Origin of the sequence: Enterobacter sp. Lyrl_3 (assembly GCF_051948675.1) — a bacterium.
Taxonomy (GTDB): domain Bacteria; phylum Pseudomonadota; class Gammaproteobacteria; order Enterobacterales; family Enterobacteriaceae; genus Enterobacter; species Enterobacter cloacae.
On the sequence record NZ_JAYJLI010000015.1, the window covers coordinates 57,672 to 99,177 of the forward strand.

A 41,506-nucleotide genomic window follows, 5' to 3' on the forward strand; every position below is an offset into this window, starting at 1 on the left:
ATTGCCATTTCGCAAGCCTATATTGGCTCCTGCACGGGCGGTAAAACGGATGATTTTATCGCTGCTGCGGAAATACTGTGGCAGCGCAAGGTGGCCATCCCAACCTACGCCGTTCCCGCGACCAAAGAGGTTTTTCATAATCTGATCACCACCCAGGTGAAGGGCCGATCCGTGTATGAAATCCTGACCCGGGCTGGCGTTAAATTATCTTCTGAACCCGGCTGCGCGGCTTGCTGTGGCGGGCCAGCGGACACCTTTGGGAGAGTCAGGGATCCGATAAGCGTGATCTCCACCACCAACCGTAACTTTGTGGGGCGGATGGGAAACAAAGGCGCGATGATTTATCTGGCCTCACCTTATGCAGTGGCTGCTGCGGCAGTGGCCGGTTTTATTACTAATCCAGAACGGTACTTAACTAATGACTATTAATAACGTAATGCGCGGTACAGTTTATGTGTTAGGCGACAATATCGATACCGACCAGATATTAACGGCTGAATATTTGAAAATTAACCCGGCCTCTGCCGAGGGGCGTGAAGAGCTGGCAACGCTCGCCATGTGCGGACTGCCGGAAGGGGCGCTGCCGTTTATTAACCCGCAGACGCAGCGAGCCGGTTATGACTTTATTGTGGCCGGGAAAAATTTCGGCTGTGGCTCATCGCGCGAGCATGCGGTGGTGGCCCTGGGAGCATCCGGCGTGAAGGCCGTCGTCGCCCAGTCGTTCGCCCGCATATTTTTCCGTAACTGTGTATCCACGGGGCAAATCATGCCCGTCACGCTGAATGAAGGCTGTGATATCCGTGCGCTGAAAACGGGGGATACCATTGAAATCGATTTAGACGCTCATCAGATTGGTACTGCTGATGGGATTCTGAAAACCGCTCCGGTAGGGGAACTTGCGAACATTGTCGCCGCCGGTGGCTTGTTCGCTTACGCAAGGCAAACAGGAAAGATTTAATCCAATACAACCATAAGACTCAAAACAAGACGCCTTACTTTCTCAGGGTGCAGCGTCTGTTTTGAGCGTACATAAGGCAATCAAACTATGATCACCCAGCTAGAGTTTAACGATCTTCAAAAAGATGAGCTATCAAAACTTATCAGCCGTGTCACCATCAGCCCTTATACAGACTACAAACTCTTCAAGCAGTCCATCACCGAACTCATTGAAAATGGTCTGGTGCCCACTTTTTTTGTTCAGGCCTGCGAGCGCGTCAGGCAAGAGCGCAAGGATCAAGGCATTAACGCGCATTTATTAAAAAACGTACCACTCGACACCATCATTCCTGAATTTGATCAGTCCAATCCCGTTAACGATAAGTACGCCAAAAAGCTCACCTTTGTAGGAGAGGCGCTGCTGGAGCTGTTCGCACAGCTCACCGACTCCCCGTTACTGGCCTACCGTACGCGCAACAACGGTGATTTTTTCCATGATGTTTATGCCGACAAAAAATACAGCAACACACAAACGCAAAAAACGGACGGCGAACTTTATTACCACAACGATCGCACCGCTCACCCGGTACGCGCTGATTTTCTCAGTTTATTAGGCATGCGTTGCAGCGAAGAAAACCTGATTTTTACCGGCTACCTGGACGGTAAAGCGATTCTGGATAATTTGAAGGCTGAATCCCAGGAGTGGTTACGCAAGCCACTTTTTATTACCCCTTTTGATGAATACTCTCGCGACTCGAACGCCAGCCAGATTGATTCTGAGCTGCATCCGATCCTGGAGAATATTCATACTTTCCGTTACTACGACACACGCACAACGTATTCTCCGGATGCGCCAGCAGAGGCGATCAAAGCATTAATTGACCTTAAGGTGGCCATCACCAAAGCGGCAAAAGGCCGCGTTGCTATTAACAAAGGCGACCTGTTCTCCTTCGCCAATCAGGACTCTTTACACAACCGGGAAATCATCCAGGTGAGAGATCCATACTCTGCGGAAAAACGCTGGCTGCTGAAAACCTACAGCTTCCGTAATCCCGAAGTGATGAATATGTATCACAACTACTTCGATGCCGATCTGCCGGGGTTTGTGGTCGCCGAGTAAGGGTGACCTTACTGGTATAAAAAAGCCCGCATGCCTGAGGTGTGCGGGTTTTTTGTGTGTGCGAGAAGACCTGTGCTATTAACGTTCTTTGGTTATCATCTCGCTTTATAACTTATTACATGCCTTTATCAAGCTCAGCGGATAGCCTGTTAAGTTCCTTGCTGATGTGTTTGCGCCGTTGTTTTAACAGTACCCGGGCCGGAATGATGCGTTCGATAATTGTCGGCTTTCTGTTCAAATACGCTGTCACAAGCCGTTTGATGTCTTCTTCTGACCAACCGTCCATCACCGGCGTTGGGTTGTAAAGCAGGTTATCCTGTAGAGCAGGGGCGACTTCCTCATCCACAATTCTGAAGATCTCTTCCCGGTTTAATCCGGATTTTTTCAGCACCTCTGCCATCCATTGATAGTCATACTCCTGGAGTTCGCGCCCGGTAAAAAGTTCTGATAAGGCGTGCCAGACGGGGACGCGGGCGATCAGCTGGGTTTCAGTCAAATGCATTTTAATTTCTCCCTTGCGGTGAAACATACAGGGTTCCGAACAGGAGGTCTGTTCCAATCGACGCAAGAATTCCGCCCACTAATGCCGCAACACCAATACAAACGGGTGCAGTTGCTGCGCACACACCCGTGGCTACCACTGCTTGCACAAACTCAGCAGACATTTTCAGAATATCGCGCAAATACTGCTGTCTGACACGCGAGTCCTGTATACAATGTGCTGCAAAATTTGACGCCTTTCCTTGCAGCGAAGCAAGAGCAGTAGAAAAGGCTCTCTGATCATTCTGCATTGCTCCAGCAACGGCGGGGTATGTGAATCCTATTCAGCACCTCATCATGACGAACAACGCGGTAGAGATAATATCTCTGGCTAATTTTCTCCTTATATAAACACTATACAATTTTTTGAATGCAACATTCATTAGTCATCCCTGTAATTACAGAAATGTTTTTATGTTTTTTATATTGAACGCATGAAAATAGTTTTAATGTAACGCCTCATCGTATTTGATGACAGGGCCGACATAGGCTATTAAAGGTGAAAAAATTAGCCCATAAACTTTATAAAATGGGAAAACCTATAATACCGATGAACAAGAGTTTGCTCGCCAGGCAGAAAGGAGAGTTAATCTTCGTTGCGTAAAAATTTCACCGCCTTCCATGAAACAGACGGCGGGGCCATTCCCAATATAAAAAGAGATAAAACGATAATTATTGCGAAATAAATCCAACCATTACCATAATCATTAGTGATAGTTGCATAGGTAGCAAAAAACAGTAAACCAATGACAATGATCCAGGACGTGTAGAAGCGTCGTTTTAGCTCAACTAAAAGTGAATGCAGAGTCCGATCTTTACGTTTCGGATCTTCAAGTACGGCACGCAAAGCCGTAATGTTTTTATCAGTAAACCCGTATGAACGAAGTTTCGTTTCCTGTTGCGCGTCTATCACCCTTCACTCCTGAACGTTGAATGCTCCTGCTTAATATATAAAACAATAACAGGTATGGCTGATTAAAAACAGATTCAACAATCGCTGAAGTGATGAATTACGACATCGTGCCTGGCAGTCAGAACATAACTATGCCCTTCATATCTAAGAGATTGCTTTATGGCTAAGCGAGTACACTCCTCAGGGACAAGACGGTTCCTGCAAAAAATATCTGGCCCTTATATAAAGAGCTCGATATTCTGTAATGCTTTGTCTTTTTTGTGAACAGGAAAAAGTATGCTAAGTACATTACCCGATTTACACAGAAGTTTTGCAGAGCAACTCAAGCTTAAATTTCAGGCTGATTCGCGAATTCACTCTCTTCTCGCTGGCGGCTCGCTTATTCATGGCGGGTTCGATATTTACTCCGATCTCGATTTTGTCGTTGTGGTAGACCCTCTCTGCTATGACGAGATCATGGCGCAGCGTATTGAGTTCGCCGGAACACTGGGGCATTTGCTGCATGCCTTCACCGGGGAACATGTCGGAGAGCCTCGTCTGCTTATATGCCTGTATGGTCCTGAACTCCTCCATGTCGATCTGAAATTTGTCACACTGGACATGCTCACTCAACGCGTAGAGGAGCCTGCAGTGTTATTTACCCGCGATCACCTGGCTCTGGAACAACAACTGGCAAAATATAGTGCTCAATGGCCTGACATGACGCCAGAGTGGTTTGAGTCCCGAGCCTGGATCTGGCTTCATTATGCGGTGGTGAAACTGGGAAGGGGCGAACTCTTTGAAGCGATTGGTATGCTGTCATTCTTTCGCGAGCAAGTGCTGGGACCTATGCTGTGCCGTCGGGCAAATCTACCGCAACGTGGGGTTCGCCGCATTGAATTCCATGGCCTTGATCCTGATGGCCTGCTTGCATCCACGCTGGCAACGCACGATCGTGACTCCGTCAGCATTGCGATCAGAAAGGCTATTGACGCTTATATCACTCTGCGGGCTGATGCGCTGCCGAAAAATATCGCAGACGATGCGGCACGATGGGCGGTTCTTGCCATGCTGAAAGCCTGAACCCGACCTTGAAAGGTTTCGGTCTGGTTCACTCCGGGTTCAGACGACGTTTGCTAAAAAAATGGTCGTCTGAATTTCGGTTGTGACGTTCTTGCTGACTGCTTAGATTCATTTTCAATCTATCGAGAGGATATGGATATGAACTTTGCAGAACTCCACAACCAGCATGAGCCACTTCTTATCGCTAATGTCTGGGATGCCGCCAGTGCTGTAGCAGCGCAAGAAGCAGGTTATCAGGCATTGGGAACGTCCAGCGCAGCAATCGCGTCCACACTGGGATATGAAGACGGACAGGGAATGCCATTTGATGCGGTATTTTATATGGTCACCCGTATCCAGGCTGTCAGCAAGCTGCCATTGAGCGTTGACATGGAAGCAGGGTATGGTGATTCAGCCGAAGAGATAACAGCCAATCTCAGGCGCCTTGCTCAGACAGGCGTCGCAGGCGTTAACCTTGAAGACAGCAGAGTCATAAACGGGGTGCGTCAGCTTGACGATGCCTCTGATTTTACCTGTACCCTGAGAACAGTATGCGATGCGCTGAGAAGCGAAAATCATAGCCTGTTTCTGAACATCCGGACAGACACTTACCTGCTCGGGCATGTAGATGCGTTGCAGGAGACGATATTACGGGGTCAAAGTTATAAAGCTGCAGGTGCTGACGGCCTTTTTGTTCCCTGTCTGACGTCAGAGAAAGACATCAGCCTAATTGCAGAGGCGACGGCTCTGCCTCTTAATGTCATGTGTATGCCCGACCTTCCGTCGTTCGACAGGCTGAAGCTGGCCGGAGTAAGCCGCATTTCCATAGGCAATTTTGTGCATTCAGCCATGCAGTCAACGCTGACTGATGTCATGCATGCGATCCGATCTCGTCAGACGTTTGAAGGACTTTTTGGTGATGAAAATAACCGATAAGAATTTATGTGATATCTGGTATCAGGCATTACTTGAACGTGCTTCAGAATATACTGGCGTGTTTTTTGTCGGCGTTAAAACCACTGGCGTGTTCTGCATTTCGGTATGTCGGGCGCGAAAGCCCAAACGTGAAAATGTCGAATTTTATAAAGATGCCAAATCTGCCCTTGCAGCCGGCTTTCGGCCCTGTAAGGTCTGCAGACCCGCTGAGAATGCGCACAGCGCGCCATTATTTGTTGAACAGGCGCTTGCGCTTGTCAGGCGCGATATTAAATCCCGTGTTGCAGACGCGGAGCTTCGCCAGCATGGAATCAGTCCGGAGCGGGTAAGGCGCTGGTTTCTGCAACATCACGGCATCACTTTTCAGGCTTTCCAGCGAATGCAGCGGGTGAACGTTGCCCTGCAGGAGCTCAAAAGCGGACGAACGGCGACTGACGTTGCGCTGGACAACGGCTATGAATCCCTGAGCGGGTTTGGTTATACCTACAAGCGACTTACTGGTGCAGCACCGACTCAGGCAACTCAGGTGATTGTCATTCACCGTTTTACCACGACGCTTGGGCCGATGTTTGTCTGTGCGACAGAGCGGGGAGTTTGTCTACTGGAGTTTACCGATCGCCGGATGTTAGAAACAGAATTTCGCGATATTCAGCGTTTATTTAACGCCAGAATCGTCACCGGAGAAAACAGCCATACCCGGCAGACAGTAAAAGAGATCAGCGAGTATTTTGCCGGAACGCGCCGACAGTTTGATCTCTCTGTAGATGCCCCGGGGAGTGATTTTCAACAATCCGTCTGGAACGAGCTACGGGCAGTTCCCTATGGACAGACCTCACACTATCAGGCCATCTCACTACGGATGAATAAGCCAAATGCTGTGCGCGCCGTCGCTGCTGCTAATGGTGCAAACAGGATTGCGATTGTGATCCCTTGCCACAGGATAATTGGTAAAGATGGAGCGATGACGGGTTATGGAGGGGGGATTTCTCGAAAAGAATGGCTCATTGAGCATGAGAGAAATAACGTTTAATGGCGTGATGCTCACTTGTAGCCGGAAAATTTTACGGGCTCTGCGGGATAAATTACAAGCTCAGAAAAGCCTGCAGGGCTTTAAGGACTTCATCAGTCGACTCTGGTGATCGGAAATGGGTTGAAGTCTTTGTAATTGATGGGGGAGATGATTGATTTTGTTTGAGATTTTTGCTTTTTTCGAAGGGAAGGGAAGGCGCAAAGAGCGCGGAGATTGTCTGGAGTCACCGATATCCGTCAATGCAAATGAACCAAGGTCAGAACCCGATTTCCCAGAAAAGTATACCAGCCGTTAAAGCGAAACCCCGCCTCATATTCATGATTAAGCGTAAGTGTCAGGCTAAAAGTAAACTGCTGCAAGTGGGGATCAATCTCGCGCAATTCAATACTGTGAAAGTCCAGATGCTGTTGAAGATCACGTGGGAAAGCCTTATAGGCACTCTCTTTAGCAGAAAAAAGCAATGGCAGGACGTGGTCCGAAAGCAAATCGCGGGAGTTGGCCAATGTGTCAATTTCCCTGGCAGAGGCTATGCGCTGGCTTATCGTATCGAGAGCTATTTTCGGTGAGAGCGATTCAATATCTATTCCGACCCGGCCATGGTGCATTTTGATAACGGCGGCAGAAGCAAAATCGCGATCGTGAGAAATTGCCCCACAAAAGGAAGAAGGCCATGAGGGTGCGCGATCATCTGCCATCAGCGGCGCACATAGCGAGGAATCGAAATGTTGTAGTAACTTTTGAGCGCCAATCCGTCCAGCAAGATATTCAGCCCGGCGTTGATCTGATGCGTTCGCCAACCGGCGCGGGAGCGGTATATCATAAACTCGGAAAGCATCCTCCAGCACACCATCCAGGGAGAAACGCAATACGGTGAAATGGATGTAATCGGGTAAGACTTTCATTAGTCGTTGTGTTTGATACCAGCAAATTTTCATGGTTATCCTTAGGTTTTCGCATCAAACAGCGACGGAATGGTAAACCATAGAAGCAGCGAAACTCGCCATCGCCAGCGACAGACCGCGATAAAAAAACATTGGCCATAATCGTGATTGCAGCTTGCCTTGCCTGGCTATCCCCTTCCCACAGGCAACCCATATAAAAGAAAGAGGCAATAGCGCGACAAAAACACTCAGCATGGCGGCAGTGAAAGACTGAAGCTCTCTGAAAGCAATTGAAGGAATTATATATGTCGCAAATACGAATGATTTAGGGTTAAACAAAGTGGTAATAAATATGGTTTTCATTCCAATTTTTGTCGGTCGAGACTGTAATGAAAACCCCCAGACTTTAACAGCCAGCCAGGCGACATAGAATGCTGATAATAATTTAATAATACCGAGTAAAAACGTGCCATGTTGAGCTAAGACACTCACAATAACTCCCCAAAAGGTGATTGCACAAAAGTATCCCCCCCATTCGGCAATAATCATTTTTATACTTGGCCTGATACCACTGGCGTACCCTGAGAAAAGGAGAAGAGTATTGGTTGGGCCAGGCATTACAAGCAACAACATGCCAGAACCCATAATTTTAATGCAGTCATTCAGTAACATTTCAACCTCTGATACATTAACAAATGAGAAAAATCAGACTGATAGCCCGCGTTTGAATTCATGTGTCACTTTTGAAGATATTTTCTTCCTAAAATGTTAATATGCTACAAATTTTATCCTGACAGTGAAGATTAAAAGATGAGTAATGCACAACAGAGCGATCGCTTAAAAAGAACGTACACCAACATTGGTAATAACGTAAAAAAGTTACGAATAGCTCGAAATCTTTCACTTAATGAACTGGCAAAACTTTCCGGCGTCTCCAAAGCTACGCTGTCCACGCTCGAATCGGGCGGTTCTAATCCTCGCGTTGATACACTGGATTCCATCGCCAGCGCACTAAGACTTACATTAGGCGATTTGCTCGGTAATAATAATGAACGCTATCCTTATATCGAAAAAAATTCTGACTACAAAGGTGATTATTCCCAGGTAATGAAGTTCCGCATCGGCCAGGGCAATATCACAGAAATATGGCATTTACAAATGAAACCAGGTGTGGTAATAAACAGTCCAGCTCATGTTTCAGGGACGCATGAACATATCATCGTTCACCTTGGCACATTACTTCTGAAAATATCTGACAGTGAAAGTATTATTCTTCAACCTGGAGATTTTTATGCCTTCTCAGGTGATGTTAAACATGCCTATATTTGTGCAGATGATGCGGTAAGTGCGACGGTTATAATGTCTTACAGTACACAAGGTTAATTCAGCAGGTTTGCGGCATTACTGTGTTACCCCTCACCTGCCCGCGCTATTTATATATTAAAGACCTTGTTGTTCCGTATAAAATCCATTGTTAGTTCACTAATCTCACGAGCTTGTGTATCTGAAATAAAATGCCCCCCTGAGATCCCCTCCAGCCTGAATGGCTGGAGGGTACATTCTTGCCATCGTTCCGGGGGAAAAAGAAATAAGGGGTCCTCTTTTCCGTAAAATGCTAATACTGGAATATCGTCAAGCGCAGCGCTATCTTCTTCACTGATAGAATTAGCAACCTGCAAATCAGCAGATAGCACCTGCAAAAATTGCTTCAGCAAAACGGGTTCTTTCTGCAGCCAGTCAGGTAATTGCCTGAAATGATTCGCAAAATTAAGTAATGAATGTTTTGCAATTTCACTGGATTCAGTTAAATCAAAAAACTGACGGCAATGGATTGGTTCATTACCAATCACCACGAGCATACTTTTTTGTCGAGCATCATTGAAACGGTATTTTTTTGCCATTACATATGCGACATAGGCGCCGAGACTATGCCCCATAAAAATTATCGGACAATGGCGTGGCAATTGTGGAAAAAAATCCTTAATCACCTTATTGATATCTGTTAGTAACGCTTCCTGACGGCGGCGTCCGCGGCCAGGCATTTCAAACTTACTCACATTGAAGTTTGAAAAGTGCTTTACCAGTACATCAAGAGCGGCAGCGTTCCCTCCGGCATGATGAAACATAGCAATATGTGGCTGCTCATTCATAACGCTTCCCTTCAGCAATACGCCCCAACAGGGCTGCACATATAATGATCCCGCCCCCTATTGCTTGCAGCACACCAAGGGTTTCGCCCATAATGGTGATGGCAAACATAGCTGCAAAGGCCGGTTCGAGAGACAAGATCAACCCGACGCGCGTCGGACTGGTTATTTTAGCGGCATATAATTGCATCAGGAATGCAAATGCCGTTGCCAGCAGACTCAGAAAGAGAATCAAGCCCCATGTCGAAATAGATATTTCAGGTATATATTGCAACGCAGTGGGTTCGGTCAGCACAATAGTAACCAAGCCGAGGGCCGCGACAACCAGTAATTCAATCAATGTGATATTGATTAGCGAGTAATCCTTACCAGCAGTCTGCCGACCAAACATAAATATCTGAAAACCGCGAATCAATGCAGCCGATAAGATAAGAATATCGCCTTGATTGAACTCAATATTTCCATTGGCCGTAAAGCTCAACATGCCGCCACCTGCAAGGGACATAAAACAGGTGAAATAAATGAATTTGCTTTGTTTTCTCTTGCCGATAAAACGTTCAAAAAAGGGAACTAATACCACCGATAATGCAATCAAGAAACCTGCATTTGCAGCTGAGGTGTGTTTAACACCAAACGTTTCGAATGTTAGGATCGCATAAAGAAGCACACCAAATACGATCCCATTAATCACTTCACCACGAGTGAAGCTGTTTAATCTGACACGAGTGCCAACAAACATGAAGGGAACAGCCAGTGCGAATCTCAGCATTAAAAACAGGGGAACAGTGACCCCTGCCTGGATAATAAGCTGCATCAAGGAATAACTTGCCCCCCATGAGAGGGCAACGGTCAATAATCCCAGATCAATTATCCAAAGTCGGCTGCGTGGAGCCAGAATAGAATAATTAGACATGACATTCCTTTAGCGGGACATGCCCGGCATCATAGCTGATCCGTAGAGTGCCCTTTTTAAACTTTATCGCCTTAATGTTAAATGAGCTAATTTTTGCCAAATCATCAGTGTGTGTCCCGGCACAAGGCATAGCCTCTGATTGGTTAATCTGGCATAGCCGGGTGGTGCCCTCGAACCAACTGCGGATTTCCGCTCCCTTCTGCAGACGCTGGCAAATAATTCGTTCAATTTCAGCCGCCTCCAGGCGATCAGCTGGAATAGCTGAAGCATCAATGGCGCTAAATTCCACACGCGACTCACCGGGGAAATGATGCCCCCGGACAGCCATCCACCCGAACTGGCGCATTTCCCAGTTCAGTAAATGCCCGGCAGTATGCAGTGCTGCATGGTAAGCGCGGGCATCTGCTGATACAACTGATGATACTTTTGTTTCAACTGGCGGCGAAAAAGGAGACTGCGGATAAAGAACCACTAATCCTGATTCCTGTTTTTTTACCACCACCGGTATGTCATTTACCCACCCGAGATCTGCAGGTTGCCCGCCTCCCTGCGGATGAAAAATATTATCCTGCAGGGCAATCCATTGCCCTCCTTCATCAGCACCGGTAGCAATGACATCGCTTAATATATTAAAGCGATAAGTATCCTCCAGATAACACTGATTTTGTTGCATAGCGATAATCCTTATTTTATATAGAAAGGGGAGTAAATGGATTTCCGAGCAAATTATGGGTTGCTATACGATTATTAGTATTACGACTTTGGCCAGCAACAATCACGCAGCCAAATTTATCCAATGGGATATTGCCACCATACTCATGCACATGATCGGTATTGGGATAAATATCAACAAAGCTGGGGGCGTAGCGGGTAGCAAAGCCCATGCGATATATCTTATCAGATATATTAGGATAGGAAGCATGCATTAACGTTGACCAAAAGATGACACATTGACCGGCTTTCATCTCCAACGGGACGGCCTGTTTTTCATCCGGATGCCAGTCAGGATCTATTTGCAGGTCGCGGTAATCATATCCAAAGAATCCACGACTCTTACCCTCCTTTTCAATGTTATTAATAATGTCGCTTTGATATTGCATTGATTTCTTTTCATCATAATTCATTTTATGATGGGTGCCAGGCATAATTTCCAGACAACCATTCTCAATGGTTGAATCAGTAAAAGCTGTCCAGACCGTTAAAGTCCCTTTTCCAAACTGATCTTCAGTTTCTCCAGGCCAAAGAATTTGCGGTTTTCCACTGGCGTTAGCAAATGTATCAGCCTGATGCCAGTCAGTACCTTCATCACCGGGGTATTTAGGAAAGAACTCCGTACGCCAGCATAAAACATCATCGCCAAGGATATCAGATACCGGTGCCACAATTTTGGGATTAGTGACATGTTGGCTAAGTTTATTGATATCAAGATGGCGATCGTAATTCGATATATTCGTTGCCGCACCGTACGAGTCTGAAGGGTAAGCAGCATTCGAACGATCTGGTAATTGCCGACGAACGGTACTCCAAATTTCCGCCATTTCTTCCGGAGAATAAATGGTAATTGGGCCGATATAACCATTTTTATGGAAGTTGGCAAGTTCTTCTTCAGACAAATGAATATTATTTGACATGGTAATCTCCAGTGAATGATTGGTTTTATTTAATACTGTAAAATGTTTCGCTAAGCGTGCTGTTATATAGACGTTCCATAGATAGCGTTAGATTGAATTCATTTCGTACTCGTTCATTCAGTGCAATGGCAATCATTGAATGCCCACCAATATCAAGGAAGTTATCTTCCGCGCTGACTGATTTTTCTAAAACATCTTGCAGCCAAACTATATACTGTTGTAATGCAAGTACTTTTACCTGTTCTTTATTGACATCATCTAAATCAACTGCGTTCATAATTTACTCCACAGAAAGTTTCAGGTGTTGTTTATCGATTTTTCCATTAATGGTTTTTGGTATAGCATCAAAACCACGATAGCGAATAGGGCGCATATAAAATGGCAATAACTCCTTTGCCAATTTATGTAACTGTTCAATAACATCTGCTTTATTGTCATTTGATGCAAAACAACAAACCAGATGATGACCAAGTGTTTCTGAATGAGACGTTATGACGGAAATGTCGATAATAGATTCAAGCCTTGCAAGCACAGATTCAATCTCGCCAATTTCGATTCGATAACCATTTATTTTTACCTGTTGATCGCAACGCCCCATATAAACCAACTTCCCTGCGGAATTATATTGAACAAGATCTCCTGTGCAATAATACCGCTTGGTAATATTGTTTTTTTCAGCCAAAATAAATTTACCATTGGTCTCATTATTCTGGTTCAGATAACCCGGCGTGACTTGCGAACCACAGAGAAGCAATTCGCCATAGCCTGAACGCAGATCACTTTCATCAAGGGGCCGAATGATGTAATCGAATCCAGGCAATAATTCACCTATTATAGACTCTGTGTGCTCCAGATCATCATTACTGATAATATGCCAACTTGAATGAACAGTCGTTTCGGTAATGCCGTACATATTAACCAGTAAAGGAGACATCAGCCCAAAATGCTGCTGCCATTGTTTGAGCATCTGAAAATTAAGCCTTTCGCCACCAAAAATAATAAACCGTAAAGCCAATGATCCCTTCGGGAATTGACAGAGCCAAGAGGCATTAACGGAAAAAGCACCAGGAGTTTGATTAAGTAAAGTAATTTTTTGATCGTGAACGAGTTGTGCAAGTTTACTAGGGGTTAAACGTGTTTCATTATCTGGAATAACAAGCTTCCCACCATAAGCTAAAACTGACCACATTTCCCATACTGAAAAATCAAAAGCATAGGAATGAAAAAGCACAGTGGAATCATCTTCGTTAAACTTAAACACAGGTTCCGTTGCACGAAAGAGAGCACGCAAATTAGCATGGGTGATCGGAACACCTTTTGGGTTACCTGTCGTGCCCGAAGTATAAATAATATATGCCAATCCTTCCGGAACGGCCATATTCAGTAATGAATCCGCCATAACAGAGACAGACAACATCTGGTATATGCTTTTTGCCTGAAAGCCGGCAAAGTTTGAATGACCGCTCTCATTGATAATCATGCGAGGCTGAGAATCATTCAATATCAGAATATTACGCGCTACTGGCGCATTACGGTCTATTGGTACATAAGCAGCACCAATGAACTGAATCGCCAGAATAGAGGCGATTAACTCAGCACCTGGTGGCAGCTCTATTGCAACCTTGTCACCTGCGTGAACACCTTCATCCTTCAGTGTCTGAATAATCCTGAGCATCCAGTCTCTGAGCTCGCCATAGCTGATCTCATGATCGAGATCTTTAACCGCAACCCTTTGTGGGAATTTCCAGGATACTGCCCAAAAAAGCTCAATCTGAGTTAGCGCATCATGTGCCTGTGAATCAATGATTCTCATACAATACCCTCCTGTTCGGAATAAAAGTACATTAAGCTAAAGAAGTGAACAAATGTTTTTTTATTGTTAATTTCAATTTTTTAGATAACTCATTGTAAAATATGAATAAATAAATATTAATCCTGTAGCCATCTCGCGATTATGCAAAGGTGGTGTTCGTTTTAATTTCTTGCCTCAGGCGATTGAACCATTGTTCGCTCGCTTGTAGGTACCTGCATATGAATCATGGCTAAACAAACGTCATGGCGAGATTAAGGCGGGTGGGTGTACTTTGTTCGAGAGGAAAAGGGCTGGTACTAACGAGCCCAGACATGATCTTAATAGTTGAAGACGGTGTGATTGCTGGATGAATTGGTTGAGTTTGTTGGGAATTTTAATTTTTTAGCGTTCTGGCAACGCGGTGCAAAACAAGATACAGAATGCTCAAGATCCATACAGATATCATGACCATACACGCAACAAAAAAAATCCTGCAACTCGTTAAAGTTGCAGGATTTTTTAAAGTTCATGATACATCATGAATGAATGTTTGGTGGAGCTGGCGGGAGTTGAACCCGCGTCCGAAATTTCTACATCCTCGGTACTACATGCTTAGTTTGTCTTTACATTCGCACGCCAGCTGCGGACAGACACGCCACTAACGAACTAGCCTGATTAGTTTTAACGCTTCAACCCCAGGCAGGGCTTCCACGCGATCTCTTTTGGGTTTGACCTCTCTTTGATCCCCGTCTTAAGAGCGGAAGCTAGGGAGAGAGGGCTCAGAGCAGGTTATTAAGCTGCTAAAGCGTAGTTTTCGTCGTTTGCGACTATTTTTTTGCGGCTTTTAACGAGGCAAACCGCCCCTCGGCATGCACCTTGGGTTTCGCAAATCCCGTCGAATCCAGAATCAGCCCCAATAGTGTTGAACTCAGTATACCAGATTTCACTTCCTGGATACCAGCCCGGAACGCTAACTTATTGAATAGTACAATAAGTGTGCAGAATCAACGTCCTGCGTTTTTCATAATGCGCGCTTTGTCGAGCTGCCATTCGCGCTCTTTCAGGTCAGTACGTTTGTCGTGCTGTTTTTTACCTTTGGCAACGCCAACTTTTACTTTGCACCAGGCGTTTTTCCAGTACAGCGACAGCGCGACCACGGTAAAGCCCTCTCGGTTAATGCGCCCGTAGAGGGATTCCAGTTCACGCTTGTTCAGCAGCAGCTTACGGGTACGCGTTGGGTCACACACGTAGTGCGAAGAGGCGACGGTCAGCGGCGTAAAGTTGGCACCGAACAGGAAGGCTTCGCCATCTTTCAGGATCACATAGCTATCGCCGATGTTGGCTTTCCCGGCGCGCAGCGATTTTACTTCCCAGCCCTGCAGGGCAAGGCCAGCTTCAAATTCTTCTTCAATGAAATACTCATGGCGAGCACGCTTGTTGAGCGCAATGGTCGCCGAGCCTGGTTTATGTGCTTTTTTCTTCGTCATAAGTGTCGTAAAGCCGTCGGTAATCTGATTTCAAAAAGTCACCTCATTGCGTCCTGTGAGGTCTAACGCGCTATCTTAGCACGAGATGAGGCTTAGCGTTTTTTTAACAGGTGATAAATGTTATTATTTGTCCGTTGTGTGACCATGGGAAATGCTATGCCTCAGATTAGCCGTACTGCGCTTGTACCTTACAGCGCGGAACAAATGTATCAGTTAGTGAACGATGTTCAGTCTTATCCAGAATTTATCCCTGGGTGTACCGGGAGCCGCGTTCTGGAGTCTGGCCCGACGCAGATGACGGCGGCGGTGGATGTCTCCAAAGCGGGGATCAGCAAGACGTTCACCACCCGCAATACGCTGACGAACAATCAGAGTATTTTGATGCATCTGGTGGATGGTCCATTCAAGACCCTGATGGGAGGCTGGAAGTTTACGCCGCTGAGCGCTGATGCCTGTCGCATCGAGTTCCATTTGGACTTTGAGTTTACCAATAAGCTGATTGAGCTGGCGTTTGGCCGCATCTTCAAAGAGCTGGCGTCCAATATGGTTCAGGCGTTCACGACCCGCGCCAAAGAGGTCTACAGTGTCGCATAAGATAGCTGTGGAAGTGGTCTACGCGTTGCCGGAGAAGCAGTATCTGCAGCGCGTGACGCTGGAAGAGGGCGCAACCGTTGAGGCGGCTATCCGAGCTTCTGGCATTCTGGAGCTTCGTCGCGATATCGATCTGGCAAAAAATAAAGTCGGCATTTACAGCCGCCCGGTGAAACTGGGTGATGTGTTGAAAGAGGGCGACCGGGTGGAGATTTATCGCCCGCTGATTGCCGACCCGAAAGAGCTGCGTCGCCAGCGTGCGGAGAAATCTGGTAAGTAGTGCTTTTCTCCCCCAGTGGCGCTGCGCTTACCGGGGGCTACGATCCAGTGCGAAATGTCGATACAAAAAAGGTGCTCATTGAGCACCTTTTTGCATTTCTGACGCCGGATTATTTGGTCAGGGCAGGCTTGTTGTCGATGTTGGTCAACACACCAGCGCTGCTGAAGGTCAGCGTCAGGGTCTGCTGGGTCACATCTTCGTGGCCTGGCTGCTGACGGAATACATAGAACCAGGTGTTGGTGCCGAACGGATCGGACATCATCGGGGTTCCCAGTGCATAAGCGACCTGCTGTTGTGTCATCCCTACACGGATTTTAGACACATCGTTAGGGGTAAGGTAGTTCCCCTGGTTGATGTCAGGACGGTAAACCACTTTCTCCAGAGTGGAACAGCCTGCGGTCAACATCAGAAGAACCGCAGCGGCAGCGGTCAGCGTTTTACAGCGCATAGTGATTTGATTCCTTTTCGGGCCCGAGCAGTACGCGGCTCATATGTAATATGCCGATGATAATAGACCTTGCCCCACTTTGAAACCGGTCTGGCGGCGTTTTTGTTGTTCTGTATGACCCTGAGATCCCGAAAAAGTTTATGCCGCCAGCAGTTCTTTCGCATTCGCGAGCGTATTGCGGGTGACTTCGCTGCCTCCCAGCAGACGAGCCAGCTCCTGCAGGCGCGAGCGTTTATCCAGCGGTTTCATGTGCGTTTCGGTCATTTCACCGTCCGTTTCTTTGCTGACGATAAAGTGATGATGACCACAGCCTGCCACCTGCGGCAGGTGGGTGACGCACATCACCTGAGTCGATTCACCGAGCTGGCGCAGCAGTTTACCCACTACCGCCGCCGTCGGGCCGCTGATCCCCACATCCACTTCATCGAAAATCAGGGCCGGGGTTTCCATTTTACGGGCGGTGATAACCTGGATCGCCAGAGCAATACGGGAGAGCTCACCACCGGATGCCACTTTGGAAATAGGCTGTAACGGCTGGCCTGGGTTGGTGGTGACACGGAATTCGATGCGATCCGCGCCTTCCGCCGTCAGGGAGTTCTCTTCGAAGCGGACATCAATCGTGAATATGCCGTGTGGCATCGCCAGCGTATGCATGCTGTCGGTGATGTGCTGGCTGAGTTCCTGAGCATAATGCTGACGAACTTCATGCAGCTTTTTCGCCGTGGTCAGCGCCTGCTGATGGTGCTGGTTTACCGCCAGAGTCAGCGTTTCCAGTGAATCAGCCTGATCGTCAAGTTGCTGCTGTTCATCAAGGAGAGACTGATAAAAAGCAGGCAACTCTTCTGGCGTGACGTGGTGCTTGCGCGCCAAAGAAATCTGACGGGAAATGCGCTGTTCCAGCTCAAACAGGCGATTGGGATCGAGATCCAGACGTTCACAGTAGTGGCGCAGTTCATCACCGGCTTCAGAGATTTGAATCGCCGCCTCTTCCAGCATATCCAGCACGCCGGACAGTTTGCTGTCCATGCCCGCCAGCTCGGTAACAAGCTGACGCACGTTATACAGCTGGCTTTGCAGATTAACGTCTTCGCCATCTGCCAGTAAGGTGAGGGCGTTCTGGCTGGTAGAGAGCAGATGGCCACTGTTGGCCAGACGCTTATACTCTTCGTCAATGAGTTCGAACTCACCCGCCTGCGGGTTAAACTCGTTCAGCTCTTTGAGCTGATACTCCAGCAGCTCGGCGCGTGCGGCACGCTCCTGGCTTTGCTGCTGGTGCTGAGCCAGCTCGCGACAGCTCTGGTGCCACTGGCGATAGTGTTCTGCCATCAACTGAGTAAGTGCATACTCACCTGCATAGCCATCGAGCAGCGATTTTTGCTGCTCCGGCTTAACCAGCTGCTGATGCGCGTGCTGACCATGTATCTGAATAAGCAACTGACCCAGCTCGCGAAGCTGAGAAAGCGGTACCGCCGTGCCGTTGATAAAACCGCGTGAACGACCGTCGCTGCTGATAACGCGACGAAGTAAACACTCACGTCCATCTTCAAGCTGGTTTTCTTCGAGCCAGCGCAGGGCTGCAGGGGTGTCTTTCAGGGAGAAGCGAGCGCAAAGGTCAGCACGGTTGGCGCCCATGCGCACCATGTCACCCTCAGCACGCCCGCCAAGGCACAAGCCGAGGGCATCAATGGCAATGGATTTACCCGCACCGGTTTCCCCGGTGATCGCCGTCATGCCGCTGTGGAAATCAATCTCAAGCTCACGAACAATGGCAAAGTTGCTGATGGTCAGTTGTGCCAGCATAATTGTTTTCCTGTATGAAAAACCATAACTGTGTTTTCATACAGTATAAACTGGTTTTTTATACAGTAAAGTACTGGATGCAAAATCAGAACAATTTTTTTGACCAGCCAAGCTTCGAGCTTAATGTGTTGAAATAGCTGTAATCTTTCGGGTGAATAAGATTCAGGTGATAATCACACCGACGAATAAGAACGTCTTCACCTTCCTGAATAGGCAGTGCGATCTGGCTGTCGCAGCTAATCTCCAGGTCATTACGGCGGTGCGAGAAACGCAGCCGGATGGTGCTGCTGCCGTTAATCACCAGCGGGCGGGCAGAGAGGGTGTGCGGGAACATCGGCACCAGCGTAATGGCATCCAGCGAAGGCGTCAGGATTGGTCCTCCCGCAGAAAGCGAATAGGCGGTCGAGCCCGTCGGCGTGGAGATAATCAGCCCGTCAGAGCGCTGGGAGAACGCGAAGATTTCATCGATATACACTTCGAACTCAATCATATGCGCCACTTTGCCGGGGTGAAGTACCACCTCGTTAATGGCGGTACTGATGCGTTTCTGGCAGTCCTGCTGACACACCTGCGCTTCCAGTAAAAAACGTTTTTCGCTGATGTAATGTCCTTCCAGCACATCGGCCAGCTGCTGCTGCGCGTTGTCCGGGTCGAGGTCGGTCAGAAAACCGAGATTGCCACGGTTAATGCCGATGACTTTTATGTCGTAGCGCGCCAGCGTGCGAGCCGCGCCGAGCATGTTGCCGTCGCCGCCGACCACCACGGCAAGATCCGCCTGCTGTCCAATCTCTGCCAGCGTGCCGGTTTTGACGCTCTTTAGCTGCAGCTCCTGAGCGATCTGCTGCTCAACCATCACTTCATAGCCTTTGCTACACAGCCAGCGATACAACATTTCATGTGTCGTCAATGCCGTAGGGTGACGCGGGTGCCCGACGATCCCAATACACCTGAAATGATTATTCATTTTCTGGAGGTCCTTGTGCCTGATGAATGATGACAATCTCTCTTGTTCCCTTGAATCCAGGAAACTGATCCCCATAATAAGCGAAGTTAGCGAGATGAATGCAGAAAAACGCGGAGAAATTCATGAGTAGTAAAGAACAGAAAACGCCTGAGGGGCAAGCCCCTGAAGAAATTATCACGGAACAGCACGATGAAGTTGAGGCTGTAGAGCCAGACGCATCTGCTGAGCAGGTGGACCCGCGCGATGAAAAAATTGCGAATCTGGAAGCCCAACTGGTAGAAGCACAGAATCGCGAACGCGACAGTGTTCTGCGCATCAAGGCGGAAATGGAAAACCTGCGTCGTCGTACCGAACAGGACGTTGAAAAGGCGCATAAGTTTGCGCTGGAGAAATTCGTCAACGAACTGCTGCCGGTAATCGACAGCCTCGATCGCGCGCTGGAAGTGGCTGATAAAGCGAATCCGGACAACGCGGCAATGATCGAAGGTATCGAACTGACGCTGAAATCCATGCTGGACGTGGTGCGTAAGTTTGGTGTGGAAGTGATTGCCGATACCGACGTCCCGCTGGATCCTAACGTGCACCAGGCAATTGCGATGGTGGAATCAGAAGACGTTGAAGCCGGTAAAGTGCTGGGCGTGATGCAGAAAGGGTATACCCTGAACGGCCGTACCATCCGTGCTGCGATGGTAACCGTGGCGAAAGCGAAAGCGTAATTTGCCGCTCCGTAGTGCCGGGCGGCGGCTTCGCCTTGCCCGGCCTACAACTTTATTCCGCGATACTTTCGCGCAGTGGTTTAACAGGCATGACCTTCACCTGCTTAATCATATTGTCCTGCACGTCCAGGATATCAATATCATACTGTTCAATGCGCACCCGCGTGCCCGCCGCCGGGATCTCTTCCAGTGCTTCCAGAATCATCCCGTTCATGGTGCGAGCCTCATCTTCCGGCAGATGCCAGTTAAAGGCTTTATTGAGTTCGCGGATGTTCGCGCTGCCGTCAATCAGCACCGAACCGTCGTTTTGCGGTGTGACCTCTTCCGCAAGAGAAGGGGACATGGAGGTGGTAAAGTCTCCAACAATCTCTTCCAGAATATCTTCGACCGTCACCAGCCCCTGAATATCGCCATACTCATCGACCACCAGACCGACTTTCTTTTTGTTACGCTGGAATTTTACCAGCTGCGTGCTGAGCGGCGTTCCTTCCGGCACGTAGTAAATCTCGTCGGCGGCGCGCAGCATCACCTCTTTAGTGAACTCTTTTTTCTCGGTCATCAGGCGATAGGCTTCCCGTACGCGCAGCATACTGATGGCGTCGTCCAGGGAGTCGCGATAAAGCACAATGCGTCCGTGCGGGGAGTGGGTCAGCTGGCGGACGATGGCCTTCCAGTCGTCGTTAATATCAATCCCGACGATTTCGTTACGCGGCACCATAATGTCGTTAACGCTGACCTTTTCCAGATCCAGCACCGACAGGAGCATGTCCTGATTGCGGCGTGAAATCTGCGAGCGGGATTCGTTCACGATGGTGCGCAGCTCGTCTTTGCTGAGTGCACTGCTGATGGCGACGTCGGCTTTGATGCCGACCATGCGCATCAGGATACGGGTGACCATATTCAACAGCCAGACCAGCGGCATCATCAGGATCAGCAGCGGTGCCAGCAGGAAGCTGCTCGGGTAAGCCACTTTTTCCGGGTAAAGCGCAGCGATGGTTTTGGGCAGCACTTCCGCAAACACCAGCACCACAAACGTCAGTACGCCGGTAGCAATCGCGACCCCGGCGTTGCCGTACAGGCGCATCCCGACAATGGTGCCCAGCGCAGAGGCGAGGATATTGACGAGGTTGTTACCGATAAGCACCAGGCTTATCAGGCGATCCGGTTTACGGAGCAGCTTTTCAACGCGACGTGCGGCACGGTTACCCTGTTTAGCACGATGACGTAACCGGTAGCGGTTTAAGGTCATCATGCCGGTTTCCGAACCAGAGAAATAGGCGGAGATGACCACCATGACGATCAGCGTAACGATCAGCGTGGTGGTAGAGATGTGTTCCAGGGGGAACTCCTTTGTTACTTAGCCAGCAAATTGCTGTATGAAGCGACTTCCGAAATAGGCAAGGGTGAGTATGCCCGCACCCGCGACATTGAACCAGACCACGCGACGACCGCGCCAGCCCTCATGATAATGGCCCCATAACAGCACAATATAGACAAACCACGCGATGATGGAGAGCACCGCTTTGTCGATATTCTCCACGCTGAACAGGTTTTTCATATAAAACAGGCCAGTGCAGAGCGTTAAGGTCAATAATACTACGCCGACCTGGGTGATGTGGAACATCTTACGCTCAATGACCATCAGCGGCGGCATCTCATGGTTAAACGCCAGCTTTTTGTTTTTCAACTGGTAGTCAATCCAGGCGAGCTGCATGGCATAGAGCGCGGCAATGATCAGCGTTGCGTAAGAGAACAGCGACAGGCCGATGTGCACCAGCATGCCCGGCGTGGCTTCCAGATGCGTAATGAACTCATTGGGCATAAAGGTGGCTAAGGCCAGATTGATCAGCGCGAAGGCATAAACAATGGGCAGCAACAGCCAGCCACGATTCTTAGAGGCGACAATGGTCATCACCGTACAGATCATCAGGCTGACCAGCGAACCGACGTTCAGCACGCTCAGGTTTTGCACGCTGCCGTCACCGGGAATGATGCGCGATTCCAGCGCAAAAGCGTGACTAATCAGTGCGATCACCGCCGACAGAATAGCCATGCGCCGCCAGCCGCTGTTTTTTTGCAGCAGTCCGGGAATGATCAGCGCAAGGCTGACAGAGTAGGCAACAAGGGCGATCAGTGCGAAAACAGGCATATAGGCATCGACAGTTGTCTTAATAAGAAAGAGAAGCAGTATAACGTTACGTGACGCCTGCTCCAACCGTTGCATAACAACAAAGGCGCCTTCATGTTATACTCCGGCAAAATTCTGTGTATGTGTCGCTCAAGGCGGCCCAACGTTTCTACTCAGGCGAGAGACAATGTTTGATAATTTAACCGATCGTTTGTCGCGCACGCTGCGCAACATCAGCGGCCGCGGACGCCTTACCGAAGACAACATCAAGGAAACGCTGCGCGAAGTGCGCATGGCGCTGCTGGAAGCAGACGTCGCGTTGCCGGTTGTTCGTGATTTTATCAACCGCGTTAAAGAGAAGGCGGTTGGTCATGAAGTTAACAAGAGCCTGACCCCGGGTCAGGAGTTCGTCAAAATCGTTCGTAACGAACTGGTTTCGGCGATGGGCGAAGAGAACCAGGTTCTAAACCTGGCGGCTCAGCCTCCGGCCGTCGTGTTGATGGCGGGTCTGCAGGGTGCGGGTAAAACCACCAGCGTCGGTAAGCTGGGTAAATTCCTGCGCGAGAAGCACAAGAAAAAGGTGCTGGTGGTTTCTGCGGACGTTTATCGCCCGGCGGCGATCAAACAGCTGGAGACCCTGGCGCAGCAGGTTGGGGTCGATTTCTTCCCGTCTGACGTGGCCCAGAAGCCAGTCGACATCGTGAACGCGGCGCTGAAAGAGGCGAAGCTGAAGTTCTACGACGTGCTGCTGGTGGATACCGCCGGTCGTCTGCACGTTGATGAAGCGATGATGGACGAAATCAAACAGGTGCATGCTTCTATCAACCCGGTAGAGACCCTGTTTGTGGTTGACGCCATGACCGGTCAGGATGCGGCAAACACCGCGAAAGCGTTCAACGAAGCGCTGCCGTTAACCGGCGTGGTGCTGACCAAAGTGGACGGTGACGCCCGCGGTGGTGCGGCGCTTTCTATTCGTCATATCACCGGTAAGCCGATCAAATTCATCGGTGTGGGCGAAAAAACCGAAGCGCTGGAGCCGTTCCACCCGGACCGTATTGCATCCCGTATCCTCGGCATGGGCGACGTGCTGTCGCTGATTGAAGATATCGAGAGCAAAGTTGACCGTGCGCAGGCCGAGAAGCTGGCCAGCAAGCTGAAAAAAGGCGACGGTTTCGATCTGACCGACTTCCTTGAGCAGCTGCGTCAGATGAAAAACATGGGCGGCATGGCAAGCCTGATGGGCAAACTGCCGGGCATGGGCCAGATCCCAGACAACGTAAAAGCGCAGATGGATGACAAAGTGCTGGTGCGTATGGAGGCGATCATCAACTCAATGACCCTCAAAGAGCGTGCTAACCCGGATATCATCAAAGGTTCCCGTAAGCGCCGTATCGCAGCCGGTTGCGGCATGCAGGTGCAGGACGTTAACCGCCTTCTGAAACAGTTCGACGACATGCAGCGCATGATGAAGAAAATGAAGAAAGGCGGCATGGCGAAAATGATGCGTGGCATGAAAGGCATGATGCCACCCGGTTTTCCTGGGCGATAATCGCTTTTGAGATTGCTTTTTGCCCGAAAATGAGTAAAATTTTCGGGCTTTTAATATGACACCCGGGCTCCGTTCCTCGATGGGGCCCGGTTGTTTTATTCACACAAGAGGATGTTATGGTAACTATTCGTTTAGCACGTCACGGCGCTAAAAAGCGTCCGTTCTACCAGGTTGTTGTGACTGACAGCCGTAATGCACGCAACGGTCGCTTCATCGAGCGCGTTGGTTTCTTCAACCCACTGGCCGCTGGCGCAGAAGAAGAAACTCGTCTGGATCTGGATCGTATCGCTCACTGGGTTGGCCAGGGCGCGACTGTTTCCGATCGCGTTGCTACGCTGATCAAAGCAGCAAACAAAGCAGCTTAATCTGTCACGGTGGTCATGATGAGCAATAAAGCACCTGTTGAACCGATTGTATTGGGCAAAATGGGTTCTTGCTACGGTATCCGTGGTTGGCTCAGAGTGTTTTCCTCCACTGAAGACGCTGATAGCATTTTTAATTACCAGCCCTGGTTTATCCAGAAAGGCGGTAAGTGGGAAGAGGTCGAGCTGGAAAGCTGGCGTCACCACAATCAGGACATCATCATCAAGCTGAAAGGCGTTGACGATCGTGATGCCGCGAATGCACTGACTAATTGTGAAATTGTCGTGGATTCGTCGCAGTTGCCGGAGCTCGAAGAAGGCGACTATTACTGGAAAGACCTTATGGGTTGCCAGGTAGTCACTACTGAAGGCTACAGCCTGGGGAAAGTCATCGACATGATGGAAACCGGGTCCAATGACGTTCTCGTCATTAAGGCAAACCTGAAAGATGCATTTGGCATCAAGGAGCGGTTGGTTCCGTTCCTCGATGGACAGGTTATCAAGAAAGTCGATCTCGCTACTCAAACGATTGAAGTAGATTGGGATCCTGGTTTTTAAATTCTCCGGATAAACGGTAAAAGACGGCGCTATGTGGATTGGCATAATTAGCCTGTTTCCTGAAATGTTCCGCGCGATTACCGATTACGGGGTAACTGGCCGGGCAGTAAAGAATGGCCTGCTGAGCATCCAGAGCTGGAGTCCTCGTGACTTCACGCATGACCGGCACCGTACCGTGGACGATCGTCCTTACGGCGGCGGACCGGGGATGTTAATGATGGTGCAACCCTTACGGGACGCCATTCACACAGCAAAAGCCGCGGCAGGTGAAGGCGCAAAGGTGATTTATCTGTCACCTCAGGGACGCAAGCTTGATCAAGCGGGCGTCAGCGAACTGGCGACGAATCAAAAACTGATTCTGGTCTGTGGTCGCTACGAAGGGATAGATGAGCGCGTAATTCAAACCGAGATTGACGAAGAATGGTCTATCGGCGATTACGTTCTCAGCGGTGGTGAGTTACCCGCAATGACGCTGATTGACTCCGTCGCCCGGTTCATTCCGGGAGTACTGGGCCATGAAGCTTCGGCAACGGAAGATTCCTTTGCCGATGGGTTGCTGGACTGTCCACACTATACCCGTCCTGAAGTGTTAGAAGGGATGGAAGTCCCGGCAGTGTTACTGTCAGGAAACCATGCTGAGATACGTCGCTGGCGTTTGAAGCAGTCGCTGGGCCGAACCTGGCTTAGAAGACCTGAACTTCTGGAAAACCTGGCTCTGACTGAAGAGCAAGCAAAGTTGCTGGCCGAGTTCAAAACTGAACACGCGCAACAGCAGCATGAACATGATGGGAATGCGTAATACGCTCCCGAATATCAGTTTACCCAGGATAAGAGATTAAATTATGAGCAACATTATTAAGCAACTTGAACAAGAGCAGATGAAGCAGGACGTACCTTCCTTCCGTCCAGGTGACACCGTGGAAGTGAAAGTATGGGTTGTTGAAGGTTCCAAAAAACGTCTGCAGGCATTCGAGGGCGTGGTTATCGCTATTCGTAACCGCGGTCTGCACTCTGCATTCACTGTTCGTAAAATTTCCAACGGCGAAGGCGTTGAGCGTGTCTTCCAGACTCACTCTCCGGTAGTTGACAGCATTGCTGTTAAACGTCGTGGTGCTGTACGTAAAGCTAAACTGTACTACCTGCGTGAGCGTACTGGTAAGTCTGCTCGTATTAAAGAGCGTCTGAACTAAGATTCGCTTAAGCGACATCCTGTTAGAAAGGGCTGGCCGAAAGGCTGGCCCTTTTTTTATCCCATCGCATCTCTCGTGTTAACCCTTTCGTCATAAATCATTTACAATGCTGGCCTCTTCCGTGGAGGGTAAGTGATTAACGTACTGCATCAGCATAACTGGAAACGCGCAGCGGCATTGACCGCGCTGTTTGCGATCCTGCTGATCGTGATCGCACCGCTGATCTCCGTCTCGCTGCAAAAAGATCCCATGAGTACCATGCCGGGGATGCACCATGACATGAGCATGATGTCGATGGATGAGCACCACGGCGATAAGCAGCACAGCATGCCGGTTGACCATGCGGAAGCCTGTGGCTACTGCGTGCTATTAGCCCACGTGCCGGGCATGATACTCGCGCTGATTGTGCTGCTCAGTATCGTGCTGCAAAGGCTGCGTGTCAGGACGCCGCGTCAGGCTGTCAGCCACTGGCACTTTTTCCCCTGGCTTTATCCTGATACCCGCGCGCCGCCGCGGCAGTCTGCTTTTTCCCTTTAAAAAATATCGATAACTTTTTGCCTTAAAAAGGAAAAGTATGACTACCTGCACTCCGCGCGCGGCATGGGGAAACCTGCTGCGTCGACTCCATTTCTATGTCGGGTTGTTTGTCGGCCCGTTTATCTTCTTCGCCGCGCTGACCGGTACGCTGTACGTGGCGACACCGCAGCTGGAAAATATTCTGTACCGGCACGCGCTCCATACGGATTCCGTGGGGGAACTCCAACCGCTGGCGGAACAGATCGCCGTGGCGGAAAAAAACATCGGCACCGAGCTGCGTTTATACGCCGTTCGTCCTGGCCTGGCTGCGGGTGAAACCACCCGGGTGATGTTTGCCGACCCGTCGCTTGGCCCATCGGAGACCCGCGCTATTTTTATCGATCCCGTTACTCTTGCGGTGCGTGGCGATATGACCGTGTATGGCACCAGCGGGATTTTACCGCTACGCCAGACCATTGATTATCTGCATACGTCCCTGATGCTGGGTAACGTTGGTCGGCTCTACAGCGAGCTGGCCGCCTCGTGGATGTGGGTCGCCGCGCTGGGCGGGATTGCGCTGTGGTTTTATACCCGGCCAAAACGTCGGCTCAACAATCGTTTTCAGAACCGGCGTCGCCTGCATGTCACGCTGGGCTGGGTGTTGCTGGGGGGAATGTTGCTGTTTTCTGCGACCGGCCTGACGTGGTCCCAATGGGCGGGCGGCAACGTGGATAAACTGCGCGCGCAGATGAACTGGCTCACGCCGCAGGTGAGCACCACGCTTTCGGGTGCGCCCGTCACGATGGATGAGCACGCTGAACACCATGGGCATCATGCCGGCATGATGATGCCCGACATGACGATGGATCTGACCCAGTTCGATGGCGTATTGCACGCTGCCCGCCAGGCCGGGATTGATGCGAATAAACTCGAAATCCGCCCGGCGAAAAGCGCTGACCAGGCGTGGACCGTGACGGAAATTGACCGCCGCTGGCCGACCCAGGTGGATGCCGTTGCGGTGGATCCAAATTCCATGCAAATTCTGGACAGAACCCGCTTTGAGGATTTCCCGTTAATGGCAAAGCTGACCCGCTGGGGGGTGGATTTCCATATGGGGATCTTATTCGGGCTGGTTAACCAGTTACTGCTCGTCGCATTTGGCCTGGCGCTGTGTGTGCTGATTGTCTGGGGCTACCGGATGTGGTGGATGCGTCGTCCGGCGCAATCGACGGCCGATCCGCTTCAGACGCTTTGTCAGTGCTGGCTGGCGCTCCCGGGATGGGGAAAAGCCGTCACGGTGGTGGTCAGCGTATTGCTGGGGCTGGCATTGCCGGTGATGGGCGTGAGCCTGGCGCTGTTTATGCTGATTGACTGGCTACGCTGGCGAGCGGCAACTGGCGTGTCGCTCGCACAATCATCCGTTAAATAAGGCTATGGCGTGCTGATGACCACCGCGACCCGACGGTTTTCAGCACGCCCTTGCGCCGTACTGTTGCTGGAAACCGGATATTTTTTTCCTAATCCCTGCGTGGTGAGGTTGCTGCGCGGGATATTGGCGCCTTTGGCCCAGACGTCAGCCACCGCATTGGCACGTTTTAACGACAGCGCTTCATTGTAGCTTTCTTCACCGTAATTATCGGTGTGGCCATCCATACGGGCGTGTTTCAGGCCGGTAGCCGCCAGGCGAGAGGCCATGGTGCGGATCTGCGCTTCACTTTCCGGGCGCAGTCTGGCGTCATTTTTATCAAACAGGATCGTATCTGACAGGCCCAAAGACCAGTCGCCATTCAGTTCGTTAAAACCGTATGACTTCATCGCCGCAATTTGCTCAGGGGAGAACTTACCTTCAGGCGGTGACTGACAACCCGTCAGTACCATCGAAGCGAGAAATAACGGCGCGAAGTATCGCTTTAACATATCGTATCCTTTCTAAGTTATTGCTTTTGTACGCTGGTTTTTATCCTGGTACATGTTGCGGTCGGCTTGCTCCAGTAATGCTTCCACAGAGGCACTTTCCCACGCCAGAGCAAAGCCAATGCTAAGTGACATCGTTGCTGTCTGCCCGTTATGCAGATCGAACGGGCGCATAAACTGCTGCGACAGCGCAGCACAAATCTGTTGAACCTCTGCGGCAGACTGTACGCCGTACAGCACCATCGCAAACTCGTCACCGCCAAGGCGGTATGACTGATGACGCTTATCGCCAAACTCAACCATCCGGCGGGCGACTTCAATCAGGACGCAATCGCCCGCAGCATGTCCCCAGGTATCGTTAATAAACTTGAAATTATCACCGTCGAGGAAGAGCAGGGCAGTGTTGGTTTTTGCGGAGGCGTCGTGCATTAATGCCGCGATGCTGCTACGAAACGCCGCCCGATTGGCGAGGCCGGTGAGAGGATCGTGCATGGCGGTACGCAGTAGCTGAGCGTTTTTCGCCTGCAGCTTAAGCTGCCACTCTTCCATTTCATCCAGCAGACTGTTGAAGTCTTCGCCAAACTGGTGGAATTCTTCGATGCGACCATCCTTCACCCGCCGGGAAAAGTTGCGGTTGGTGCGTACGTCATGCACGACATCGGTGATGTTTTGCAGCGCCGTGACCATGCCATGATGCAGAGATTGTGTAATCGTAAGCGCGACGGCGGTGGCAAAAAGAATACAGCCGGTAAGAACGGCAAACGACAACCAGATGAAATGGCTGATGAGATTATCGCGTGCGGTCAGGCGAATTTCGCCGATCGCATTACCGTTATGCATGATGGGCTGTGCGACCGGGTCGGGGAACAGCCAGCGGCTAACCAATGCACCCAGCGTGTCGTTATTCTCTTCCGGGTTCCAGGACCAGTAAGCAAACCGCTTTTTATGCGCGTTAAGAACCTCAGCCACGGCAAACTGGCCCTGTTTACCCAGGGTGGTGAGCGTTTCGTTAGCCGCCAGCGCATCATTAAAGACCAGTGAGGCTTCAAGGCTGTGGCTCATTGTTGCGCCGGTTAATTCGAGATTTTTTTGGGCGTATTGCTTTAATGTCACCACGGAAGCAAAACAGAGCAGGAGCCAAATTAACGTCATGGTGATGATGACGCTTATCATGCTGATTCGTCTCAACGTGCTTTTAAACGTTGGACGTGGCGTTGAAGTGATTTCTTTATCCATGCTGCTTATTCCGTGCCAGCATTAATACATCCGGATTGACGCGTACGCCACTGCGCGTCAATGCATCCAGATTAACGGAAAATCTGACCTGGTTATGATCGATTATCAGGCAGAATGCACTGCCAATAACACATTCCGGATTCTGCTCTGAGATTAATAGCAATGCTCTGCCCTGATATTGACTTATTAATTCAAGTTGTTTTGCAGGCGATTCAGCCCCGAAATAAATAGCATCACACGTCGCGGACAGGGCTTCCTGATCGTTACGTACAATGACGGGAGTATAAGGTAACTCGCTTTGCCCCTCTTCGCTGCTCAGTGCTTGCGTGTAGTGAGATGAGGCATAAACGCAGAGTTTAGGTTGCCCGGAAAGTGACGGCCATCGGGTATAGCTCACAATACCCGATACAATCGAACGTACCGATTTATCGGTTTCCGTGAACGTGGCTGCCGGTGCTGGGCCCACCATAAAGAACAGCATTAGCACCAGAGTGAGTCGGAACAAAGAGATCAAGAATGAATTTCTCACCAGAATCCGCCATACCGCTCTGGAAAATAGATGTCCTTACGAGTTGTCGGCAGAATACCATTGTTTATCAAAGCCGTCATTATGTCAGAAATGTACTGAGTACGACCTAAGCTAAATCCTACAGTTGTATATATTCCGGCGTATAAAAAACGGCTTAATTAAGTCTGCTGGAACGCATACTTTCATCCATTCCTTGTTGCCATGATTCATGCAGTTTTGCTGCGTTTTCAACAGTATCACAACTGGCCGGGAAAGATTTACCTGCTACCCCCCAGGCGTGAATAAAACCTTCCTCACACACTTTTTTCTGTCCGTCGGCGTAGCCACGAAGATATTCACTACGATCAACCTGCGGGTCGTTAAAACTATCGGCCAGCGTCTGATTATCTTTAACCGGCAGACCATTCATGGCGTCTTCTTTACCCGCATCAAACCAGCTGGGACTAGTCCAGTCGGGCTGGAAGGTATAAGGGTTGATCTCACAGCCCGATAAAAACAGCGACAACAGCATCAGAGCGATTGAACGCATAGCCATTCTCCTTTTTTCTTCAGCATAGCCTGGCAAAAGAAAGTGGGGGTGTAATTTTATGTTTACGATTTTGTCGGCTGATTTTTGCAGTAAAATGGCTTTTGTAAAGTAAAGTGTACGTATTTTGGATTGAAATCTTTACTTGTTGTGGTATCGTTGTTTCACCTCTTCGAGGAAAACACCTATCGCAAACGAGCTTTACAGGATCGCCATCATGCAAAAAGACGCGCTGAACAACGTACATATCACTGACGAACAGGTTTTGATTACACCGGATCAACTGAAAGCGGAGTTCCCGCTGAGCGCCGCGCAGGAGGCTCAAATTGAGCACTCGCGCCAGACCATTTCTGACATTATCGCTGGCCGCGATCCGCGTCTGCTGGTGGTATGTGGTCCTTGTTCCATTCACGATCCTGAAACCGCCATTGAGTACGCTCGTCGATTTAAAGCATTAGCGGAGGAGGTCAGCGATAGCCTCTACCTGGTGATGCGCGTCTATTTTGAGAAGCCACGTACCACCGTTGGCTGGAAAGGGTTGATTAACGATCCGCACATGGATGGCTCGTTTGATGTGGAAGCCGGTCTGAAGATTGCGCGTCGCCTGCTGGTTGAGCTGGTCAGCATGGGGCTGCCACTGGCAACCGAAGCGCTGGATCCGAACAGCCCGCAGTACCTGGGCGATCTGTTTAGCTGGTCTGCGATTGGTGCGCGTACCACGGAATCACAAACCCACCGTGAAATGGCGTCTGGTCTGTCGATGCCGGTAGGTTTTAAAAACGGGACCGACGGTAGCCTTGCCACGGCGATCAACGCCATGCGCGCCGCGGCCATGCCGCATCGCTTTGTAGGTATTAACCAGGCGGGCCAGGTTTGTCTCCTGCAGACGCAGGGTAATCCGGACGGTCATGTGATCCTGCGTGGCGGTAAAGCGCCAAACTACAGCCCGGCAGATGTGGCACAGTGTGAAAAAGAGATGGAGCAGGCGGGACTGCGCCCGGCACTGATGGTAGATTGCAGTCATGGTAATTCGAACAAAGATTACCGTCGTCAGCCTGCGGTGGCGGAATCGGTGGTCGCGCAGATCAAAGACGGCAACCGTTCTATTATCGGTCTGATGATTGAGAGCAATATTCATGAAGGCAATCAATCATCTGAACAACCGCGCAGCGCAATGAAGTACGGTGTGTCCGTGACGGATGCCTGCATCAGCTGGGAAACCACCGATGCGCTGCTGCGTGAGATCCACAAAGATATAAACGGCCAGCTGGCGACGCGTCTGGCTTAAGAGGTTAGGTATGGTTGCTGAATTGACCGCATTACGCGATCAAATTGATGAAGTGGATAAGGCACTGCTGGATCTGTTAGCGCGCCGTATGGCGCTGGTTGCCGAGGTGGGTGAGGTCAAAAGCAAATATGGCCTGCCGATTTACGTTCCGGAGCGCGAGGCCTCCATGCTGGCTTCCCGTCGTAAAGAGGCCCAGGCGCTGGGCGTCTCGCCGGATTTGATTGAAGATGTCTTGCGTCGTGTGATGCGGGAGTCCTACTCCAGCGAAAACGATAAAGGCTTCAAAACCCTTTGTCCGTCCCTGCGCCCGGTCGTTATTGTGGGCGGGGCGGGTCAGATGGGGCGGCTGTTTGAAAAAATGCTGACCCTGTCTGGCTATCAGGTGCGTATCCTGGAAAAAGAGGACTGGGCAAACGCGCCGGAGCTGATGAAAGATGCCGGAATGGTCATCGTCAGCGTGCCGATTCACGTGACGGAGCAGATCATTGCGAAGCTTCCTCCGCTGCCGGCAGATTGCATCCTGGTGGACTTGGCATCCGTGAAAAATGGTCCGCTGCAGGCAATGCTGGCTGCGCATACGGGGCCGGTCCTGGGGCTACATCCTATGTTTGGCCCGGACAGTGGCAGCCTGGCGAAACAGGTGGTGGTCTACTGCGATGGTCGTCAGCCGGAAGCCTACCAGTGGTTCCTGGAACAGATTCAGGTTTGGGGCGCGCGGCTGCACCGCATTAGCGCGGTTGAACACGATCAGAACATGGCGTTCATCCAGGCCCTGCGTCACTTTGCGACCTTTGCCTATGGGCTGCATCTGGCGGAAGAGAATGTGCAGCTTGAGCAGTTATTGGCACTCTCTTCGCCTATCTATCGTCTGGAGCTGGCGATGGTGGGGCGTCTGTTTGCTCAGGATCCCCAGCTTTACGCCGACATTATTATGTCGTCTGAGAACAACCTGGCACTGATTAAGCGTTACTACCAGCGTTTTGGCGAAGCCATTACGCTGCTGGAGCACGGCGACAAGCAGGCGTTTATCGACAGCTTCCGTAAGGTCGAACACTGGTTTGGCGATTACGCGCAACGTTTCCAGAGCGAGAGCCGCACGCTGTTGCGTCAGGCAAATGACAGTCGCCAGTAATGCGATGATGTATATACTGAAAGCCAGCATTGCTGGCTTTTTTCATTTTGGGGAACTGTCATGGCCGAACCGCAGCTGCTGTTGAACTACACCGGGCATCTGCCCGAATGCCCGACGTGGAGTGCAGAGGAAAATGCGCTTTACTGGGCGGATATTCTTGAAGGTGAGATCCACCGTTATCATTTACCCACGGCGGAACACACCGTGCTCTCTTTCCACGAAGAGGTGGGGTGTTTCGCCCTGCGCGAACGCGGCGGCTTTATCGTCGCGATGCGAAGCGGCATCTGGCTTTCCGATAAACACGGCCTGCTGCAGCGCAAAGTCTGTGATAACCCGTCGAATCCGCAGCTTGCGCGTTTCAATGATGGGGGAACCGATCACCGGGGCCAGTTCTACGCCGGGACCTTCTGGGCACCGGGTGATTACAACGGGGCGCTGCTGATGCGCATTGATAACGATCTGACGCCAAAAGTTATCCAGTGCGACATTCATGGCCACAATGGTCTGGCATTCAGCCCCGACCAGCGGTGGATGTTTACTTCTGATACGCCAAACGGCGTTATCTACCGTACCTCGCTGGATGAGCAGGGGGAACCCGGTAAACGGGAGGTATTCCGCCGGTTCAACGACGGCGAAGGGATACCTGACGGTGCCGCGATGGACGTGGAAGGCTGTTACTGGAGTGCGCTGTTTGATGGCTGGCGCATCGCGCGCTTTTCACCTCAGGGAGAGCAACTGGAAGAGTACCGTATGCCGGTCCGTTGCCCAACGATGGTCTGCTTTGGCGGTGACGATATGAAAACGCTGTTTATCACGACCACGCGGGAAAATATGGATGCGCAAGAGGTGGCGCAATATCCCCTCTCCGGCGCTATCTTCACCCTGCCGGTCAGTGTGGCAGGGATGAAGAAAAGCCGGTTTATCGAACGTTAGCTTGGGTCAACCGGTACCACGTTTTCGCTCGGATAACAGCCCAGCACCTTCATTGAACGGGTGATTTCGCTCAGTTCGCGCAGGGCTTTCTGCATGGACGGCGATTCCAGGTTGGCCTGAATGTCGAGATAGAACATCTCTTCCCACGGATTGCCGTGAATCGGGCGCGATTCGAGCCGGGTCATGATCAGATTGTGGTTACGCAGTACCAGCAGCGCTTCAACCAGTGCGCCTGCCTGCTGCCCGGTTGCCATCAACAGGGTAGTTTTGGCGGGCACCTGATCAGAGACATTAATGGCTTTGCGTGCCAGCACGATGAAGCGGGTAATGTTTTGCGTCTGGTTTGCCAGGTTACGTTCCAGAACCTGGAGACCATACAGCGCACCGCCCGCCTCGCTGCCCAGCGCCGCGACGGTGGGGGAGTTTGCCTGGGCGACTTTTTCCATCGCCGCGGAGGTGCTTTCGGTGTACTCAATTTTCCAGTTCGGATAACGGTTGAGGAACTGACTGCACTGCTGGAACGGCTGCGGATGGCTATAGACCGTCTCGATGGTGCTCAAATCGGTTGAGCCAGAGACCAGCACGCAGTGATCGATAGGGATTGTCAGCTCCCCAACCAGCGACAGGCTGGTGTGTTGCAGCAGATCGTACACGTCGTTGATGGCACCGGAACTGGTGTTCTCAATCGGCACGACGGCGTAATCCGCCTGGCCGGTTTCCACCTGATTGAAAATATCGGCGAACTTTGCGCAGCCGCTCTCAATGAACTCTTCAAAATGACGTGCAGCGTACTGGCGGGCAGCCAGATGGGAGTAGGAGCCCTTAGGGCCAAGAAACGCGATGCGGGCAGAGTGCGGGTTGGTTTTATTCAGATGCTGCTGCAACAGCGCTTGCTGGGTCAGAACAGAGTCTTCGATGATGAGCTGGAACAAACGGGTGATGTAATGTGCGTCAAGGTGATGGGCTTTGCCGAGTTGAATCAGACGTTCCAGCAGGTCGCGTTCGCGGTCGATATCACGTACCGGACGGTGGGAGTCCAGTTTGGCTTTACCCACTTCGATGGCGAGCGCGCGGCGTTCAGCCAGAAGTGCCAGTAATTTTTCATCCAGCGCGCTGATTTTTACTCGCAGATCCAGTAACGGGTTTTCCGGTGTCATAGTGTTGTCTGTCTCGTTTTATCGTTATCAATAAAAAAGGCCTCCCGGTGTGGGAGGCCTTGTTGTTCGTCTTCGCATTCTTTATCACACGACGAAACGCCTCCCGTTCAGGGGAAGGTAAAAAAGAATGCGAAGAAAAACGGCGTCAGTTTCATGAAATCATCCTGTGGTTGATAACGTTAAAGTACCCGTACTGTTTTCACCCTGTCAATAAAAAACGCGCCCGAAGGCGCGTTGGCGGTAAACTCAATTTAAAGGATTACTCTTCTTCAACTTCTTCCGCGAAGCTGGCGTCTTTCACCGAGGTCGTGGCGCGACGGGCTTCACCTTTGTGCTGCACTTTATTGAGCTGCCGTTCCAGCTTGTTGATCAAATCGTTAATAGCGGTGTACATATCCTCGTGTTTTGCGCTGGCGACCAGATGGCCGTTTGGAGTATTGATAGTTGCGTCAGCGATGAAACCCTGCGGCTCCTTAGACAGGATGATATGTGGATTAATCAAGTGTGTTTGCCATTTATCCAGTTTGGCGAGACGGTCTGCGACGTGCTGGCGAATTGCCGGGGTAATTTCCATTTGTTTGCTGGTAATGTTCATTGTCATAAATTTTACCTCTTGTCTTTCCGTCTTGGTGATTCCAGCATACCTGTCCTAATGTCAAAATGTGTGATTTATATCACGTTATTTTGTCGGTTTTTGTCAGGGAATCTTTTTTGTGAGGCAGGGCAGGAAGAGGTGAGATTTACCTTGTCGAAGGCAAAAATTGCGGTCATAGTTGATAGGATGTGTTGAAGCTAAACCGCTTCAGCTTTGTCTGAATTGAATAAAAAAACGGCAGCCCGCGGGCTGCCGTTTTGCTTTGACGTCGCTATCAGGTGTTGCTGCTGTTCGCGGCGATGATTTTTGCTACCTTGTCTGCCTGTGCGGTCATCTGCATCTGGCGGTAAGCATTCTCCATCAGCTTCAGGCCGTCGCGGGTCGCCTGCGTATCCGGATAATCACGCAGCATTCCTTCTACACGGTTAACCACGGCAACCCATGCGCCACGGCGGGTGTAGTATTCAGCAACCGAGTATTCGTATTTCGCCAGTCGGTCTTTCAGGAACACCAGACGTTTGGTGGCGTCGGTCACGTACTGACTGTTCGGATAGCCGCGCACCAGTTTGGAAAAGTCGTTGAACGCATCACGCGCATGCTGCGGGTCACGGTCGGAGCGATCCACACCGAAGAAGCCCTGCAGGGCACTGTCATCCAGCGCCATGTTGGTCAGACCGCGCATGTACATTACATAGTCGATGTTAGGATGAGTCGGGTTCAGACGCATGAAACGATCGATGGTTGCCTGAGCCAGCGGCAGATCGGCATTTTTATAGTATGCGTAGATGAGATCTAACTGTACCTGCTGCGAATACGGACCAAATGGATAGCGATTATCCAACGCTTCCAGTTGCGTTATCGCCTGTTTCCAGTTACCGTCCTGCAACTTTTGTTGTGCAGTCGCATAGATTTCATTCGGCGGATTGTCAGGGACCTGTTCATTTGAACCGGAGCAGCCCACCAAAGCCAGGCTCAACGTGGCCGCTGCCACCAGATATTTCATGCGCGTCATGACGTTTTGACTTTCCTCAAATGTTTGTCCGGGAGAAACTCTGTTCCTGCTCCCGATTAAGACCAGCTACAATAGCACACTATATTAAACGGCAAAGCCGTAAAACCCAACGTTAAACGAAGAAGCAGTTTATGGCACAACGAGTAGAACTCACCGCAACAGTCTCCGAAAATCAGCTCGGTCAACGCTTAGATCAAGCTTTGGCCGAATTGTTCCCTGATTATTCGCGTTCACGCATAAAAGAATGGATTCTTGACCAGCGCGTGCTGGTAAACGGTAAAGTCTGGGACAAACCGAAAGAGAAAGTGTTAGGTGGGGAAGCTGTCGCCATCAATGCTGAAATCGAAGAGGAAATCCGCTTCGAGCCACAGGATATCCCACTGGATATCGTCTATGAAGATGATGACATTCTGGTGATTAACAAGCCGCGCGACCTGGTTGTTCATCCGGGAGCGGGGAATCCTGACGGTACGGTACTTAACGCACTTCTCCATTATTATCCGCCGATTGCTGATGTACCGCGTGCCGGTATCGTGCATCGTCTGGATAAAGACACCACCGGTCTGATGGTGGTGGCAAAGACCGTACCTGCCCAGACTCGCCTGGTGGAATCACTGCAGCTGCGTGAGATCACCCGCGAATATGAAGCCGTGGCTATTGGCCATATGACTGCTGGCGGTACGGTTGATGAGCCGATCAGCCGTCACCCTACCAAACGTACTCATATGTCGGTGCATCCGATGGGTAAACCGGCGGTAACGCACTATCGCATTATGGAACATTTCCGCATTCATACGCGTCTGCGTCTGCGTCTGGAGACCGGTCGTACCCACCAGATCCGCGTGCATATGGCGCACATCACCCATCCGCTGGTGGGGGATCAGGTTTACGGTGGTCGTCCGCGTCCGCCAAAAGGGGCATCGGACGAGTTCATCAGCGTACTGCGCAAGTTTGATCGTCAGGCGCTGCACGCCACCATGCTGCGCCTTTATCACCCTATTTCAGGGATTCAAATGGAATGGCATGCGCCGATCCCGCAGGATATGGTGGAGCTTATTGACGCCATGCGCGCGGATTTTGAAGAACACAAAGATCAAGTGGACTGGTTATGACCAAACTGATTGTTCCGGAGTGGCCACTGCCTGAAGGTGTGGCTGCCTGCAGTTCAACCCGCATTGGCGGGGTAAGCCAGGGGGCGTGGGCGTCTTTGAACCTTGGCGCACACTGCGGCGACAACCTGGAACACGTTGAAGAAAACCGCTCGCGGCTGTTTGCTGCGGGCAACTTACCGTCTAAACCGGTGTGGCTTGAGCAGGTTCACGGTAAAGCCGTGCTGAAGTTGACGGGAGAACCCTACGCGTCTAAACGTGCCGATGCCTCCTACAGCGATACGCCGGGAGCAGTATGCGCGGTGATGACAGCCGATTGTCTGCCGGTGCTGTTTTGTAACCGTGCGGGTACCGAGGTTGCGGCTGCTCATGCGGGCTGGCGTGGTCTGTGTGAAGGCGTGCTGGAAGAGACCGTCGCCTGCTTCAAAGACGATCCTGCAAATATCATTGCCTGGCTTGGCCCGGCAATTGGTCCTCAGGCATTCGAGGTGGGCCCAGAGGTTCGTGAAGCGTTTATGGCAAAAGCTCCGCAAGCCGTTAACGCTTTCGAACCCGTGGGGGAAAAATATCTGGCCGATATTTATCAGCTTGCACGTCAGCGTCTGAATAATGTCAAGGTGACGCAGATCTTCGGCGGTGACCGCTGTACGTTCACCGAAAAGGGTGATTTCTTCTCTTATCGCCGCGACAAGACGACGGGGCGTATGGCAAGTTTTATTTGGCTGATATAACCTAAAGAATCAAGACGATCCGGCACGTGCCGTTTTCTTTTCACATAATTCAGGTCATTAACCTTGAATAATTGAGGGATGACCTCATTTAATCTCCAGTAGCAAATTTGACCTGTTATGGGAGGAGTTATGCGTCTGGATCGTCTTACTAATAAATTCCAGCTTGCTCTCGCCGATGCCCAGTCCCTTGCACTGGGGCACGACAACCAATTCATCGAACCTCTTCATTTAATGAGCGCCTTGCTAAATCAGGAAGGGGGATCGGTACGTCCATTATTAACGTCTGCTGGCATTAATGCTGGCCAGTTACGCACTGCCATCGATCAGGCGCTGAGCCGTTTACCGCAGGTAGAAGGTACCGGCGGTGACGTTCAGCCGTCCCAGGATCTGGTGCGGGTGCTGAACCTTTGCGACAAGCTGGCGCAAAAACGTGGGGACAACTTTATTTCGTCGGAACTGTTTGTTCTGGCGGCGCTTGAATCACGCGGTACCTTGACCGACCTGCTGAAAACTGCCGGCGCAACCACGGCCAATGTGACTCAGGCGATTGAGAAAATGCGTGGGGGTGAAAGCGTGAACGATCAGGGAGCCGAAGACCAACGTCAGGCTTTGAAAAAATTTACGGTCGATCTGACCGAGCGTGCTGAGCAGGGTAAACTTGACCCGGTGATCGGCCGTGATGAAGAAATTCGCCGTACTATTCAGGTTCTGCAGCGCCGTACCAAAAACAACCCGGTGCTGATTGGTGAACCGGGTGTTGGTAAAACCGCCATCGTTGAAGGACTGGCGCAGCGTATTGTAAACGGTGAAGTACCGGAAGGGCTGAAAGGCCGCCGTGTACTGGCGCTGGATATGGGGGCGCTGGTGGCCGGGGCGAAGTATCGCGGTGAATTCGAAGAGCGCCTGAAAGGGGTGCTTAACGATCTGGCAAAACAAGAAGGCAATGTCATTCTGTTTATCGATGAGTTGCACACCATGGTCGGTGCCGGTAAAGCAGACGGCGCGATGGATGCCGGGAACATGCTGAAACCTGCACTGGCACGCGGTGAACTTCACTGTGTGGGTGCCACGACGCTGGACGAGTACCGTCAGTACATCGAAAAAGATGCTGCACTTGAACGTCGTTTCCAGAAGGTGTTTGTCGCGGAACCAAGCGTGGAAGATACCATCGCGATCCTGCGTGGTCTGAAAGAACGTTATGAGCTGCACCACCATGTGCAGATCACTGACCCGGCGATTGTTGCGGCAGCGACGCTTTCGCATCGTTATATCGCCGACCGTCAGTTACCGGATAAAGCGATCGACCTTATCGATGAGGCCGCATCCAGCATTCGTATGCAGATAGACTCGAAACCGGAAGAGTTGGACAGACTCGACCGTCGTATTATTCAGCTCAAACTGGAACAGCAGGCACTCAAGAAAGAGTCTGATGAAGCCAGTAAAAAACGCCTCGATATGCTCAATGAGGAACTGGACGATAAAGAGCGCCAGTATTCTGAGTTAGAAGAAGAGTGGAAGGCAGAGAAAGCGTCACTCTCTGGCACTCAGACCATTAAGGCTGAACTTGAACAGGCAAAAATTGCCATTGAGCAGGCGCGTCGAGTGGGTGACCTGGCGCGAATGTCTGAGCTGCAGTACGGCAAAATCCCTGAGCTGGAGAAACAGCTTGAGATTGCGACGCAGTCTGAAGGCAAAACGATGCGTCTGTTACGTAACAAAGTAACGGATGCGGAAATTGCAGAGGTGCTGGCGCGCTGGACCGGTATTCCGGTAGCACGCATGATGGAAAGCGAACGCGATAAACTGCTGCGCATGGAGCAGGATCTGCATCAGCGCGTGATTGGCCAGGACGAGGCGGTTGAAGCGGTTTCCAACGCCATCCGTCGTAGCCGCGCCGGATTGTCTGATCCTAATCGTCCGATTGGTTCGTTCCTGTTCCTGGGCCCTACCGGGGTGGGTAAAACCGAGCTGTGTAAGGCGCTGGCTAACTTTATGTTCGACAGCGACGATGCGATGGTGCGTATCGACATGTCCGAGTTTATGGAGAAACACTCCGTTTCACGTCTGGTGGGTGCGCCTCCGGGATATGTCGGTTATGAAGAGGGAGGTTACCTGACAGAAGCGGTACGCCGTCGCCCTTATTCCGTCATCCTGCTGGACGAAGTGGAAAAAGCGCACCCGGATGTGTTCAATATTCTTCTTCAGGTCCTGGATGATGGTCGTCTGACCGACGGGCAGGGGAGAACGGTGGATTTCCGTAATACGGTCGTGATCATGACATCGAACCTGGGTTCCGATTTGATTCAGGAACGTTTCGGTGAACTGGATTACAGCCATATGAAGGATCTGGTTCTGGGTGTGGTTAGCCATAACTTCCGTCCGGAGTTCATCAACCGTATCGATGAAGTGGTGGTATTCCATCCTCTGGGTGAGAAACACATTGCTTCGATTGCACAGATCCAGCTGCAGCGTCTGTACAAACGTCTGGAAGAGCGTGGATATGAAATTCACATCTCTGACGATGCGCTGAAACTGCTGAGCGAAAATGGTTACGATCCGGTTTACGGGGCGCGTCCGTTGAAACGTGCTATCCAGCAGCAGATCGAAAACCCGCTGGCGCAGCAGATACTGTCAGGCGAACTGGTTCCGGGCAAAGTTATCCGTCTGGAAGCCAACGACGACCGAATTGTGGCAGTGCAGTAAGTCACAAAACGCAAAAACGAGCCGCTTGCGGCTCGTTTTTGTTTAAAAACCAGTCCAGAATTGAGGTCTGGGATGTAATTTGCCTGGAAAGTGAGCAGTCAGTAAATAATTTTCACTTTATCCTTGCAGCTTCAGAATTACTCCCTATAATGCGCCTCCACTGACACGGAAT

At 50.6% G+C, this 41,506-nt stretch carries 47 protein-coding genes, 1 other RNA gene and 1 other annotated feature (1 of these 49 running past the window's edge); of the genes, 23 read left to right on the top strand and 25 right to left on the bottom strand.

Annotated features, from left to right (window positions below):
* The 3 genes from VF709_RS20215 to VF709_RS20225 all read left to right on the top strand — a co-directional run.
* Window positions 1-429: the final stretch of a 3-isopropylmalate dehydratase large subunit gene (locus VF709_RS20215; protein WP_223232831.1), read on the top strand. It extends 876 nt beyond the left edge of the window; only the last 429 of its 1,305 coding nucleotides appear in the window; its start codon lies off the left edge, out of view; its stop codon occupies window positions 427-429.
* Entirely contained in the window at window positions 419-958 is a 540-nt protein-coding gene (locus VF709_RS20220; protein ID WP_013098375.1) for a LeuD/DmdB family oxidoreductase small subunit, read from the top strand. Before VF709_RS20215 ends, VF709_RS20220 begins: the two co-directional genes overlap by 11 nt.
* Before the next feature lie 87 nt (window positions 959-1,045).
* A complete protein-coding gene (locus VF709_RS20225; RefSeq protein WP_013098374.1) occupies window positions 1,046-2,056 on the top strand; it encodes a TauD/TfdA family dioxygenase in 1,011 nt (336 codons plus the stop codon).
* A gap of 115 nt (window positions 2,057-2,171) precedes the next feature.
* On the opposite strand, the gene VF709_RS20230 is transcribed toward VF709_RS20225, so the two are convergent.
* Both VF709_RS20230 and VF709_RS20235 read right to left on the bottom strand, forming a co-directional pair.
* Window positions 2,172-2,558, bottom strand: a complete 387-nt coding sequence (locus VF709_RS20230) for a DUF7079 family protein (protein ID WP_440232225.1) — start codon at window positions 2,556-2,558, stop codon at window positions 2,172-2,174.
* A gap of 624 nt (window positions 2,559-3,182) precedes the next feature.
* A complete protein-coding gene (locus tag VF709_RS20235; RefSeq protein WP_038420444.1) occupies window positions 3,183-3,509 on the bottom strand; it encodes a hypothetical protein in 327 nt (108 codons plus the stop codon).
* A 276-nt stretch (window positions 3,510-3,785) separates the two neighbouring features.
* Here VF709_RS20235 and VF709_RS20240 point away from each other — a divergent pair, with 276 nt between their 5' ends.
* The 3 genes from VF709_RS20240 to VF709_RS20250 all read left to right on the top strand — a co-directional run bounded on the left by VF709_RS20240 (window position 3,786) and on the right by VF709_RS20250 (window position 6,516).
* The gene (locus VF709_RS20240) at window positions 3,786-4,571 is read left to right on the top strand and encodes a hypothetical protein (RefSeq protein ID WP_038420443.1); all 786 of its coding nucleotides are present in this window, start codon (window positions 3,786-3,788) and stop codon (window positions 4,569-4,571) included.
* A gap of 138 nt (window positions 4,572-4,709) precedes the next feature.
* Window positions 4,710-5,486, top strand: coding sequence for an isocitrate lyase/PEP mutase family protein (locus VF709_RS20245; RefSeq protein ID WP_038420442.1), 777 nt, complete (start codon window positions 4,710-4,712; stop codon window positions 5,484-5,486).
* Window positions 5,470-6,516: a bifunctional transcriptional activator/DNA repair enzyme AdaA gene (locus tag VF709_RS20250; protein ID WP_038420440.1), complete on the top strand. Its 1,047-nt coding sequence runs from the start codon at window positions 5,470-5,472 to the stop codon at window positions 6,514-6,516. The genes VF709_RS20245 and VF709_RS20250 overlap by 17 nt, the downstream gene beginning before the upstream one ends.
* 236 nt (window positions 6,517-6,752) lie before the next feature.
* Here the strand turns inward: VF709_RS20250 and VF709_RS20255 are convergent, their stop codons facing one another.
* A complete protein-coding gene (locus VF709_RS20255) occupies window positions 6,753-7,451 on the bottom strand; it encodes a 4'-phosphopantetheinyl transferase family protein (RefSeq protein ID WP_071843279.1) in 699 nt (232 codons plus the stop codon).
* Window positions 7,452-7,472: 21 nt separating this feature from the next.
* Window positions 7,473-8,069: a LysE family translocator gene (locus VF709_RS20260; protein WP_038420437.1), complete on the bottom strand. Its 597-nt coding sequence runs from the start codon at window positions 8,067-8,069 to the stop codon at window positions 7,473-7,475.
* A 138-nt stretch (window positions 8,070-8,207) separates the two neighbouring features.
* Here VF709_RS20260 and VF709_RS20265 point away from each other — a divergent pair, with 138 nt between their 5' ends.
* Complete coding sequence (locus tag VF709_RS20265) at window positions 8,208-8,780, top strand: helix-turn-helix domain-containing protein (RefSeq protein ID WP_013098365.1); 573 nt, start codon at window positions 8,208-8,210, stop codon at window positions 8,778-8,780.
* Between the two features lie 50 nt (window positions 8,781-8,830).
* On the opposite strand, the gene VF709_RS20270 is transcribed toward VF709_RS20265, so the two are convergent.
* The 8 genes from VF709_RS20270 to smpB form a co-directional block, all read right to left on the bottom strand.
* Window positions 8,831-9,547: a thioesterase II family protein gene (locus VF709_RS20270; RefSeq protein WP_038420436.1), complete on the bottom strand. Its 717-nt coding sequence runs from the start codon at window positions 9,545-9,547 to the stop codon at window positions 8,831-8,833.
* On the bottom strand, window positions 9,540-10,457 hold the full coding sequence (locus tag VF709_RS20275; RefSeq protein WP_013098364.1) for a DMT family transporter: 918 nt from the start codon (window positions 10,455-10,457) through the stop codon (window positions 9,540-9,542). Before VF709_RS20275 ends, VF709_RS20270 begins: the two co-directional genes overlap by 8 nt.
* Window positions 10,450-11,130, bottom strand: a complete 681-nt coding sequence (locus tag VF709_RS20280) for an alanyl-tRNA synthetase (protein WP_013098363.1) — start codon at window positions 11,128-11,130, stop codon at window positions 10,450-10,452. Before VF709_RS20280 ends, VF709_RS20275 begins: the two co-directional genes overlap by 8 nt.
* A 16-nt stretch (window positions 11,131-11,146) precedes the next feature.
* A complete protein-coding gene (locus VF709_RS20285) occupies window positions 11,147-12,088 on the bottom strand; it encodes a chlorinating enzyme (RefSeq protein ID WP_013098362.1) in 942 nt (313 codons plus the stop codon).
* 25 nt (window positions 12,089-12,113) lie between these two features.
* A complete protein-coding gene (locus VF709_RS20290; protein WP_052123646.1) occupies window positions 12,114-12,365 on the bottom strand; it encodes a phosphopantetheine-binding protein in 252 nt (83 codons plus the stop codon).
* 3 nt (window positions 12,366-12,368) lie between these two features.
* Window positions 12,369-13,901 carry an amino acid adenylation domain-containing protein gene (locus VF709_RS20295; protein ID WP_038420433.1) on the bottom strand — a complete coding sequence of 511 codons (1,533 nt, stop codon included), beginning with the start codon at window positions 13,899-13,901 and terminating at the stop codon, window positions 12,369-12,371.
* A 530-nt stretch (window positions 13,902-14,431) separates the two neighbouring features.
* Window positions 14,432-14,795, bottom strand: a transfer-messenger RNA (tmRNA) gene (ssrA, locus tag VF709_RS20300).
* Window positions 14,796-14,884: 89 nt separating this feature from the next.
* The gene (gene smpB, locus VF709_RS20305; RefSeq protein WP_008502505.1) at window positions 14,885-15,367 is read right to left on the bottom strand and encodes an SsrA-binding protein SmpB; all 483 of its coding nucleotides are present in this window, start codon (window positions 15,365-15,367) and stop codon (window positions 14,885-14,887) included.
* A gap of 156 nt (window positions 15,368-15,523) precedes the next feature.
* Between smpB and VF709_RS20310 the strand changes: the two genes are divergently transcribed.
* Window positions 15,524-15,961, top strand: coding sequence for a type II toxin-antitoxin system RatA family toxin (locus tag VF709_RS20310; RefSeq protein WP_008502504.1), 438 nt, complete (start codon window positions 15,524-15,526; stop codon window positions 15,959-15,961).
* Window positions 15,951-16,238: an RnfH family protein gene (locus VF709_RS20315; protein WP_003863119.1), complete on the top strand. Its 288-nt coding sequence runs from the start codon at window positions 15,951-15,953 to the stop codon at window positions 16,236-16,238. Before VF709_RS20310 ends, VF709_RS20315 begins: the two co-directional genes overlap by 11 nt.
* 109 nt (window positions 16,239-16,347) lie before the next feature.
* Here the strand turns inward: VF709_RS20315 and bamE are convergent, their stop codons facing one another.
* From bamE to nadK, 3 genes are all read right to left on the bottom strand, one after another.
* A complete protein-coding gene (gene bamE / locus VF709_RS20320) occupies window positions 16,348-16,686 on the bottom strand; it encodes an outer membrane protein assembly factor BamE (protein ID WP_003863121.1) in 339 nt (112 codons plus the stop codon).
* A gap of 138 nt (window positions 16,687-16,824) precedes the next feature.
* Entirely contained in the window at window positions 16,825-18,486 is a 1,662-nt protein-coding gene (recN, locus tag VF709_RS20325; RefSeq protein WP_023622551.1) for a DNA repair protein RecN, read from the bottom strand.
* Window positions 18,487-18,571: 85 nt separating this feature from the next.
* On the bottom strand, window positions 18,572-19,450 hold the full coding sequence (gene nadK, locus VF709_RS20330) for an NAD(+) kinase (protein ID WP_013098356.1): 879 nt from the start codon (window positions 19,448-19,450) through the stop codon (window positions 18,572-18,574).
* Between the two features lie 122 nt (window positions 19,451-19,572).
* On the opposite strand from nadK, the gene grpE reads away from it, so the two are divergent.
* A complete protein-coding gene (gene grpE / locus VF709_RS20335) occupies window positions 19,573-20,166 on the top strand; it encodes a nucleotide exchange factor GrpE (protein ID WP_013098354.1) in 594 nt (197 codons plus the stop codon).
* Window positions 20,167-20,218: 52 nt separating this feature from the next.
* Here the strand turns inward: grpE and VF709_RS20340 are convergent, their stop codons facing one another.
* Both VF709_RS20340 and VF709_RS20345 read right to left on the bottom strand, forming a co-directional pair.
* The gene (locus tag VF709_RS20340; RefSeq protein WP_440232227.1) at window positions 20,219-21,505 is read right to left on the bottom strand and encodes an HlyC/CorC family transporter; all 1,287 of its coding nucleotides are present in this window, start codon (window positions 21,503-21,505) and stop codon (window positions 20,219-20,221) included.
* An 18-nt stretch (window positions 21,506-21,523) separates the two neighbouring features.
* Entirely contained in the window at window positions 21,524-22,315 is a 792-nt protein-coding gene (locus VF709_RS20345; RefSeq protein WP_014832951.1) for a cytochrome C assembly family protein, read from the bottom strand.
* Window positions 22,316-22,481: 166 nt separating this feature from the next.
* On the opposite strand from VF709_RS20345, the gene ffh reads away from it, so the two are divergent.
* The 7 genes from ffh (at window position 22,482) to VF709_RS20380 (ending at window position 27,898) form a co-directional block, all read left to right on the top strand.
* Entirely contained in the window at window positions 22,482-23,843 is a 1,362-nt protein-coding gene (gene ffh / locus VF709_RS20350; protein WP_149897026.1) for a signal recognition particle protein, read from the top strand.
* Between the two features lie 116 nt (window positions 23,844-23,959).
* Window positions 23,960-24,208, top strand: a complete 249-nt coding sequence (rpsP, locus tag VF709_RS20355; RefSeq protein WP_003863133.1) for a 30S ribosomal protein S16 — start codon at window positions 23,960-23,962, stop codon at window positions 24,206-24,208.
* A gap of 15 nt (window positions 24,209-24,223) precedes the next feature.
* The gene (gene rimM, locus VF709_RS20360; protein ID WP_013098350.1) at window positions 24,224-24,763 is read left to right on the top strand and encodes a ribosome maturation factor RimM; all 540 of its coding nucleotides are present in this window, start codon (window positions 24,224-24,226) and stop codon (window positions 24,761-24,763) included.
* Between the two features lie 31 nt (window positions 24,764-24,794).
* Window positions 24,795-25,562, top strand: a complete 768-nt coding sequence (gene trmD / locus VF709_RS20365; RefSeq protein ID WP_008502493.1) for a tRNA (guanosine(37)-N1)-methyltransferase TrmD — start codon at window positions 24,795-24,797, stop codon at window positions 25,560-25,562.
* Between the two features lie 43 nt (window positions 25,563-25,605).
* The gene (gene rplS, locus VF709_RS20370; RefSeq protein WP_002914145.1) at window positions 25,606-25,953 is read left to right on the top strand and encodes a 50S ribosomal protein L19; all 348 of its coding nucleotides are present in this window, start codon (window positions 25,606-25,608) and stop codon (window positions 25,951-25,953) included.
* 132 nt (window positions 25,954-26,085) lie between these two features.
* On the top strand, window positions 26,086-26,490 hold the full coding sequence (locus VF709_RS20375; RefSeq protein WP_038420428.1) for a DUF2946 domain-containing protein: 405 nt from the start codon (window positions 26,086-26,088) through the stop codon (window positions 26,488-26,490).
* A 37-nt stretch (window positions 26,491-26,527) separates the two neighbouring features.
* Window positions 26,528-27,898, top strand: coding sequence for a PepSY-associated TM helix domain-containing protein (locus tag VF709_RS20380; protein WP_038420426.1), 1,371 nt, complete (start codon window positions 26,528-26,530; stop codon window positions 27,896-27,898).
* A 2-nt stretch (window positions 27,899-27,900) separates the two neighbouring features.
* On the opposite strand, the gene VF709_RS20385 is transcribed toward VF709_RS20380, so the two are convergent.
* The 4 genes from VF709_RS20385 to VF709_RS20400 all read right to left on the bottom strand — a co-directional run bounded on the left by VF709_RS20385 (window position 27,901) and on the right by VF709_RS20400 (window position 30,677).
* Window positions 27,901-28,386: an OmpA family protein gene (locus VF709_RS20385; RefSeq protein ID WP_013098347.1), complete on the bottom strand. Its 486-nt coding sequence runs from the start codon at window positions 28,384-28,386 to the stop codon at window positions 27,901-27,903.
* Window positions 28,387-28,398: 12 nt separating this feature from the next.
* Window positions 28,399-29,619: a diguanylate cyclase DgcN gene (gene dgcN, locus VF709_RS20390; RefSeq protein ID WP_148791308.1), complete on the bottom strand. Its 1,221-nt coding sequence runs from the start codon at window positions 29,617-29,619 to the stop codon at window positions 28,399-28,401.
* Window positions 29,612-30,148, bottom strand: a complete 537-nt coding sequence (locus VF709_RS20395) for a YfiR family protein (RefSeq protein WP_028028085.1) — start codon at window positions 30,146-30,148, stop codon at window positions 29,612-29,614. The genes dgcN and VF709_RS20395 overlap by 8 nt, the downstream gene beginning before the upstream one ends.
* Window positions 30,149-30,302: 154 nt before the next feature.
* Window positions 30,303-30,677 carry a DUF2799 domain-containing protein gene (locus tag VF709_RS20400; RefSeq protein ID WP_020690780.1) on the bottom strand — a complete coding sequence of 125 codons (375 nt, stop codon included), beginning with the start codon at window positions 30,675-30,677 and terminating at the stop codon, window positions 30,303-30,305.
* 214 nt (window positions 30,678-30,891) lie between these two features.
* Here VF709_RS20400 and aroF point away from each other — a divergent pair, with 214 nt between their 5' ends.
* From aroF to VF709_RS20415, 3 genes are read left to right on the top strand one after another with little or no spacing between them, the layout of a single operon-like run.
* Entirely contained in the window at window positions 30,892-31,962 is a 1,071-nt protein-coding gene (gene aroF, locus VF709_RS20405; RefSeq protein WP_013098343.1) for a 3-deoxy-7-phosphoheptulonate synthase AroF, read from the top strand.
* 10 nt (window positions 31,963-31,972) lie between these two features.
* On the top strand, window positions 31,973-33,094 hold the full coding sequence (gene tyrA / locus VF709_RS20410; protein ID WP_058683947.1) for a bifunctional chorismate mutase/prephenate dehydrogenase: 1,122 nt from the start codon (window positions 31,973-31,975) through the stop codon (window positions 33,092-33,094).
* A 60-nt stretch (window positions 33,095-33,154) separates the two neighbouring features.
* Complete coding sequence (locus VF709_RS20415) at window positions 33,155-34,027, top strand: SMP-30/gluconolactonase/LRE family protein (RefSeq protein WP_108453963.1); 873 nt, start codon at window positions 33,155-33,157, stop codon at window positions 34,025-34,027.
* Here VF709_RS20415 and pheA read toward each other — a convergent pair.
* The 4 genes from pheA to bamD form a co-directional block, all read right to left on the bottom strand.
* Window positions 34,024-35,184 carry a bifunctional chorismate mutase/prephenate dehydratase gene (gene pheA, locus VF709_RS20420; RefSeq protein ID WP_013098340.1) on the bottom strand — a complete coding sequence of 387 codons (1,161 nt, stop codon included), beginning with the start codon at window positions 35,182-35,184 and terminating at the stop codon, window positions 34,024-34,026. The genes VF709_RS20415 and pheA overlap by 4 nt on opposite strands.
* Window positions 35,185-35,214: 30 nt before the next feature.
* Window positions 35,215-35,340, bottom strand: a sequence feature (Phe leader region).
* The gene (pheL, locus tag VF709_RS20425) at window positions 35,292-35,339 is read right to left on the bottom strand and encodes a pheA operon leader peptide PheL (protein WP_100249759.1); all 48 of its coding nucleotides are present in this window, start codon (window positions 35,337-35,339) and stop codon (window positions 35,292-35,294) included. It overlaps the preceding feature by 48 nt.
* A 103-nt stretch (window positions 35,341-35,443) precedes the next feature.
* Window positions 35,444-35,785 carry a ribosome-associated translation inhibitor RaiA gene (gene raiA / locus VF709_RS20430; RefSeq protein WP_008502470.1) on the bottom strand — a complete coding sequence of 114 codons (342 nt, stop codon included), beginning with the start codon at window positions 35,783-35,785 and terminating at the stop codon, window positions 35,444-35,446.
* A 268-nt stretch (window positions 35,786-36,053) separates the two neighbouring features.
* The gene (gene bamD / locus VF709_RS20435) at window positions 36,054-36,791 is read right to left on the bottom strand and encodes an outer membrane protein assembly factor BamD (protein ID WP_013098339.1); all 738 of its coding nucleotides are present in this window, start codon (window positions 36,789-36,791) and stop codon (window positions 36,054-36,056) included.
* Between the two features lie 131 nt (window positions 36,792-36,922).
* Here bamD and rluD point away from each other — a divergent pair, with 131 nt between their 5' ends.
* From rluD to clpB, 3 genes are all read left to right on the top strand, one after another.
* A complete protein-coding gene (rluD, locus tag VF709_RS20440; protein ID WP_029882082.1) occupies window positions 36,923-37,903 on the top strand; it encodes a 23S rRNA pseudouridine(1911/1915/1917) synthase RluD in 981 nt (326 codons plus the stop codon).
* Window positions 37,900-38,631, top strand: a complete 732-nt coding sequence (yfiH, locus tag VF709_RS20445; protein WP_102752721.1) for a purine nucleoside phosphorylase YfiH — start codon at window positions 37,900-37,902, stop codon at window positions 38,629-38,631. Before rluD ends, yfiH begins: the two co-directional genes overlap by 4 nt.
* Window positions 38,632-38,760: 129 nt before the next feature.
* Window positions 38,761-41,334, top strand: a complete 2,574-nt coding sequence (gene clpB / locus VF709_RS20450; protein ID WP_013098336.1) for an ATP-dependent chaperone ClpB — start codon at window positions 38,761-38,763, stop codon at window positions 41,332-41,334.
* The last annotated feature ends 172 nt before the right edge of the window (window positions 41,335-41,506 follow it).

What these genes read in the sequence shown, in the direction of transcription:
- VF709_RS20270 (WP_038420436.1), bottom strand. Translation starts at nt 9,547, where the DNA reads ATGAATGAGCAGCCACATATTGCTATGTTTCATCATGCCGGAGGGAAC.
- grpE (WP_013098354.1), top strand. Translation starts at nt 19,573, where the DNA reads ATGAGTAGTAAAGAACAGAAAACGCCTGAGGGGCAAGCCCCTGAAGAA.
- VF709_RS20255 (WP_071843279.1), bottom strand. Translation starts at nt 7,451, where the DNA reads ATGAAAATTTGCTGGTATCAAACACAACGACTAATGAAAGTCTTACCC.
- yfiH (WP_102752721.1), top strand. Translation starts at nt 37,900, where the DNA reads ATGACCAAACTGATTGTTCCGGAGTGGCCACTGCCTGAAGGTGTGGCT.
- VF709_RS20415 (WP_108453963.1), top strand. Translation starts at nt 33,155, where the DNA reads ATGGCCGAACCGCAGCTGCTGTTGAACTACACCGGGCATCTGCCCGAA.
- ffh (WP_149897026.1), top strand. Translation starts at nt 22,482, where the DNA reads ATGTTTGATAATTTAACCGATCGTTTGTCGCGCACGCTGCGCAACATC.
- smpB (WP_008502505.1), bottom strand. Translation starts at nt 15,367, where the DNA reads ATGACGAAGAAAAAAGCACATAAACCAGGCTCGGCGACCATTGCGCTC.
- VF709_RS20250 (WP_038420440.1), top strand. Translation starts at nt 5,470, where the DNA reads ATGAAAATAACCGATAAGAATTTATGTGATATCTGGTATCAGGCATTA.
- VF709_RS20275 (WP_013098364.1), bottom strand. Translation starts at nt 10,457, where the DNA reads ATGTCTAATTATTCTATTCTGGCTCCACGCAGCCGACTTTGGATAATT.
- rluD (WP_029882082.1), top strand. Translation starts at nt 36,923, where the DNA reads ATGGCACAACGAGTAGAACTCACCGCAACAGTCTCCGAAAATCAGCTC.
- VF709_RS20265 (WP_013098365.1), top strand. Translation starts at nt 8,208, where the DNA reads ATGAGTAATGCACAACAGAGCGATCGCTTAAAAAGAACGTACACCAAC.
- rpsP (WP_003863133.1), top strand. Translation starts at nt 23,960, where the DNA reads ATGGTAACTATTCGTTTAGCACGTCACGGCGCTAAAAAGCGTCCGTTC.
- recN (WP_023622551.1), bottom strand. Translation starts at nt 18,486, where the DNA reads ATGCTGGCACAACTGACCATCAGCAACTTTGCCATTGTTCGTGAGCTT.
- VF709_RS20280 (WP_013098363.1), bottom strand. Translation starts at nt 11,130, where the DNA reads ATGCAACAAAATCAGTGTTATCTGGAGGATACTTATCGCTTTAATATA.
- VF709_RS20290 (WP_052123646.1), bottom strand. Translation starts at nt 12,365, where the DNA reads ATGAACGCAGTTGATTTAGATGATGTCAATAAAGAACAGGTAAAAGTA.
- VF709_RS20240 (WP_038420443.1), top strand. Translation starts at nt 3,786, where the DNA reads ATGCTAAGTACATTACCCGATTTACACAGAAGTTTTGCAGAGCAACTC.
- VF709_RS20230 (WP_440232225.1), bottom strand. Translation starts at nt 2,558, where the DNA reads ATGCATTTGACTGAAACCCAGCTGATCGCCCGCGTCCCCGTCTGGCAC.
- VF709_RS20225 (WP_013098374.1), top strand. Translation starts at nt 1,046, where the DNA reads ATGATCACCCAGCTAGAGTTTAACGATCTTCAAAAAGATGAGCTATCA.
- aroF (WP_013098343.1), top strand. Translation starts at nt 30,892, where the DNA reads ATGCAAAAAGACGCGCTGAACAACGTACATATCACTGACGAACAGGTT.
- dgcN (WP_148791308.1), bottom strand. Translation starts at nt 29,619, where the DNA reads ATGGATAAAGAAATCACTTCAACGCCACGTCCAACGTTTAAAAGCACG.
- trmD (WP_008502493.1), top strand. Translation starts at nt 24,795, where the DNA reads ATGTGGATTGGCATAATTAGCCTGTTTCCTGAAATGTTCCGCGCGATT.
- VF709_RS20380 (WP_038420426.1), top strand. Translation starts at nt 26,528, where the DNA reads ATGACTACCTGCACTCCGCGCGCGGCATGGGGAAACCTGCTGCGTCGA.
- tyrA (WP_058683947.1), top strand. Translation starts at nt 31,973, where the DNA reads ATGGTTGCTGAATTGACCGCATTACGCGATCAAATTGATGAAGTGGAT.
- raiA (WP_008502470.1), bottom strand. Translation starts at nt 35,785, where the DNA reads ATGACAATGAACATTACCAGCAAACAAATGGAAATTACCCCGGCAATT.
- bamE (WP_003863121.1), bottom strand. Translation starts at nt 16,686, where the DNA reads ATGCGCTGTAAAACGCTGACCGCTGCCGCTGCGGTTCTTCTGATGTTG.
- clpB (WP_013098336.1), top strand. Translation starts at nt 38,761, where the DNA reads ATGCGTCTGGATCGTCTTACTAATAAATTCCAGCTTGCTCTCGCCGAT.
- VF709_RS20400 (WP_020690780.1), bottom strand. Translation starts at nt 30,677, where the DNA reads ATGCGTTCAATCGCTCTGATGCTGTTGTCGCTGTTTTTATCGGGCTGT.
- VF709_RS20245 (WP_038420442.1), top strand. Translation starts at nt 4,710, where the DNA reads ATGAACTTTGCAGAACTCCACAACCAGCATGAGCCACTTCTTATCGCT.
- VF709_RS20260 (WP_038420437.1), bottom strand. Translation starts at nt 8,069, where the DNA reads ATGTTACTGAATGACTGCATTAAAATTATGGGTTCTGGCATGTTGTTG.
- VF709_RS20385 (WP_013098347.1), bottom strand. Translation starts at nt 28,386, where the DNA reads ATGTTAAAGCGATACTTCGCGCCGTTATTTCTCGCTTCGATGGTACTG.
- VF709_RS20345 (WP_014832951.1), bottom strand. Translation starts at nt 22,315, where the DNA reads ATGCCTGTTTTCGCACTGATCGCCCTTGTTGCCTACTCTGTCAGCCTT.
- VF709_RS20310 (WP_008502504.1), top strand. Translation starts at nt 15,524, where the DNA reads ATGCCTCAGATTAGCCGTACTGCGCTTGTACCTTACAGCGCGGAACAA.
- VF709_RS20285 (WP_013098362.1), bottom strand. Translation starts at nt 12,088, where the DNA reads ATGTCAAATAATATTCATTTGTCTGAAGAAGAACTTGCCAACTTCCAT.
- rimM (WP_013098350.1), top strand. Translation starts at nt 24,224, where the DNA reads ATGATGAGCAATAAAGCACCTGTTGAACCGATTGTATTGGGCAAAATG.
- VF709_RS20295 (WP_038420433.1), bottom strand. Translation starts at nt 13,901, where the DNA reads ATGAGAATCATTGATTCACAGGCACATGATGCGCTAACTCAGATTGAG.
- pheA (WP_013098340.1), bottom strand. Translation starts at nt 35,184, where the DNA reads ATGACACCGGAAAACCCGTTACTGGATCTGCGAGTAAAAATCAGCGCG.
- bamD (WP_013098339.1), bottom strand. Translation starts at nt 36,791, where the DNA reads ATGACGCGCATGAAATATCTGGTGGCAGCGGCCACGTTGAGCCTGGCT.
- rplS (WP_002914145.1), top strand. Translation starts at nt 25,606, where the DNA reads ATGAGCAACATTATTAAGCAACTTGAACAAGAGCAGATGAAGCAGGAC.
- VF709_RS20220 (WP_013098375.1), top strand. Translation starts at nt 419, where the DNA reads ATGACTATTAATAACGTAATGCGCGGTACAGTTTATGTGTTAGGCGAC.
- nadK (WP_013098356.1), bottom strand. Translation starts at nt 19,450, where the DNA reads ATGAATAATCATTTCAGGTGTATTGGGATCGTCGGGCACCCGCGTCAC.